Origin of the sequence: Nocardia sp. NPDC058519 (genome assembly GCF_042719755.1) — a bacterium.
GTDB lineage: Bacteria > Actinomycetota > Actinomycetes > Mycobacteriales > Mycobacteriaceae > Nocardia.
Genome location: NZ_JBHXNK010000011.1, coordinates 1 through 56,022, shown reverse-complemented (window position 1 = coordinate 56,022; position 56,022 = coordinate 1). Strand labels below are relative to the sequence as shown.

Annotated in this window: 57 protein-coding genes (1 of these 57 only partly in view); 23 read left to right on the top strand and 34 right to left on the bottom strand. The window is 67.3% G+C overall.

What is annotated here, in order from left to right; genetic code table 11:
• The 5 genes from ACFWPK_RS15095 to ACFWPK_RS15075 form a co-directional block, all read right to left on the bottom strand.
• A protein-coding gene (locus tag ACFWPK_RS15095) for a pentapeptide repeat-containing protein (RefSeq protein ID WP_378915768.1) crosses the window boundary here: on the bottom strand, nt 1–225 show its beginning. It extends 438 nt beyond the left edge of the window; 225 of the gene's 663 nt are visible here — the first part of the coding sequence; it begins with the start codon at nt 223–225; the stop codon falls past the left edge of the window.
• Nucleotides 226–573: 348 nt separating this feature from the next.
• Nucleotides 574–1,614, bottom strand: a complete 1,041-nt coding sequence (locus ACFWPK_RS15090) for an exodeoxyribonuclease III (RefSeq protein WP_378915766.1) — start codon at nt 1,612–1,614, stop codon at nt 574–576.
• Between the two features lie 183 nt (nt 1,615–1,797).
• Nucleotides 1,798–4,116, bottom strand: coding sequence for an ATP-binding protein (locus ACFWPK_RS15085; RefSeq protein ID WP_378915764.1), 2,319 nt, complete (start codon nt 4,114–4,116; stop codon nt 1,798–1,800).
• A gap of 417 nt (nt 4,117–4,533) precedes the next feature.
• Nucleotides 4,534–4,962: a hypothetical protein gene (locus tag ACFWPK_RS15080; protein ID WP_378915762.1), complete on the bottom strand. Its 429-nt coding sequence runs from the start codon at nt 4,960–4,962 to the stop codon at nt 4,534–4,536.
• Nucleotides 4,963–4,993: 31 nt separating this feature from the next.
• Complete coding sequence (locus ACFWPK_RS15075) at nt 4,994–5,893, bottom strand: sigma-70 family RNA polymerase sigma factor (RefSeq protein WP_378915760.1); 900 nt, start codon at nt 5,891–5,893, stop codon at nt 4,994–4,996.
• Nucleotides 5,894–6,167: 274 nt separating this feature from the next.
• Between ACFWPK_RS15075 and ACFWPK_RS15070 the strand changes: the two genes are divergently transcribed.
• Nucleotides 6,168–6,674, top strand: coding sequence for a nuclear transport factor 2 family protein (locus ACFWPK_RS15070; RefSeq protein ID WP_378915758.1), 507 nt, complete (start codon nt 6,168–6,170; stop codon nt 6,672–6,674).
• A gap of 110 nt (nt 6,675–6,784) precedes the next feature.
• Here the strand turns inward: ACFWPK_RS15070 and ACFWPK_RS15065 are convergent, their stop codons facing one another.
• Nucleotides 6,785–7,924, bottom strand: a complete 1,140-nt coding sequence (locus ACFWPK_RS15065; protein WP_378915757.1) for a serine hydrolase domain-containing protein — start codon at nt 7,922–7,924, stop codon at nt 6,785–6,787.
• A gap of 144 nt (nt 7,925–8,068) precedes the next feature.
• On the opposite strand from ACFWPK_RS15065, the gene ACFWPK_RS15060 reads away from it, so the two are divergent.
• Nucleotides 8,069–8,779 carry a helix-turn-helix domain-containing protein gene (locus ACFWPK_RS15060; RefSeq protein WP_378915755.1) on the top strand — a complete coding sequence of 237 codons (711 nt, stop codon included), beginning with the start codon at nt 8,069–8,071 and terminating at the stop codon, nt 8,777–8,779.
• Here ACFWPK_RS15060 and ACFWPK_RS15055 read toward each other — a convergent pair.
• The 6 genes from ACFWPK_RS15055 to ACFWPK_RS15030 all read right to left on the bottom strand — a co-directional run bounded on the left by ACFWPK_RS15055 (nt 8,761) and on the right by ACFWPK_RS15030 (nt 12,119).
• The gene (locus tag ACFWPK_RS15055) at nt 8,761–9,336 is read right to left on the bottom strand and encodes a dihydrofolate reductase family protein (RefSeq protein ID WP_378915753.1); all 576 of its coding nucleotides are present in this window, start codon (nt 9,334–9,336) and stop codon (nt 8,761–8,763) included. The genes ACFWPK_RS15060 and ACFWPK_RS15055 overlap by 19 nt on opposite strands.
• 342 nt (nt 9,337–9,678) lie before the next feature.
• Complete coding sequence (locus ACFWPK_RS15050; RefSeq protein ID WP_378915751.1) at nt 9,679–10,008, bottom strand: hypothetical protein; 330 nt, start codon at nt 10,006–10,008, stop codon at nt 9,679–9,681.
• Between the two features lie 141 nt (nt 10,009–10,149).
• Nucleotides 10,150–10,317, bottom strand: a complete 168-nt coding sequence (locus ACFWPK_RS15045) for a DUF4236 domain-containing protein (RefSeq protein ID WP_084472559.1) — start codon at nt 10,315–10,317, stop codon at nt 10,150–10,152.
• A 68-nt stretch (nt 10,318–10,385) separates the two neighbouring features.
• A complete protein-coding gene (locus tag ACFWPK_RS15040) occupies nt 10,386–10,670 on the bottom strand; it encodes a hypothetical protein (RefSeq protein ID WP_378915750.1) in 285 nt (94 codons plus the stop codon).
• A 134-nt stretch (nt 10,671–10,804) separates the two neighbouring features.
• Entirely contained in the window at nt 10,805–11,242 is a 438-nt protein-coding gene (locus ACFWPK_RS15035; protein WP_378915748.1) for a DUF6194 family protein, read from the bottom strand.
• A gap of 52 nt (nt 11,243–11,294) precedes the next feature.
• Nucleotides 11,295–12,119 carry a helix-turn-helix transcriptional regulator gene (locus tag ACFWPK_RS15030; protein WP_378915747.1) on the bottom strand — a complete coding sequence of 275 codons (825 nt, stop codon included), beginning with the start codon at nt 12,117–12,119 and terminating at the stop codon, nt 11,295–11,297.
• A gap of 157 nt (nt 12,120–12,276) precedes the next feature.
• Between ACFWPK_RS15030 and ACFWPK_RS15025 the strand changes: the two genes are divergently transcribed.
• Entirely contained in the window at nt 12,277–12,714 is a 438-nt protein-coding gene (locus tag ACFWPK_RS15025; RefSeq protein ID WP_378915745.1) for a hypothetical protein, read from the top strand.
• Here the strand turns inward: ACFWPK_RS15025 and ACFWPK_RS15020 are convergent.
• Nucleotides 12,696–13,577 (bottom strand): NAD(P)-dependent oxidoreductase, encoded by an 882-nt coding sequence (locus ACFWPK_RS15020; RefSeq protein WP_378915743.1) that lies wholly within the window; start codon nt 13,575–13,577, stop codon nt 12,696–12,698. The genes ACFWPK_RS15025 and ACFWPK_RS15020 overlap by 19 nt on opposite strands.
• Nucleotides 13,578–13,821: 244 nt before the next feature.
• Between ACFWPK_RS15020 and ACFWPK_RS15015 the strand changes: the two genes are divergently transcribed.
• Both ACFWPK_RS15015 and ACFWPK_RS15010 read left to right on the top strand, forming a co-directional pair.
• Nucleotides 13,822–14,808, top strand: coding sequence for an adenylate/guanylate cyclase domain-containing protein (locus ACFWPK_RS15015; protein ID WP_378915741.1), 987 nt, complete (start codon nt 13,822–13,824; stop codon nt 14,806–14,808).
• A gap of 82 nt (nt 14,809–14,890) precedes the next feature.
• The gene (locus ACFWPK_RS15010; RefSeq protein ID WP_378915739.1) at nt 14,891–15,658 is read left to right on the top strand and encodes an RluA family pseudouridine synthase; all 768 of its coding nucleotides are present in this window, start codon (nt 14,891–14,893) and stop codon (nt 15,656–15,658) included.
• 7 nt (nt 15,659–15,665) lie between these two features.
• Here the strand turns inward: ACFWPK_RS15010 and ACFWPK_RS15005 are convergent, their stop codons facing one another.
• The gene (locus tag ACFWPK_RS15005) at nt 15,666–16,274 is read right to left on the bottom strand and encodes a TIGR03086 family metal-binding protein (RefSeq protein WP_378915737.1); all 609 of its coding nucleotides are present in this window, start codon (nt 16,272–16,274) and stop codon (nt 15,666–15,668) included.
• 73 nt (nt 16,275–16,347) lie between these two features.
• On the opposite strand from ACFWPK_RS15005, the gene ACFWPK_RS15000 reads away from it, so the two are divergent.
• Nucleotides 16,348–16,791: a MarR family winged helix-turn-helix transcriptional regulator gene (locus tag ACFWPK_RS15000; protein ID WP_378915735.1), complete on the top strand. Its 444-nt coding sequence runs from the start codon at nt 16,348–16,350 to the stop codon at nt 16,789–16,791.
• Nucleotides 16,792–16,942: 151 nt separating this feature from the next.
• Complete coding sequence (locus ACFWPK_RS14995) at nt 16,943–17,722, top strand: phosphodiesterase (protein ID WP_378915733.1); 780 nt, start codon at nt 16,943–16,945, stop codon at nt 17,720–17,722.
• A 10-nt stretch (nt 17,723–17,732) separates the two neighbouring features.
• Here the strand turns inward: ACFWPK_RS14995 and ACFWPK_RS14990 are convergent, their stop codons facing one another.
• Complete coding sequence (locus ACFWPK_RS14990) at nt 17,733–18,617, bottom strand: LysR family transcriptional regulator (RefSeq protein ID WP_378915731.1); 885 nt, start codon at nt 18,615–18,617, stop codon at nt 17,733–17,735.
• Between the two features lie 84 nt (nt 18,618–18,701).
• Here ACFWPK_RS14990 and ACFWPK_RS14985 point away from each other — a divergent pair, with 84 nt between their 5' ends.
• The 5 genes from ACFWPK_RS14985 (at nt 18,702) to ACFWPK_RS14965 (ending at nt 24,238) form a co-directional block, all read left to right on the top strand.
• Nucleotides 18,702–19,622 (top strand): DMT family transporter, encoded by a 921-nt coding sequence (locus tag ACFWPK_RS14985; protein WP_378915729.1) that lies wholly within the window; start codon nt 18,702–18,704, stop codon nt 19,620–19,622.
• An 80-nt stretch (nt 19,623–19,702) separates the two neighbouring features.
• A complete protein-coding gene (locus ACFWPK_RS14980; protein ID WP_378915727.1) occupies nt 19,703–21,832 on the top strand; it encodes an ATP-binding cassette domain-containing protein in 2,130 nt (709 codons plus the stop codon).
• The gene (locus tag ACFWPK_RS14975) at nt 21,829–22,566 is read left to right on the top strand and encodes an energy-coupling factor transporter transmembrane component T family protein (RefSeq protein ID WP_378915725.1); all 738 of its coding nucleotides are present in this window, start codon (nt 21,829–21,831) and stop codon (nt 22,564–22,566) included. Before ACFWPK_RS14980 ends, ACFWPK_RS14975 begins: the two co-directional genes overlap by 4 nt.
• 228 nt (nt 22,567–22,794) lie before the next feature.
• Nucleotides 22,795–23,442: an ammonium transporter gene (locus ACFWPK_RS14970; RefSeq protein ID WP_378915724.1), complete on the top strand. Its 648-nt coding sequence runs from the start codon at nt 22,795–22,797 to the stop codon at nt 23,440–23,442.
• A gap of 154 nt (nt 23,443–23,596) precedes the next feature.
• On the top strand, nt 23,597–24,238 hold the full coding sequence (locus tag ACFWPK_RS14965; protein ID WP_378915722.1) for a cysteine hydrolase family protein: 642 nt from the start codon (nt 23,597–23,599) through the stop codon (nt 24,236–24,238).
• A 63-nt stretch (nt 24,239–24,301) separates the two neighbouring features.
• Here the strand turns inward: ACFWPK_RS14965 and ACFWPK_RS14960 are convergent, their stop codons facing one another.
• The 3 genes from ACFWPK_RS14960 to ACFWPK_RS14950 all read right to left on the bottom strand — a co-directional run bounded on the left by ACFWPK_RS14960 (nt 24,302) and on the right by ACFWPK_RS14950 (nt 27,112).
• Nucleotides 24,302–24,481, bottom strand: coding sequence for an antitoxin (locus tag ACFWPK_RS14960; protein ID WP_378915720.1), 180 nt, complete (start codon nt 24,479–24,481; stop codon nt 24,302–24,304).
• A gap of 75 nt (nt 24,482–24,556) precedes the next feature.
• A complete protein-coding gene (locus tag ACFWPK_RS14955) occupies nt 24,557–26,815 on the bottom strand; it encodes an ATP-dependent DNA ligase (RefSeq protein ID WP_378915718.1) in 2,259 nt (752 codons plus the stop codon).
• Between the two features lie 51 nt (nt 26,816–26,866).
• Nucleotides 26,867–27,112 (bottom strand): antitoxin, encoded by a 246-nt coding sequence (locus tag ACFWPK_RS14950; RefSeq protein WP_378915716.1) that lies wholly within the window; start codon nt 27,110–27,112, stop codon nt 26,867–26,869.
• Between the two features lie 194 nt (nt 27,113–27,306).
• Between ACFWPK_RS14950 and tnpB the strand changes: the two genes are divergently transcribed.
• Nucleotides 27,307–28,776 (top strand): IS607 family element RNA-guided endonuclease TnpB, encoded by a 1,470-nt coding sequence (gene tnpB / locus ACFWPK_RS14945; protein WP_378915714.1) that lies wholly within the window; start codon nt 27,307–27,309, stop codon nt 28,774–28,776.
• 27 nt (nt 28,777–28,803) lie between these two features.
• Here the strand turns inward: tnpB and ACFWPK_RS14940 are convergent, their stop codons facing one another.
• The gene (locus ACFWPK_RS14940) at nt 28,804–29,937 is read right to left on the bottom strand and encodes an MBL fold metallo-hydrolase (RefSeq protein WP_378915712.1); all 1,134 of its coding nucleotides are present in this window, start codon (nt 29,935–29,937) and stop codon (nt 28,804–28,806) included.
• Nucleotides 29,937–30,665 carry an enoyl-CoA hydratase gene (locus tag ACFWPK_RS14935; protein ID WP_378915711.1) on the bottom strand — a complete coding sequence of 243 codons (729 nt, stop codon included), beginning with the start codon at nt 30,663–30,665 and terminating at the stop codon, nt 29,937–29,939. The genes ACFWPK_RS14940 and ACFWPK_RS14935 overlap by 1 nt, the downstream gene beginning before the upstream one ends.
• A 115-nt stretch (nt 30,666–30,780) precedes the next feature.
• Here ACFWPK_RS14935 and ACFWPK_RS14930 point away from each other — a divergent pair, with 115 nt between their 5' ends.
• Nucleotides 30,781–31,896 carry an NAD(P)-binding domain-containing protein gene (locus tag ACFWPK_RS14930; RefSeq protein ID WP_378915710.1) on the top strand — a complete coding sequence of 372 codons (1,116 nt, stop codon included), beginning with the start codon at nt 30,781–30,783 and terminating at the stop codon, nt 31,894–31,896.
• Here ACFWPK_RS14930 and ACFWPK_RS14925 read toward each other — a convergent pair.
• A complete protein-coding gene (locus ACFWPK_RS14925; protein ID WP_378915708.1) occupies nt 31,877–32,731 on the bottom strand; it encodes an aldo/keto reductase in 855 nt (284 codons plus the stop codon). The genes ACFWPK_RS14930 and ACFWPK_RS14925 overlap by 20 nt on opposite strands.
• Nucleotides 32,732–32,833: 102 nt before the next feature.
• Complete coding sequence (locus ACFWPK_RS14920; RefSeq protein ID WP_378915906.1) at nt 32,834–34,345, bottom strand: carboxyl transferase domain-containing protein; 1,512 nt, start codon at nt 34,343–34,345, stop codon at nt 32,834–32,836.
• A 106-nt stretch (nt 34,346–34,451) separates the two neighbouring features.
• Between ACFWPK_RS14920 and ACFWPK_RS14915 the strand changes: the two genes are divergently transcribed.
• Nucleotides 34,452–34,730, top strand: a complete 279-nt coding sequence (locus tag ACFWPK_RS14915) for a helix-turn-helix transcriptional regulator (protein ID WP_378915706.1) — start codon at nt 34,452–34,454, stop codon at nt 34,728–34,730.
• The gene (locus ACFWPK_RS14910) at nt 34,727–35,260 is read left to right on the top strand and encodes a hypothetical protein (protein ID WP_378915704.1); all 534 of its coding nucleotides are present in this window, start codon (nt 34,727–34,729) and stop codon (nt 35,258–35,260) included. Before ACFWPK_RS14915 ends, ACFWPK_RS14910 begins: the two co-directional genes overlap by 4 nt.
• A 74-nt stretch (nt 35,261–35,334) precedes the next feature.
• Here ACFWPK_RS14910 and ACFWPK_RS14905 read toward each other — a convergent pair whose 3' ends face one another.
• From ACFWPK_RS14905 to ACFWPK_RS14890, 4 genes are read right to left on the bottom strand one after another with little or no spacing between them, the layout of a single operon-like run.
• Nucleotides 35,335–35,937, bottom strand: coding sequence for an ATP/GTP-binding protein (locus ACFWPK_RS14905; RefSeq protein WP_378915702.1), 603 nt, complete (start codon nt 35,935–35,937; stop codon nt 35,335–35,337).
• Nucleotides 35,918–36,292, bottom strand: coding sequence for a DUF742 domain-containing protein (locus ACFWPK_RS14900; protein WP_378915700.1), 375 nt, complete (start codon nt 36,290–36,292; stop codon nt 35,918–35,920). Before ACFWPK_RS14900 ends, ACFWPK_RS14905 begins: the two co-directional genes overlap by 20 nt.
• A 7-nt stretch (nt 36,293–36,299) precedes the next feature.
• On the bottom strand, nt 36,300–36,713 hold the full coding sequence (locus ACFWPK_RS14895) for a roadblock/LC7 domain-containing protein (protein ID WP_011207200.1): 414 nt from the start codon (nt 36,711–36,713) through the stop codon (nt 36,300–36,302).
• On the bottom strand, nt 36,710–40,507 hold the full coding sequence (locus ACFWPK_RS14890) for an ATP-binding protein (RefSeq protein ID WP_378915698.1): 3,798 nt from the start codon (nt 40,505–40,507) through the stop codon (nt 36,710–36,712). The genes ACFWPK_RS14895 and ACFWPK_RS14890 overlap by 4 nt, the downstream gene beginning before the upstream one ends.
• A 319-nt stretch (nt 40,508–40,826) precedes the next feature.
• Here ACFWPK_RS14890 and ACFWPK_RS14885 point away from each other — a divergent pair, with 319 nt between their 5' ends.
• The 3 genes from ACFWPK_RS14885 to ACFWPK_RS14875 all read left to right on the top strand — a co-directional run bounded on the left by ACFWPK_RS14885 (nt 40,827) and on the right by ACFWPK_RS14875 (nt 44,952).
• Nucleotides 40,827–42,872, top strand: a complete 2,046-nt coding sequence (locus ACFWPK_RS14885) for an AMP-binding protein (RefSeq protein ID WP_378915696.1) — start codon at nt 40,827–40,829, stop codon at nt 42,870–42,872.
• 17 nt (nt 42,873–42,889) lie between these two features.
• Entirely contained in the window at nt 42,890–43,585 is a 696-nt protein-coding gene (locus tag ACFWPK_RS14880; protein ID WP_101464499.1) for a response regulator transcription factor, read from the top strand.
• A gap of 110 nt (nt 43,586–43,695) precedes the next feature.
• Nucleotides 43,696–44,952, top strand: a complete 1,257-nt coding sequence (locus tag ACFWPK_RS14875) for a sensor histidine kinase (protein WP_378915694.1) — start codon at nt 43,696–43,698, stop codon at nt 44,950–44,952.
• A 55-nt stretch (nt 44,953–45,007) separates the two neighbouring features.
• On the opposite strand, the gene ACFWPK_RS14870 is transcribed toward ACFWPK_RS14875, so the two are convergent.
• Together ACFWPK_RS14870 and ACFWPK_RS14865 are read right to left on the bottom strand one after the other, a co-directional pair.
• On the bottom strand, nt 45,008–45,154 hold the full coding sequence (locus ACFWPK_RS14870; RefSeq protein ID WP_378915692.1) for a hypothetical protein: 147 nt from the start codon (nt 45,152–45,154) through the stop codon (nt 45,008–45,010).
• Between the two features lie 97 nt (nt 45,155–45,251).
• Nucleotides 45,252–45,914, bottom strand: a complete 663-nt coding sequence (locus ACFWPK_RS14865) for a hypothetical protein (RefSeq protein WP_378915690.1) — start codon at nt 45,912–45,914, stop codon at nt 45,252–45,254.
• A gap of 279 nt (nt 45,915–46,193) precedes the next feature.
• Here ACFWPK_RS14865 and ACFWPK_RS14860 point away from each other — a divergent pair, with 279 nt between their 5' ends.
• Both ACFWPK_RS14860 and ACFWPK_RS14855 read left to right on the top strand, forming a co-directional pair.
• Complete coding sequence (locus ACFWPK_RS14860; protein ID WP_378915689.1) at nt 46,194–47,351, top strand: YhgE/Pip domain-containing protein; 1,158 nt, start codon at nt 46,194–46,196, stop codon at nt 47,349–47,351.
• Between the two features lie 66 nt (nt 47,352–47,417).
• Nucleotides 47,418–47,999: a Uma2 family endonuclease gene (locus tag ACFWPK_RS14855; protein WP_378915687.1), complete on the top strand. Its 582-nt coding sequence runs from the start codon at nt 47,418–47,420 to the stop codon at nt 47,997–47,999.
• Between the two features lie 51 nt (nt 48,000–48,050).
• Here ACFWPK_RS14855 and ACFWPK_RS14850 read toward each other — a convergent pair whose 3' ends face one another.
• From ACFWPK_RS14850 to pdxH, 5 genes are all read right to left on the bottom strand, one after another.
• On the bottom strand, nt 48,051–48,680 hold the full coding sequence (locus tag ACFWPK_RS14850) for a hypothetical protein (protein WP_378915685.1): 630 nt from the start codon (nt 48,678–48,680) through the stop codon (nt 48,051–48,053).
• A gap of 221 nt (nt 48,681–48,901) precedes the next feature.
• The gene (locus ACFWPK_RS14845; protein WP_378915683.1) at nt 48,902–49,261 is read right to left on the bottom strand and encodes an FKBP-type peptidyl-prolyl cis-trans isomerase; all 360 of its coding nucleotides are present in this window, start codon (nt 49,259–49,261) and stop codon (nt 48,902–48,904) included.
• A gap of 63 nt (nt 49,262–49,324) precedes the next feature.
• The gene (locus ACFWPK_RS14840; RefSeq protein ID WP_101464504.1) at nt 49,325–50,638 is read right to left on the bottom strand and encodes a citrate synthase; all 1,314 of its coding nucleotides are present in this window, start codon (nt 50,636–50,638) and stop codon (nt 49,325–49,327) included.
• A 258-nt stretch (nt 50,639–50,896) separates the two neighbouring features.
• The gene (locus ACFWPK_RS14835; protein WP_378915681.1) at nt 50,897–52,180 is read right to left on the bottom strand and encodes an MFS transporter; all 1,284 of its coding nucleotides are present in this window, start codon (nt 52,178–52,180) and stop codon (nt 50,897–50,899) included.
• 67 nt (nt 52,181–52,247) lie between these two features.
• Complete coding sequence (pdxH, locus tag ACFWPK_RS14830; RefSeq protein ID WP_378915679.1) at nt 52,248–52,952, bottom strand: pyridoxamine 5'-phosphate oxidase; 705 nt, start codon at nt 52,950–52,952, stop codon at nt 52,248–52,250.
• A gap of 76 nt (nt 52,953–53,028) precedes the next feature.
• Between pdxH and ACFWPK_RS14825 the strand changes: the two genes are divergently transcribed.
• Nucleotides 53,029–54,153, top strand: coding sequence for a citrate synthase 2 (locus ACFWPK_RS14825; protein WP_378915677.1), 1,125 nt, complete (start codon nt 53,029–53,031; stop codon nt 54,151–54,153).
• A 149-nt stretch (nt 54,154–54,302) separates the two neighbouring features.
• Nucleotides 54,303–55,181 carry a polysaccharide deacetylase family protein gene (locus tag ACFWPK_RS14820; protein ID WP_378915675.1) on the top strand — a complete coding sequence of 293 codons (879 nt, stop codon included), beginning with the start codon at nt 54,303–54,305 and terminating at the stop codon, nt 55,179–55,181.
• A gap of 11 nt (nt 55,182–55,192) precedes the next feature.
• Here the strand turns inward: ACFWPK_RS14820 and ACFWPK_RS14815 are convergent, their stop codons facing one another.
• Nucleotides 55,193–55,831 (bottom strand): hypothetical protein, encoded by a 639-nt coding sequence (locus ACFWPK_RS14815; RefSeq protein ID WP_378915673.1) that lies wholly within the window; start codon nt 55,829–55,831, stop codon nt 55,193–55,195.
• Nucleotides 55,832–56,022: the final 191 nt, after the last annotated feature.

Sequence of the window (56,022 nt, the reverse complement as noted above, 5' to 3'; positions counted from 1 at the left end):
CGAAGTCAGATCGGCCCCATTCAAGGACGCGCCCTCCAAGAACAAACCCGATACATCAGAGCGGGAAAGGTCCAGACCGTCCCCATTGAAGAGATTGGATGCCGACATCGACATCGACACCGGTGGCAATTGATCCAGGTAGAGCCCCAGAGCCACTTGAGCCGCAGGGCCAGAAGGCCAACGCTTGACATCGCTCCTGGTCCGGCCATAAATCAACTGCCCCATACTACTTTTCCTTCCCACTCGGGATGTTCAGAAACTAGTTGTTCCAATCGCGCACGCCGCGCTGGCGACATTCCGTCAGGATCAATTAGGACATTCTCATCGTCAGCGAGGTCTTTATTGATCATCTTGACAAATTTCTCATCAGATTGAGGGTTGCTGATCTCCTGACCAGCATTTGGTCGGTACGATGGCTGACTGTCAGGTACGATGGCTGACTGTCAGGAGAGCTCTTCACGTCCCAGCGCTTGCCCGTCGCATCTACGAACTCGCCCATATCTTCATCAACTTCGGCACCCCGCTCACCGGGAACTGGTCCACGGTCGCGGTCCGAACGGCGATCCGCGGGAATCAGATCGAATACGAACCCGCGATAACCAGGCGTTTTCCGGTTGCCCATGTTTTGTGCGTCCCGCCGAGGGCACCACACCAGACCGAGGCCCCACCCAAATGTCCTAAAGGGTAGGTCGCAGGTTCGAATCCTGCCGAGGGCACCAGAACTTCTCGGTCAGGCATCGCCGAGTAGGTCACCACGAGGGGCGCGTGATCGGAGAGCCGCTCGGCGGGTGACGGTTCCTTGTCGACGACGACAGCCGTCGCGAGGCGGGCGAGACCGGGCGTCGCGAGTTGGTGGTCCACTCGCCAACCCACATCCTTGGCGAACGATCGACCCGCCCAACTCCACCAGGTGAGCGGACCCGGGCGGTCGCCGTGCACCTGTCGCACCACGTCGACGAGTCGGCGCGTGCCGAGAACCGAACTGAACCACTCGCAGTCGGCAGGCAGGAAGCCGTCCATCGTGCGGGCGGAACGCCAGTTGGTGACATCGTGCCGGGTGTGCGCGATGTTCAGATCCCCGGTGAGGACGAACTCGCGTCCCGCACTCAGCGCAGCGAGCCGGTTCCGGTGCACTTCGCGGGCGAACGCCGCGAGGAACCTCTGCTTCCGTTCGTACTTGGCCCCACCGTCGGGCAGTTCGCGCATCGATCCCGGGCGCTGGAGATGCGCGGGCAGACCACCCTTGGGGAGATAAAGAGAGGCCACCGTCACCGGGCGGTCGGCCAGATCCACCTCGATATAGCGTCCCTGCGTGGCGAACTCACCGAGTCCGCGGGACCTGGGCGGGTGGGTCACCCACGTCCGCACGGCAGCGGCGGGAACCCTCGTCAGTACTGCCACGCCGTTACGACCGGCCACGGAACCGACGTCCACCGCCGCCGAGTAGCCCGGGAAGGTTCCCACATCGGCTGCGGGACAACGCAGCTCCTGCAACGCGACCACATCCGCCGACCTGGCCCGCAACCACTGATCGAATCCACGACGACGTGACGCGCGGATTCCGTTGACATTGAAAGTGGCGACAGTGAAAGAGTCAGCGACCGACGAACCCATGGCAACACTGTGCCGGAGCCCCATACCTCCCACCCGGGCAGCTCCGGTACGCGACCTGCAACCGGTCATATTCCGCCCGAATCAGCACAGGCTATTCGTCGGTGCGCGACGACCCCGCCCCGGCGAGCAAGCGCTCTACGACCAGACGGTTCGCAGTTGGTGCACTTGTACAGCGTCGATCACCTACTCCGTCTTTGCGATCCAGGCCGCGACCTGAGCGCGGGAGGTGAATCCGAGTTTGGTGAGGATGTGCTCGACGTGGCCCGCGGCGGTGCGTTGGGAGATCACCAGTTCGGCCGCGATCTGCTTGTTGGTAAGGCCTTGGGTGATGAGGCCGGCGACCTGGCGTTCGCGCTTGGTCAACGCGACGCCCGGACCCCACGTGGGCTTGGTGTCGGTGGATTGTTCGCCGAGTCCGTAGGCGACGGCTTCGTCGATCGCCATCGCTCGACCCTTGGCGAGGGCCGCATCGAACCTGCGGGCGCCGAGGGCCGATCGCGTCAGCCGGACGCATTCGTCGTGATGCTGCGGCACTATCGGGACGATGCTCGCAACTTTGCCATGGGACTGGTCGAGTTCCTCGGCGGCTCCCATCAGTACGGCTGCGCGCTCGGCGTCACCGTCGGCGTGCGCGGTCCAGGCCAATGCCTCGAGAGCCACTGCGGCGACGAGCGGGCTGCCCATGTTCCGGTTGACCCGCAGTGCCTGCTGGAGCAGCTCGTTTGCCCGGGACCGTTCGTCTTCCTGCCAGGCGGCAATTGCCAGGACGCACAACGCAGACGAACGAAAGAGTGTTTCGCCGCATGCTTCGGTAATGGAGAGCATCTGCTGGTAGCGCGCGGTCGCCCGGTGGGTATCACCGGCCACTACATACGCAAAACCCAGACCGGCCACAGCAGCGAGGCACACGAATCCGGGTCGATCCGAATCGAGCAGCTCGACGGCGCGTTCGAGGTGAGAGGTCGCGAGGGCAAGCTCACCGCTGTAGAGCGCCACGGCACCGTCGAGGTGGGCGATCCGCCCCTGCGTCGCCGGCGTGCGGTCCTGTTCGACGAGCACACGCGCCTCCTCGACGAGCGCGGTCGCCGCCGGCACATCACTTTGCATCACCGCCATCACGGCGCCGGCATGGAGCGCTGTGAATCGATCAGGGATGGGTTGTAGGGCGGGGTGGTTCCGGAGAAGCCGGTCGATGAAGCGGCGGCCTTCGCCGTACAGGCCCCGGAAAACCCAGAACCCCAGCAGTCCGGCGGCGGTGCGCAGCCCGGTCGTGACCGCCTGCTCGGTGTCTTCGGCCAGGCAGTATTCCAGCGCACTACGTAGGTTGGGTTGTTCCCGGTCGAGCCGGGCCGTCCAGTAGGTCTGCCGGTCGCTGACCCACTCGTTGTCCGCGGCCAGTGCCATCTTCTCGTACCAGTCGCGGTGCCGCCGACACATCTGCGCGTATTCGCCGATTTCCTGCAGCTTCTGCCGACCGTATTCCCGCACCGTCTCGAGCATCCGAAACCGCACCACGCCATCCGACTCGATCCGGATCAGGATCGACTTGTCCACCAGCGAGGACAGCACATCCAGCGGATCCGCCGGAGCCAGATCGGCACCGCATATCTGTTCGGCGGCATCGAACTCGAAGCCACCGGCGAACACCGACAATCGAGCCCACAACCGCTGCTCGGCCGGGTCGCACAGCTGGTAGCTCCAGTCGATACACCACCGCAGCGTCTGCTGCCGCATCGGCGCACTCCGGCTGGCACGGGTCAGCAGCCCGTACCGATCATCGAGCCGCGCCAGGATCTGCTCCGGCGACAACGTGCGCATCCGCGCCGCCGCCAGCTCGATCGCCAACGGCAGTCCATCCAACCGCGCGCAGATCCGAGCCACGGTTGCCCTGGTCGCCTCCGAGAGGTCAAGACCGGGCACCACCGCGGACGCGCGGTCGGCGAACAAGGTCACCGCGTCGTAGCGCGGCTGTGCCCGTCTCGACGGCGCCCGATCCGGATCCGGCACCAGTAGCGGCGGCACCGGCACCACCGTCTCGCCGGCGATATCCAGCGGTTCGCGACTGGTGGCCAGAATCCGCAGGTCCTGACAGGCAGACAACCAGGTCGCCACCAGTCGCGCCACAGCCTCAACCAACTGCTCGCAATTGTCCAACACCAGCAGCGACTTCCGTCCGGACAGAAACTCCACCACCACCTCCGGCAACGGCCGCGCCGGATCGTCCCGCAAACCCAGAGCGGCCGCCGCCACCTCGACCAGCAGCGCGGGATCGGACACATCCGCCAGCTCGACCAACCACACCCCGTCGCCGAACGCGCGGCCCGCAGTGGACGCGGCCCGCAGCGCCAACCGGGTCTTGCCCACCCCGCCGATCCCGGTCAACGTCACCAACCGCGCCGTCGACAGCAAGTTCTTCATCTCGGCCAACTCGGTGCGACGGCCGACGAAACTGGTCAACTCCGGCGGTAGATGGCCGGTACTCGGTGCAGGTGTCGACGTCACCGACCCCACCCCGACGCGGCGAGTTGGCGGTCGCACCGGCCGGAACTGTTCGTCCGCGCTCATCAGCTGCCACCATCCACTGGCATCCCAGCACCGAGTAACACCGTTGAATCCTCGCTGATACCCAGCGTATCCCCGCCGAACCTCGGCGACGCGTTGGTCGGCGTCGGCTTCCGCGTCGCCCAGAACAGGCCGGGACCCGGGCGCGTCCACCACTGCACACGGCTCCGCTGAACACCACGAGTTCGGGACCGTTCAGTAGTGATACCTGGCCTGCACGACCGTCACGCCGGGTCCTCAGATCACCTCGAAATCGTTCGAGTAGCCGGTGAATCCGAATCCGACGACCAGACTTGGCACAGTGATCCCGAGGAATGAACCGCCGAGGACACCGCGAATGACTTTGCGTCCGATGGTCTAAGGGAGCGGCAGGCAGGAGCTTCCGGTATTCACACCCCGCCCGCCGACCTCGACCGTCACATACTGCGTGGAGGTGACCTGCCCTGGCTTGAACTGCTGGGCAAAGACATTTTGGCGGCCGGAGTACACAGGCGTCCATTCGAAGGTCGCGGTGCCGTTCTCCGGGTGGTAGACGGCGACCCCGAGCCGCTCACCGTTCCCCGGAACCTGACCACCGCTGATGCCGATGGTCACCTCACCGGCCTCGGAAACCGGCGCGTCGACATCGACGGTCACCGTATAGGCGCACCCGGTACGCAGCCCTTCGGCCGGCTGTTCCACATGCACCGCGGTGACCGCGGCGGTCGCGTTCGGCGCGGCCACGATCATGGTCGGCAAGGCACCGAGCATCACGGCAAGGCCGAATCGGCGAGTACGGACGTTCATTGGGCTTCCCCTCGTTCGACTACCGCAAAGCCTAGGGAGCGGCCGAGTTCACCCGGGTCAGTTTGGCGGGGTTGGTGACCGAGTAGACCCCGATGACGGTGTCGTCGGGGGCGATATCGAGGACGACGACCGCCAACGGGGCATCACCGTCGAAGATCACCGCGCACGGATCACCGCTGACCGTGCGCCAACCCACCCGGTAACCATCGAGACCGGCCGCGGCGACGGACATGAAAACTGCGGCGACAGCGGTTCTCCCGTGGACCGGTTGCAAGGAGGTGGCGACGCCGACACCGCCGCTGTCGGTCCAGAGGGTGACCTCCGGGGCCAGGACCGCGAGAAGCTTTTCGAGGTCGCCACCCATCGCGGCCTCGACGAAGCGCTCGGTCACTTCCCGGCGGATCCGCGGGTCCACCTGGGTGCGTGGTCTGCGCGCCTGCACGTGGGCTCTGGCGCGATGGGCGATCTGGCGAACCGCGACGGGTGAGCGGTCGACCATGTCGGCGATCTCGGCGTGCGGGTAGGCGAAGACCTCGTTGAGCACGAACACCGCGCGTTCGAGCGGGGTCAGCGACTCCAGGACCACCAGCATCGCCATCGACGACGATTCGGTCCGCACCACGCTCGCCTCGCCGTCGGCAAAGGGCTCGCTGTCGAGCAGTGGCTCCGGAAGCCATTGCCCTACATAGTCTTCGCGGCGCCGGGCCAGCGCAGACCGCCGGGCGAGCGCCTGGTTCACCGCCATCCGGGTGAGATAGGCGCGGATGTTGTCGATCGCGGCGCCACGAGCGCGGGCCTGCCATGCCAACCACACCTCTTGCAGGACATCCTCGGTGTCGGCGACGCTGCCGAGCATGTTGTAGACCACCGAGAACAGGAGCTCGCGGTAGCCGAGGAATGTCTCGGTCGCGTGGTCGATGTCATCGGTCATGGCAGTCCTCCGGTCGGGCGGGAGATGGTCTCTACACAGAGGGCGGCGGCGACGCCCAGCGTGACAAGCGCGCCAGATTCTGTGATCCATTCCACAAAACCACCGCTTAACATCACATTCGGCCCGCAGGGTGGTGCTCCGGACTACCCGCCCGAACCGCGGTAAACCTCCGCTCCGACAACCGTCCAGGGTAGGACGGTGCTTCCTGCTCTGGTCGGATGACGCAGCGCACACGCGAGAGAAGAATGATTCTCACTCCGGAGGGGGGCTCCCTGTGACAACAACGCAAACTCGCGTATCGCGCTCAGAGACGTTCACGGCCGCACTACAAGCCCATGACTTGGCAGGAATCAGCGGCACGCTGGCGCCTGGCGTGGTATTCCACAGCCCGGTGCTCGGGAAGCTGAAGTTCATCGGTCCAGCTGAAGCAGTGCGGGTGTTCGGCGCATTCTTCGACGGCATCACCGATGACGAGTACACGTCGGGCTTCGAGGGCGCACAAGGTGCACGAGTAGTCCAGGGCAGGGCGATGGCCAAACGCAGGCCTATCGATCTCATGATGCTGCTCGACTTCGATGAGCAGAACCTCTTCCGCGACATCAAGGTGTTCGTTCGCCCGCTCGCCGGACTCGGTGCGGTCGCAGCCATCATGGCGCCGCGCCTTGCCTCGCCAAAGGGAAACGTTGCGGTTGCCACGGCACGAGTCCTCGCTGCCCCCGTCAAGGGGGTTACCGGAATGGTGGACGTCGTCGCACCCTGGCTGGTCAGTCACAGGAGCTGACTTACCCGTGCACTCCGCCACCGCCGAATCCCGCGACCTCACCAGCGGCGCATAGACCCTCGACCACCGTCGCGTCCAGCCAGCTGTTTACGCGAATTCTGCGGTTCGATCTATTCTTCGCAGAGCGCGTGGTCCACCAATTCGTTGACTGCACGCAATTGCGCGAACCCCTCACTGTGCGTGATGTCTTCACCCACCGCGAGGGTGGCGGACAGCGAGACGACGGCGCTGCGGCTTCCGTCGTCGGTCACGCCGGCGTTGGTGAGGAACCCCGTCTGGCCGCCGTTGTGCATCCAATAGGTGCCGCCGCAGGACAGCGGTACCGAGAACAGGCCGAGTCCGTAGCTAGCCCCCGGCCAGACCGTGCCGGTCACGCCGTCGACCGGCACGGTGGTGCGCATCTGCGCCAGTTCCTTGGGTCGTAGCAATGCGCCACCGAGGAGGCTTCGATAGAAGGTGCCCACATCGGCGGTTGTGGAGAGGTAGCCCACGGAGGCGTCGGCGTCCACCAATTCGGTGACATCGACCAGTGGCCCGTCGACCTCGAATTGCTGGTAACCCCTCGCGTGCGGGGTGGGGAGTGTGGGCGTGACGCCGGGCCAGTGGGTATCGCGGAGATCGAGCGGTTCGAGGATGCGCGCGCGGACCTCGTCGTACCAGGGACGGTTGGCCACCTGCTCGATGATCATGCCCAACAGGACATAGCCGATATTGGAGTAGGACCATCCGGTACCCGGTGCGAAATCGGGTGCGTGCCGCATGGCCGACACCACGGTTTCCCGCGGATCACGCACCTGATAGCGCAGCCGGTAATAGTCTTCGGCGGTTGCCATTTCGGGCGGGCTTTCATGAATACCGCTGGTGTGCTGGAGAAGCTGGCGCACAGTGATCGCGGCACCGTCATTTCCATTGCCGTGCAACGCATCCGGGACCCACCGCTGCACGGTGTCATCGAGCGTGAGACGCCCTTCACCGACCAGCATGAGGACTACGGTCGCGACCATCGTCTTGGTCAGACTTCCGATCCGGAAATGCCCTTGTGGTGAAACCTGCTCCGGGACAGCGATATCCGACCTCCCAGCCACCCCGAACCTATCGGTACCAGTGACATCCACAACCCTGGCCTGCACTCCGGTGGTGCCGAGTGCCGCGATCGCATCGACGTCGCGTTGCAGGGTGTCGGGCTCGGCGCGACAGCCGCTGACCATCAAGGCCAGAGCCAGCGCTACCGCCACCGTCATGGATCGCATCGGGCGGCCCCTTTCGCATCAGCGCGAACCTACCGACGGCCCATGCCGCGCGACATCCCCCGGCGGTACTGCCTCGCACTCACCGATTCGACGTGCCACCTCACCCCTGGGTATCAGGTCGTGGCAGCGATTAGGATCGCAGCGGTGGGATTGGTGTTCGAGACCCGGTTGTCGGATTCGCCCTGGGTGGATTCGGTCTGGACCTGCCGGAGTGAGCAGGTCGCGGAGATGACCTCCGTGGCGACCGAGACCTGGGGATTGGTGTTCTGGGAGCAGCAGGGTGCGCACTACGCGGCGGTCACCGGGCCCGAGATTCGCACCGGCACCGCGCCCGTTCCCGAGGAAGCGGACTTCGTCGGCATCCAGTTCGCGGTCGGCACATCGTTACGTGCGGTCACCGCGTCGACCCTGGTCGACAGCGGGATCGTCTTGCCCGATGTGACCGATCGAGGTTTCTGGCTGGACGGCGCCCGCTGGGAGAGCCCGCGCGCCGACGACGCGGAAGCGCTGGTCGAACGGCTTATCAACCAGGGCGTGGTGGTCCGCGACGCCATGGTCGCCGACACGCTGCGTGGCATGCCGCCCGCGATCACCGAGCGCACCCTCGAACGTCGCTTCCGGGCGGCGACCGGCCTCACCCAGGGCGCGGTACGCCAGATCGAGCGCGCGCGCACCGCGGCGGTGCTGCTGAGCACGGGTGAGGCGCCGGGCGATGTCGTCGACAAGCTCGGCTACTACGACGAGCCCCACCTCGCCCGCGCGCTGCGCCGGTTCGTCGGACGGACGGCACGGCAGCTGCGCGAGGGCGGCAGCGGTGTGATCGCGCTGGATCTCACTCAGCGCACGACGTCGTAGACAAGTTTGGCGACGCCGTTGGAGTAGGTCGCCGAATCACGCAGGCGCAGTTGCTGCTTGGGTCGATCGGCCCGGCCGAAAAGGCTCTTGCCCGCGCCGAGCAGCACCGGGAACACGAGCAGGTTGTATCGATCGATCAGGCCCGCGTCCGAAAGCCGCTCTGCCAGTTCGGCACTGCCGTGAATGTAGATCGGGCCACCATCGGTCTGCTTCAGCTTCTCGATGTCCTCGGTCGAGCGCAGGATGGTGATCTCGCCCCATCCCTCGATCAGCGCGTCATCGGTAAGCGACGAGGAGACAACGTATTTGGGCAACTCCTTGTAGGCGGCGTGATCCTCGGAATCGCGCCAGATCGGGGCGAACGCCTCGTAGCTGCGACGGCCGAACATCAGCGCGGTGGTGTCGGCGAGTTCCTCCCCCTTGAGCGAAAACGCCTCCGGCACGAACTCGGTCTCCATCACCCACCCACCACTGCGATGCCCCTCGACCTTCCCGCCGGGCGAGTCCACCACACCATCGAGCGACATGAATCCCGTGTAAACCAGTTCGCGTGCCATCACATTCCTCCTGAGTAAAGCGTCGTCAACTGCCTGCGGTCAGCCTAGGGAACACTCCCACACCCTGTCTTGGACGAAACCGACAAGCACGTTCGACGCACGATCCTGACCGGACAATCGACGGGCGCCGACCTGAGCCTTCACCTCGGCCCGACGGAAGTACCGGCAGATCGACGCCGCACCCCTCGGCAGATCGACGCCGCACCCCTCGGCAGATCGTCGGGAGACTCTTCGGCAGATCGACGGCGCGAGGTTCGAACCGTACATTCTTCAGGCCACTGATCTACTACGACGCAAAGCTTCTGAGCTGGCTAAAGAGGCAAGGGCCGGATACGCGAGTAGTCAGCCGTCGATGTCCGCAGCCGTTGCGTGCTTTGCGTGGATAGCGCTGCGACGTGCGGCGATACGGGCCGAACGGCGATCGCGGCTCTCGGCAGTGCGACGGGTGTTCGGCGTTTTGCGTTCGCGGATCGGCTCCGCGGCCTCCGCTCGATCGCCTCCCCCGAACCGATCACGAACCCGGTTTACCGCGGCGGCGACCACGTCCCAGAGGAACGCTGCGACGACGAGCAGGATCAAACCCGCACCCGCGATCGCGAACACAGGCCCGAACGCACTCTCGATCAAAAACTTCCACACAGAAACCAGTACCCCCAACGCAAGTGCGGCCATGCCGCGCAGATCACAACTGGCGAATGCTACAGCCGCTGCTGCCCAACCGCGACCGTTCGTACCAGAGCAACGCGACCATCGGGGGGGAGCGACGGCGATCGGTCTGGCGTTGGCTCGGTGAAGGTCACCGGCCTGGCCGGATCAGCGTTGACGCCAGCTCAGGGGGCCGGGGAGGTCGACGCTGTTCTTTCGGGTGCGGGAGTTCCAGGACCATGGGCCGATCTTGATGCCCCAGGATGACAGGCCCGATTGGGTGAAGTTGAACTTCAGCGGTCCGAAGGATTTGCGCTGGCGGAACTTGATGGGCATGAGTGGCCTCCCTGATCGCCACCAGAATAGCCGATCCGGTTATGTCCCACCGGTTTCCGCGGGGGCCGTTAGGAGGAACCCCGCTGATCCGAACCGCTGCGACGGCGAGCGATGGCGAACATGGTGAGGCCGGCGGTGATGGCCAGGGTGACGGCGAGGGTCAGCAGGATCAGGGGGGCGGTGGCCATGGCGTCGGTTCGGCCCGCGCCGCTGCGGCGGATCAGCAGGGCGGCGATCAGTGGGCCGAGCATTCCCAGGGCGGCGGCTGTCAACAGCAATCCGCCGGTGATCAATTCGACGGGGCCGAGTCGGGCGTTGGCTAGCGACCGCAAGGGCCTGGAATGTACTGACATGACCTCCCCTTCCGTTGGTATCTGAAAAGGTACCGCACCGAATGGAACAAATCCTCGTCATGAGCAAGACCGCCACGAACCTGACATCAGCAAATAGATAGCGACCTACAGATTCACCCGCGAACCCCGCGGTGCTATTCGCCCGCGCGTCGCTCGGCTCGAGTGCGTGCCCGGTCGTGGGCCTCGCGCAACATCTCGCGGACCGTCGCCTCGGTGGCCGCACCCGGATCGACCACCGCGAGCCAGTTCGCGGCAGCGTAGAGGGGGTGGGCGACGACGGTGTCGTCGATGCTCGCGTCGGTCGGGGCCGCCGCTTCGGTGAAGGTCGCCTTGCTGACGGAGATATTGACGCGGAACCTGCCGGGACGGTTCAGGTCGGAGGTCTCGTCGCCGGGGTAGTCCTTGGTCACGATGGTGGCGAAGGGCTGACCGGCGGGAACGACACCGTCGGGGGCGTAGTAGAAGAAGGTGTCACCCCAGGCGATCTCGGGAGCTTCACTCCCCTCGGTGGGCCGCTGCGCCAGCACTCCGCCGAGGCCGGTCACGTACTCGGTGATTTCCTCGATTGTCATGCTTCGAGCGTCTCATCCGGGTGGGACCCGATCCAACCCCCAGGTGAACCGATCAGTGAACGCCGACCAGTTCCCGCGCACACAGAGCACTGACAGCGTCGCTCGCGGCCGATTCCGTGGCCACCGTGTACACCACCAGCAGCTGATCCTGGTCGCCTGGCAAATTCAATGTCTCGTAACCGAACTCGATCCGGCCGACCACAGGATGCTGAATCAGCCTGTCGCCGTACGAATTACCCGACGGGGTTTGGATCGACCAGATGCGGTGGAACACCGGGTTACCGGCGGTGAGTTCGTCGATGAGCGAGGTCAGCCGGCGATCACGCGGGCAGCGGGTCACCTGGCGGCGGAGGTAGGCAGCGGTCTCCGCGGCAACCGGTTCCCAGTCGGGATAGAAGACGCCCGCGGTGGGATCCAGGACCGTGAAGCGAGCCAGATTACGTTCGGATTCGGCGACGGAGTCGAACCCGAATATCTTGTCGCCCATGGCATTCCATGCCAGCACTTCCATGTGACGCCCGAGTACGAACGCGGGCGTGGTGATCGAGTGGAGCAGTAGTCGGGTGCCGGGGCGAATCGTCGGGGAGTAGTTGTAGTCGGGGTCGGCGGGGCGGACCAGCGTGTAGAAGTGGTCGCGCTCGGCAGCGTCCAGACGCAGGGCGCGGGCAACGGAGTCGAGCACCGAATCGGGGAATTCCTCACCGCGACCCCGCTCCAGCCGGGTGTAGTAATCCACGCTCATCCCGGCCAGCTGGGCGACTTCCTCGCGTCGCAATCCGACCATCCTGCGACGACCGTATTCGCTCAGTCCGACGGCGGCGGGTTGGATGCGGGCGCGCCGAGTGCGAAGGAATTCGCCGAGAGCGGGGGACGACATGGCAGCCAGCGTAGAAGGTAGATGCGGGCCCGTGCGCATCGCGTGGCCCGAAGGAAATTGTTCGGTCGGTTAACGAGGTGCGTCAGGGCGGCGAAATACCAGGTACACCTAGTCGAGGGAGGACGTCGAAGTGTTGATTCGATCCACATTCACCGTCATGTCCGGGGCCGCGCTGGCGGCCGGATTCCTGGCTGCCGGACCGGCCGCCGCCCAATCAGGACTCGGCGATTACACGCCGGTCGACCCTGTGGAGTATCAGGTCCCCGAACCGGAATTCGCGGGCAGCGTCTTCTTCACCACGCCCGACGGACGGCACTGCGCCATCTACTGGAACAACGGCCCGGCCGGGTGTGACGCGGTCCCGATCGACGCGCCAGCGGGCACCGACCAGCTCCGGGTCGGGATTCTCGAAGCGGCGCACTTCGTCGACGCCGACAGGCCGATCTTCACCCACCCGGCCGCGAAGGTGCTTCCCGAAGGTCACCGGATCACGCGCGAGAACACCATCTGCGGCATCGGTTACCAGGGGACGGTGAGCTGCGAGGTCGGCGAGCACGGCTTCACCCTGTCGGCCACCTACAGCGTGCTGCGCTGAGGCGTTCTCAACTGCTCGATCACCGCGGTGATGCTGCGCGCACCGTCCCCGGCGCCGACCGCACGGCTCAGCAGCTCGTGCATCGGCGCGTGCCAGGAAAGGTCGACGCCCGTCTCGGCGCCGAGCTCCACCTCGTCGGCGACGGCGGTGTGGAACAGCTCGACCGACGAACCGAGACGGGTGTAGTCCTTGTCGTCGATTTCGCCCGCGAGAACCGGCAGCAGCGACTCGATCATCCGCAGCCACTTCACCGAATGGGGCACCATCGTCGAGGCGGGCAGCCCGCGCGAGGCCAGTATCGCCGCGCCTTCGAGGAAGCCGAGTAGCGCCGGGAGCAGGGTCGCACCGACGGCGGATTCGTAGAGGGCGGCCAGATCAGGTTCGGTACCGAGGAATTCGAGATCACCACCCAGCACGCGCAGGGTGGCGGCGTAGGTGTCGAACACGTCGCGATCACCACCGAAATACAGCAGTGTGCTCGGATCGCCGACGGCCGCGGGCACATTCTTGATCGCGCCACCTAGGTAGCGGGCGCCCTCGCCTTGCGCATACTGGGCGAATTCCCTTGCTTGGGCGGGTGTTCCGCTGTTCAGGGTGATGAGATCGCGGCCCGCCAATCCGTCTGTGCCGAGCAGACTCTCGCGTGTGGCGGCGAAGGCGGTGAGGCAGGAGATGATCACCGGGCTCGCGGCTACGGCATCGGCGATGCCAGGGTGCGCGGTCGCGCCCGCGTCCACCAGGGCCGCTGTTCGTTCGTGGCTGCGGTTCCAGACGTGCGTGCGGTAGCCCGCGGCGAGGAAGGCACCGGCCAGCGCACTGCCCATCGATCCGGTGCCGAGCACCGTCACCGATTCCTTGATCATCTCGACTCCTGTCTCGCGGGCGATCTCCCTGGACCGAGTGTCGGTTCGGGCCAGCGCGGGAGACAAGTACGCACTTTCGCCGTCAGTTGCGCACCGGCAGGTAAGCGAGGAGGTCACAGCTACCAGGGGCGGCGGCGCTGTGCCAGGTGTCACCGGTGGGGAAGCGGCGCCCGGATTTATGAACGTTGCCAATGCGGGAACAAGGATGGCGCTCACTCGCGCGGCACAGTCGTACAGTTTGGGTATGTCGGAGCCCGAGATGACCGAGTTGGTGCAGCGCAGCGTCGAGGAAGCGCTGCTCGGTGGCCCGCGGCGATATACGCGCACGCAGGTGGCCGAGCAGTCGGGAGTGCCCGAGGCGGAGTCGCGGCGGTTGTGGACGGCGCTGGGTTTTCCGGCCAACGAGGACGACGAGGTCGACTTCACACAGATCGATATCACCGCGGTCACCAATTTCCGCGGCATGAAAGTTGTTGCCGCGTCCAATATTCGGCAACAGGCCGCAGCCGCGCGAACGATCGGTCAGGGCATGGCGCGGCTGGCCGAGTGGCAGGCCGATCTGGTGCTGGCCGAGATCAAGGTGCGCGCCGCCGCGGCCGATCCCGCGCTTCCCTTGGAGGAACGGATAAGGGCCGCAACGGAATCCACGATGGCCGGCATCGATCAGTTGCAGTCGTATGTCTGGCGCAGGCACCTGGCGGCCGCGGTCGCCAGGTCGAGCGTGGCGCAGGGCGACGGTTCGATGCGGACACTGGCGGTGGGATTCGCCGATATGGTCGGCTTCACCCGGCTCACCAGGCACTTACACCCCGACGAATTGTCCACGCTGCTGGAAGCTTTCGAGTCCACCACCACCTCGGCGATCACCGACAACGGTGGCTGGGTGATCAAGAACGTCGGCGACGAGGTGATGTTCGCCGCCGAGACCGCGGCCGACGCCGCCCGCATCGCGCTGGCCATCCAGGAGTCGACCATGCTCGTCGGCGGCACCCCGGAACTGCGCGTCGCCTTCGCCTACGGCGAGGTGCTGCAACGCTTCGGCGACCTCTACGGCTCGGTGGTCAATATCGCGGCCCGCCTCACCGGCGTCGCCCGGCCGGGCAACATCCTCGTCGACGATGCCGCGGCCGACGCGCTCGACGACAACCCCGATTTCGCCATCCGGCACCTGCGCAGCGTCCGCGTGCGCGGATTCAACCGCCTGCGCCCGCACCGCCTGCGGCAGGCATGATCGCGACGTGCGACGTTGCCCCACGGCGGCCCACTGACCAGCCGTCGAGCGGAGCGGCCACACCGTTGCCTAGGGTGTCGTAGTGGACTTGGATTGGCGCAGCGTGCGCGAGGACTACACCGTGTTCGCCGATGACGCGGTGCTCGCGTTGAACAAGCCGTCGGGAATCTCGGTGACCGGGGAACGCCACGACACCGATCTGGTGGAACTGGCGCAGGCGGCGGGGACGCAGTTGTATCCGGTGCACCGGATCGACAAGGTGACATCCGGGCTGGTGCTGCTGGCTACCGATCTGGCCGCGCACGGACCGCTGACCAGGCAGTTCAACAATCAGACCGCCCGCAAGGCGTATCTGGCGATCGTCGCGGGCACCGACCTGCCCGATCGTGGCGAGATCGATCTGCCGCTGAGTGTGGGGCGCAAGAATCGGGTGCGTATCGCGGCGCCGCGGGAGGCGATCAAGCGCGAGGGTGATCGGTGGTTCATCGACGACGCGGACCTGCTGCCCGCGAAGAACTATCCCTCGCTGACCTTGTTCAGCACCGTCGCCCGGCACGGTGAGCACGCGCTGCTCGCCCTGCGGCCGGTGACCGGGCGTCGTCATCAGATTCGCGTGCAGCTGGCCTGGATCGGCCACCCGATCCCGGGCGACCCACTGTTCGACCGCACCGCCACGCTCCCCCGCACCCACCTGCACTCCTGGAAGCTCGGCCTCGACGCCGACTGGCTGACCCCACCGGTCCTCGACCTCGAGGCCACCCCCGGACCCGACTTCTGGGAGCCGTTCACCAGCGACCCCGACGAAGGCGCGCGACTTCTCCACACCGCCGCACAGCTGATTTCGGACTGAACTCGTCTTACGCTCGGCTCGGCAGCCACTCGGGTGAGCGGCCGAGAATTCCCAAGATGCGGGCCAGGGTCGCTGTCGTGTCCGCGACCTCGAGTGCGGGGCCGAAAGCGGCGCCGGGGCGAAGGCGGGCCGTGCCGGTGGGAACCGCTTCGGCGATACGCAGGGCCGTGGGCGCCAGGTCGGAGTCCAGGTCGATGACATGGCCGACCGAGCGCGCGACATCCCAGGCGTGGACGACGCTGTCGATGAGATGGAAGCCGAGGGCGGTCGCGGCCGGGAAGTGACCCGGTGGGATCTCAGGGAGAAACAGGGTCTCGGCCTCACCTGCGGCGAAGGCTTCGACGACCTCGTGCGCGGACCGGACATAGTCGCCGATCGGATCGACAGCGTGGTGTACCACCCATACCGCCGGATCGTTCGCACCGCGAGCGGCTGCGGCGAAACCGCGATTCTGGGTGCCCATGTGTTCCAGCAGAGCGCGCAGATCCCAACCAGCGCAGGGTGTTTCGATCGATAGCCGCGCCTCGGACGCCGCCTCGACCGCGTCGATACTCAGCCGCACAGCACGCTCGTGGCGGGCGAGCAGAAGCCGGTCTTCCTTCGAAATAGTACGCATACGCAGACCGTACGCTCATGCTTATCATCTGCCAAGGGTTATCGAACGATCCACCCGGCGGTAGATTTCGACCATGCCGAAAGCGACCCGCCCGGATCTCGCGGCCATGCTCGTACCACTCGGCCGTGCGCTGACCGAGGCGGAACTGCCCGTTCTCGACCGGCACGGGCTCACGATGTGGGCGTACGTGGTGCTGCTCGGGCTCGACGAGCGGCCCGTCCACACCCAGGCCGCGCTCGCCAAGGCGATCCGGGCGGACAAGACGCGGATCATTCCCGTCCTCGACGACCTCCAGCAGCGCGGCCTTATCCTGCGCGAGCCCGATCCGGCCGACCGGCGCGTCAACCTGATCCGGCTCACCGCCGAGGGCGCGGGCCTGCGCGAGCGCGCCCAGCACGACATCCAGGAGCAGGAGCGGCGGCTACTGGCCGAGCTCCCCGCCGACGATCGCCGCACCTTCCTCCGCGTACTACAACTGCTCGCCGACCGCACCGGAACCACGACATCGCGGCGGTGACGAGTGACACAGACCACCTCTTGGGTTTCGGCCCGTGGTACGACTCATGAAGACGGATAAACGCAGGTCATCTAGCCTGGAGAGGTGCCGATGAGTGATACCGGCACACTCTGACGCAACGGAGCGATCCCAGAGAAGAAAGCGACTGCCGATGATCCTGGCGGCTCAGCTCAGCGATACCCACTTCGACCTCAGCGCGCGCAATACCGAACGGGTAGAGGCGGTGATGGGCTATCTGGCGGAACTGCCGCGCACGCCCGACGTCATCCTCGTGACCGGCGATATCACCGATTCCGGCAGGCCGGAGCAGTACGAGCAGGCACGGCTGGCCCTGCGAGCCGACATTCCCGTGCACCTGCTGCCCGGCAACCACGACGACCGCGCGAACTTCCGCACCGCACTGCTCGGCGAGCCCGCCTCGACCACTCCCATCAACAGCGTCCACCGAGTCGGCGCGCTCACCATCGTCATGCTCGACTCGAGCATCCCCGGCGAATCAGCCGGTCTGCTGGGCGAGGACACCTTCGACTGGCTGCGCGCGACGCTCGCCGAGGCGCCCGACGGCCCGATCCTGATAGCCCTGCACCACCCGCCCAAGCCGGTGTTCAGTCCCGTGGTCGATGTCATCGCGCTCGCCGACCCCGGCCGGCTGGCCGCTGTCGTCGCGGGCGACCCGCGCATCGTCGGCATCCTCACCGGCCACGCCCACTCCCCCATCGCGACGACCTTCGCGGGCAAACCCATGATCACCTGCCCGAGCACCGCCTCCGTCCTCGGCGGCGAATGGGAAGTGACGCCACCCCACCGCGTCATGGACTATGCCCCCGACCCGGCCATCGCCCTGCACGTCATCGACGACAACTTCGGTCTCACAACACATTTCCGCACGGTGGCGATGGGCGGCTGGCTGGCCGAGCCACCACCCGCCTGATCGGTCGCGGCTAACCCGCGGCGGCCCGCAGCAACTCCATCGTCCGGATGACGACCGGGTTGTACGACTCGGAGTCCTTGATGTGGGCACAGATCGTGCGACGCGGAGTCGGGTTGGTGAGCTCCAGCGCGCGAGAACCGGGCGGCAGGTCCGTGGCGCCGAGCCGAGGGACAACGGTGATGCCGACACCGCGCGCCACGAATCGCAGCGCCGAGGGGTAGTCGGTGGTCTCCACCACGAACCGAGGGGTGAAACCCGCTGCGGCGCAGGCGTTCAGCATGGCCTGCCTGCACGGCCCGTGGCTGGTGTCGTTGTCGATCCAGCGGTGCTGCTCGAGTTCGGCTACCTCGACGGTGGTGTGGGCCGCGAGTTCGTGGTCGGCGGGGACCACGGCTACATAGGGCTCGGTCACCAGGTCGTGATGGGTGTAGCCGACGATTTGGGTGGGTTTGCCGAGGCGCACCGTGAGGGCGATATCGGGTCGATTGTCCGAGACCGCGGCCAGCTCGTCGACGATCCTGAGCCGGACCCTGGTGTCGGGGAATTCGTGGGTGAGGGTGGCGACCACATCGGGCATCCAGTTGGTGCCCGCCGAGCTGAACGAGTTGATCGTGATCCGGGCGGCCTTGCCCGCCCGCAGGTCCGACACCGTCGACCCGAGCGCGGTCAGCTCGTCGAGCACCTTCGCGGCCTCGCCCGCGATCACCCGCCCCGCCGGAGTCGGCTCCACACCGCGACCCACCCGTTCCAGCAGCTGCAAGCCGGTTTCGCGCTGCAGGGCGGCGAGGTGCTGGGAGATCGCCGACGGTGAGTAGCCCAGCGTCGAGGCCGCCGCGGCCACCGAGCCGGTCGCGACCACGGAGCGGAAGATCATCAAGCGGTGCGTGTCGATCATGTGGACTCCTCACTTCAGTACTACTGAATAATAGATGGCAAATACCCGCTTGTGCTTACCTCTCAGGTGGTCCACCGTGGAGGCATGAAGTCGCGCCTGCCCGCTCTCGCCCTGGTCGCTGTGATGCTGGCCTGGGCATCGTCGTTCGTGATCATCCGCGGCATCGCGCCCTACGTCTCGCCCGCGGCGATGGCATCCGGGCGACTCCTCGTCGGCGCGATCGTGCTGGTGCTGGTGCTGGCGTTTCGCGGCGGCCGGATGCCGCGCGGCCTGGCGCTGTGGCTCACCATGGCCTACGGCGCGCTGTGGTTCGGGCTGTACACGGTCCTGGTGAACGCCGCCGAACAGCATCTCGACGCGGGCACCACCGCGCTGCTGGTAAATATCGCGCCCATCGTGGTGGCGGTGCTCGCGGGGTTGTTCCTGAACGAAGGCTTCCCGCCGCTGCTCGTCGTCGGTATCGCCGTCAGCTTCAGCGGCGCCGCGATCATCGCGTTCACCGGGCCCGGGCAGCGCGACCGCGTCGGCGTCGCACTCGCGGTGGCAGCCGCCCTGCTCTACGGGATCAGCGTGGTGGCGCAGAAGCTCGTGCTGCGGTCCACCGACCCGCTGACCGCGACGACCCTCGGTGCGGTGGCCGGCGCCGTCGTTCTACTGCCGTGGGCACCGAAGATGGCACACGAACTTGCCGAAGCACCCCTCTCCGCCACCGTCGGCGTCGTCTACCTCGGCCTGGTCTCGACCGCCCTCGCCTTCCTGCTCTGGGCCTACGCCCTCGCGCACACTCCAGCCGGAGTAACGGCTTCGTCGAGCTACGCCGTACCCGCGCTGGCCATCGTCATGTCCTGGATCTTCCTTTCCGAGGTCCCCACGCCCACCGCCCTTCTCGGCGGCGCACTGTGCCTGACCGGCGTCGCGATCGCACGCTTGCGGCCGAGCATGTTCCATCGGCGCCCACAGACCGCCCCCATGCCCCAGGACGGCCTGGCCACGGCCTTTCGTTAGCCGACCACCTGCCATCAACCCCACACAACATCCACATCAGCCCCACACCCGCAAACACAACCCCCTGGCAGACTGGACACGTGAGAGACAAGCCCGTGGGTCTGCCCAGCGGTCCCCTGCGCCCGATCGAACTGGCGAGCGGCGCGGTGATGGCCGGGCTCACCGTCGGCCTCATCACGGTCGGCTCACTGGTTCCCATGGCTGCCGCGCTACAGCTCGTCGCAGCAGTCCCCTTGGGCCTGCTCGCCCAGCGGTATCGATTGCGCGCGCTGGTCACAGCCACGATCGCGGCAACACTGGTCACGTTCGTGGCGGCCGGGGTGATGCCCGCGCTCGGCGTCATGGGCGCGGCCACGCTGGCGGGAATCATCGGGACGGTGAAACGCCGGGGCGGCGGATTCCCCACGGTATTCGCGCTCGGAATCGTCGCAGGCGTGGGCTGGGGACTGTTCTCCGTCGGCAGTCTGCTGCTCTTCTCGCGAACCAGAGACCTGTTCTTCGAAGCGTTCCGGAATACCGCGAAGGGCATCGAGAATCTGGCAGGCCGGGTGCCCGCGCTGGAGCCGCTCGGCCGGACGGCCGCCGAGACCGTCGAGGTGGTGCTGCGCTGGTGGTGGATCTACATCGGCGCCACGGTGGCGCTCGGCGTGCTGGTCAGCACGGTGATCTCCTGGTTCGTCCTCGGGGCGGTGCTCGATCGGCTCGCATGGTTGCCGGGCAGTGATCGGCTCGACGCGCCGGCAGATGATCGGCCGGTCGGACCGCTGCCGGTTTCCCTGCACGGGGTCGGCTATCGGTACGAGGGCACGAAGGTCGACGCGCTGGCCGATATCGATCTCACCATTCATCCGGGCGAGTTCGTCGCCGTCGTCGGTCACAACGGCTCCGGCAAGTCGACCTTGACCAGAGTCCTGGCAGGCAGGCCGCCGACAACGGGTGCGGTGGATCGTCCGGGTTCGGCGGGGCTGGGCGCGATCGGTGGGACCGCGCTGGTCCTGCAACGCCCGGAGAGCCAAACCCTCGGCGTCTCGGTCGCCGACGATGTCGTGTGGGGCCTGTCGGCGGAGTCGGCCGCCGAGGTCGATGTCGACGCGCTCCTCGCCGAGGTCGGCCTCGCCGACATGGGCGCCCGCGAAACCGCCACCCTCTCCGGCGGCCAGCAGCAGCGCCTCGCCGTGGCCGCCGCGCTCGCCCGCCGCCCCGCGCTGCTCATCGCCGACGAAGCCACCTCGATGATCGACCCCGACGGGCGCCGTGAACTCGTCGCCCTGCTGGCCGAACTCCCGCGCCGCCACGGCACCGCCGTGGTCCTGGTGACCCACCACGAAGCCGACGCGACCGCCGCCGACCGGGTGATCCACCTCGCCGGCGGCCGCATGGTCGACCACCTCGCGAGCTGGCCCAACCCCGCCCGCGACCAGCGCCGCAGGCCGATGGGTGCCCCGGTCCTCGAACTCACCGATGTGCGCCACACCTACAACCGTGGCACGCCGTGGGAGGCACCTGCCCTGCACGGTGTCGACCTGTCGGTCCGCAAGGGCGAGGCGCTGCTGATCGTCGGCGGCAACGGGTCCGGCAAGTCGACACTGGCCTGGATCATCGCCGGGCTGATCGCGCCGAGCTCGGGGCGCTGTGAACTGCGCGGCACCGCGGTCGACAAGCAGGTCGGCGGGGTGGCGCTGGCCTTCCAGCACTCCCGGTTGCAACTACAGAAGCAGACCGTCGGCGCCGAGATCGCCGACTGGGGTGGGCGGGCGACCGGTTCCGGCGCGGTCGGGCAGGCGCTGGACGCGGTGGGCCTGGATCGCCGCCTCGCCGCTCGCTCGATCGAGGAACTCAGCGGCGGGCAGGCCAAACGGGTGGTCCTCGCCGCGATGGTGGCGAGTCGCCCGCAGGTGGTCGTCCTGGACGAACCACTGGCCGGCCTGGATCCGCAGGGCCGCGCCGAGATCGTGGAACTGCTTGCCCGGCTGCGGGATTCCGGGCTGACATTGATCATCATCTCCCACGATGTCGCCGAGATGTCCATGGTCTGCGACCGCACCGTGCACCTGGACGGCGGCGTGGCGGTCTCGGCGGACGGCCACGCGATTTCGAGAACCGAACGCGCACTCGAGAAGTCGGCCTTCGTGGCCGGTCTGCCCTTGGGCCGCCGCGGTGACGAAGGCGCGACGGCACACACCAGCGCACCGAAAGGCACGACCCCATGAGCACAGTGCTGCTGCGTGAAGTACCGGGCGACAGCGTCGTGCACCGCCTGTGGGCAGGCACGAAGATGATCGCCGTGTTCGGCATCAGCCTGCTGCTGATGTTCCTGCCGTCCTGGCCGGTCCTCGGCGTGATCACGGCTTTCCTTGTGCTGATCTGGGTGCTCGCGCGGCTGCCGCTCGGGGCGATCCCCCGGCTGCCGTGGTGGTTCTGGGGACTCGTCGCGCTCAGCGTCGCTATCACCGCGCCGATCGGGACGAAGGCGATGCTCGGTAACCTGCAAGTCGTCGTGTTCGGGCTGGTGCTGCTGGCGGCCTCGTTCCTGATCGCGTTCACCACCCCGATGGGCGAGATCGCCCCCGCTCTCGCGAAACTCGGTGCGCCACTGCGCAAGTTGCGACTGCCGGTCGACGAATGGGCGGTCGTCGTCGCACTGACCCTGCGCGGTCTGCCACTGTTGTTCGACGAGATCCGGGTGCTGCGCGCAGCCCGCAAACTGCGCCCCAAAGAGAACCTGCTGCACCGCACCACCGATCCGCTCATCGACATCCTCACCGCGTGCATGGCGGTGTCGTCGCGGCGCGCGGGCGAACTCGGTGAGGCGATCACCGCGCGTGGCGGCACGGGGATGCTGACGGCCCATCCGAGCGCACCGCACCGCCGCGACGCGATCGCGCTGGCGGTCGTGGGTGTGGTCTGCGCGGGCGCCGTGGTGCTGAGCAACGCCATCGGCTGAACCAGGAGCACTCGATCTCGCTGGTCATCGGCGCGCCGTCCATCGCGCGCACTATCAGCACTCTGCGGTTGTGAGCAATACCCCGAATTCACTGTCCCGAAACCCTATTGCACGATATGGTTCGTCACGGAATCGAGCTAGGCAGCTTCACGCGCCGATCACGAGCTTTCTCGGGGGAAGTCACCACCACGGCGCTTGTTCGAGCAACTCACACCTGATGAAGTCCAGATGGGAAATGTTCATATGATCATCCGCAAAATCGCCGCGGCTGCCATTCCGGTGCTCGCGGTAGCGCTGGTGGGCACCGGAGTAGCCGGAGCCGACCCGGTGACGCCGAACGTCGAGTACCGCACCGAACTGGTCGGTAACACCGTCATCACCACTCTCACCCACGGCACCTTCGCGATCACCGGCGGTGCGGTCGACATCCGTGACGAGGCAGGTGCGACCCTGATCTCGCTGCCCCTCTCGGTCCGCGACGGCAGTTTCGAATACCCGCTGCCGCACACGGTTAGCGAGGACAGCCGGGTACTCGAGCTGACCGCGGTCAAGGACGTCGCCACGGCCAAGCCCAACCTGACTCCGGTCGCCTCGCCCGCGGAAAACTACGCGGCGCAGGCGAACTTCGCCTCCACCTTCGGCCTTGCCACCGCTGTCGGTAGCTTCGTCGGCATGGCCATCGGTGCTGTGATCGGCTTGGTGATCGGCGCGGCGGCCGGCGGAGTCGGCGCGCTTCCCGGCCTCATCACCGGCGCCTCCGTCGGCGGGATCATCGGCAGCCTCATTGTCGGCGGACCTACGCTGATCGTCGCCGGCATGGACCTGATCAACACCTGGACCGCCCCGCCCGGCACCACCCAGTGGGCAGCGAAATAGCCTGCACCACATACTGATCAACTGATCGCCCCGACGCCGGCACCGGCGTCGGGGCGACTCGGTTTCCGGGGCCGGGCATTCCGGTCACCTGGTCGCTCATGACAGGGGCCTGCGAGTCTCGACAGACCCGCGAAGGTCGACGATACTGGCGTCGGTGCGACAAGGAAACGGACTCGACATTCCCGAAACCCTCGGCGATCTGTGCGCGCCCGACCGGATGGCGCTGATCGTCTACGACATGCAGGTCGGCGTCCTCGGCCAGCTGCCCGACGGGCAGGAGATCACCGAACGCGTCGTCCGGGTGGTCGAAGCGGCCCGGCGCGGCGGCTATCCGGTGATCTTCCTGCGGCACTTCTTCCCGCCACGGCGACTGACCGGCGTGTACGGAATGCGGCTGCTGATGAGCTGGCAGAACGCCGAATCCGTCGACGACGTGGCCTTCATTCTGCAACGCGATACGCCCGCGTTCGAGCTGGTACCGGAGCTGGTGCCGCGCGAGGACGAGCTGGTCTTCGACAAGATGTCGATGTCGGCGTTCGAGGGCACGCCCCTGTCCACTCTGCTGCGCGATCTGCGGATCGGCTCCTACGCCATCGCCGGTGTCGCGCTCGAGATCGGGATCGCGCCCACCGTCACCCACTCCACCGACCTGGGCTTCGTGCCCGTGGTGATCGGTGACGCCTGCGGTGGTCGCGACAAGGAAGCGATCGCGCGGGCCTACGACGACTTCGCGTTCCAGGGCAATGCGCTGGTCACCGATGTCGACACGATCTCCGGCCTGATGGCCGGGAACTGACAGCGCGGCAAACAGTCAGCGCGCTGATTCGGCGGGCCGGTGGTGGTCGGCCCGCCGAGCCGATCAGGCCTTCTCGCGCAGGGCGTTCTTGGCCGCGTCCTGGGCGGAGTCGACCTGGCCGCTGAACTTGCCACCGGTCTTCTCGTCGACCACGTCACCAGCCTTGTCGATGACGCTGTCGACCTTGTCCGCGTGCTGGGCAGCCATGTCCATCGCCTTGCCCGCCAGGTTCTTGAAATCCACCGCGTACTCCTCGTTGATTCGACTCCGGGTACAACGCGATTACCGTAGCAACATCACAGCTTTCGCGGGTGGGCATCACCGTGGCGAACTCGTCACACCGTCCCACACCGGGTGCCAGAGCCGTCCGGTGTCGGTCCACGCCTGGAAGCGGACCGTGCCGGTGAGCTCGGGGGTGACCCATTGCGCGTCATGGCGTTCGTCTGCGGTCATCTCGTTGGTGAACGGTGAAGCGTCGCATCGCAGCCCAGCCAGCTCGGCGGCGATCCGGCGCGACTGCTCGTCACCGAATCCGGTACCCACCCGCCCGACGTAGATGAGGCCGTCCTCGTGCGGCATACCGAGCAGCAGCGACTTGAACGGGCGTTTGTCGCTACGCCGCCAACCGCCGACCACCACCTCGCGCGAGCGCCAGTTGCGCTGTTTGAGCCAGGTCTGACTGCGCTTGCCCGGCTGATACACCGAATCCAGCCGCTTGGCGACGACCCCTTCCTGACCCTCCTCGCGACTGGCCTTCATCGCCTCGGCACCCGAACCATCCAGCAGCGCACTGACATTCATCGACGGCGACAGCCTGCCCAGCGCCTCTAGCACGGCACGCCGGTCGGTGTACTTCTTGCGCAGCAGGGAGGTGCCGTCGAGGTAGAGCACGTCGAAGGCGACGAAAACCGCGCGGGCAGAATCCGCTTGCAGCGCCGAGATATCCGAGAGTCCGGCGTCATCGAGCACGACCGCTTCGCCATCCAGCACCACTTGGTGCCCGGCCAGTTCCGCACCGAGAACGGCCAGTCGCGGATACCGGGCGGTCACCGTGTTGCCCGCGCGGCTGCGGACCGTGACCGTACCGTCGTCGATCTCGACGATCACCCGGAACCCGTCCCACTTGGTTTCGAAGGACCAGTTCGCGGGGGTCAGCGATTCGACATCGCCCGCCGTCGCCAGCATCGGCGACAACCCGCGCGGGAAACCACTGTCGGCCAAGGGTTCTCGACGGGATTGGTCGCGCATCAGGTGCATCAGCCACTGGTCACCCTTGGTCTGGATGAACGCGTAGCGGCCGGACACCCGCTGTCCGTCGAGTTCGACGATCACCTCGTCGGAGCGCCACTTCTCGGTGACATAGGTGCCCGAATCCCAGATCGTCATCTCCCCAGCGCCGTATTCACCCTTGGGGATGGAGCCGTGGAAGTGCAGGTACTCGAGTGGGTGGTCCTCGGTGCGCACGGCGAGGCGATTGTGTTTCGGCTCGGTCGGCGGGCCCTTGGGCACCGCCCAGGAGGCGAGGACACCATCGCGCTCGAGGCGCACATCCCAGTGCAGGCGGCGGGCGTGATGCTCCTGGATGACGAAGCGATTGCCGGGGCCTGGTTCCGGCGTCGTCTCGGGGACGGGCTCGGGCGTGCGCTGCGGGTCGCGCATGCTGCGGTACTTGGCGAGCGAGTCGGGGCGGGTGGGTAGTGGCGGGTCGAGGTCGGCCAGCAGGTCGCCGTCGGCTTTCCAACGAGCGAGGACCTCGTCGAAACGTAACTGGCGCAATGCATCAGCGTCTTCGATCTCGGCCCAGGTGCGTGGGGCGGCGGCATTGGGTTCGGCGCGACCGCGCAGCGAGTAGGGGGCGATGGTGGTCTTGGCGGCGTTGTTCTGGCTCCAGTCCAGGAACACCTTGCCCGTGCGGGCAGTCTTCGCCATGGTCGCCGTCACCAGATCCGGGTGCAGCGCTTCGAGATTGGTGGCCACTTGCTTGGCGACGGTGGACGCGCCACGCGAACTCAGCGGCCGATCCAGCGGCACATAAACGTGAATGCCTTTGCTACCACTGGTCACCGGGAACGCCTGCATGCCGATATCGGCGACCATCGCACGCACAGCCAGCGCGACCCGCGCGCATTCGGGCAGCCCGGCACCGGGGCCGGGGTCCAGATCGAACACGATCCTGGTGGCCGGGCCGCGATCGCCTGCGTCGAAACGCCATTGCGGCACATGGATTTCCAGCGCCGCCTGCTGGGCGAGCCAGGCCATCCCGGCCTCGGAATCGATCAGTGGGTACACCACCCGGCGGCTGGAATGCTCGATCGCGGCGCGGTGGATCCACGCGGGCGCGTGCTCGGGGAGGTTCTTCTCGAAGAAATCGGAATGGTCGACGCCGTTCGGCCACCGTTTCCTGGTAACCGGGCGACCGACGAGATGGGGCAGCGCAGCCTCGGTGATCGCCGAATAGTAGGCGATCACCTCGCCTTTGGTCGTACCGGTTGCCGGGTACAGCACCTTGTCGAGGTTGCTGAGCTCAACCTCGATGTCCGGTTCACCCGGAGCGCCCCGAAATTCCCGGCGGACCATCGACGCGATCGCCGGCGGCGGGGACCGTCTACCGGTCCCCGCGCACCGGAATCAGGCCTTGGGTCCGGGAGGGGTCGGTGCGGGGCCGCCGGCGGCGGTGCCGGGGCCTGCCTGCGGAGGCACGACCTTCTTGGCCGCTTCCTTACCCTTCTCGATCTTGTCGCTGTACTTACCCTTGGTCTTGTCATCGATGAAGGTCCCGGCCTTGTCGACCGCCTCATTGATCTTGTCGGCGTTCTGTTCGACCGTTTCCTTGCCCTTACCGAGCAAGCCCTTCAACGTATCCACGAGACTCATCTGACCGTGTTCCTTTCAAGAGGATGGTTCTGAGCTGCTTGGTGTTTCATGAGCAAATCTGATCGAACGTAGGCATATATCAGTACTGTCGCGGCCCGACCGCTGGCGTGGATCGAAATATGTCTCACCGCTATGACATCGTAACCGCTATCGGCGACCGGCAACGAGACCCAGAGGGAAGGAGTTGATCACTGATGGCGAGGTTCGACATCCCTGACGGATGGACGATGCAGGCCTACCGATTCGCGCTCGACCCCACCCCGCACCAACAACCGGTACTCCGATCGCATTGCGGTGCATCCAGGTTCGCGTTCAACCACATGCTCGCCTTGGTCAAAGCGGTGATCGATCAACGCACCGCTGAACGGAGCTACGGGATCTCCGAGGCCGAACTGACCCCGATGATCGGCTGGTCACTACCCGGACTCCGCAAAATCTGGAACCAGCGTAAATACGAGCACGCGCCGTGGTGGGCGCAGAACTCGAAAGAGGCCTACAACACCGGACTCGACGCACTCGCCCGCTCCCTGGATAACTGGGCCACCTCCCGCGCTGGTGTGCGGGCAGGTAATCCAGTCGGATTCCCGAGATTCAAAAACGCGGCCCGGTCTCGGCGGTCCGTTCGATTCACCACGGGAACGATCCGGGTCGAGCCCGACCGCCATCACATCGTCCTACCCCGGGTCGGGCGGCTCAAAACACATGAGTCGACCCGCAAGCTCGCCCGCCGTGTCGAGGCGGGGACCGCACGCATCCTGTCAGCCACCCTCGCCCAGGATTCGCGTCGCCGCTGGTACGTATCGTTCCAAACCCTCGTCACGGCCAAATCCCGTCCCGGGCACGCCCGCCGGTCACCGCACCCGGTGGTCGGGGTCGATGTCGGGGTCAAAGCCGACGCGCTACTGGTGATCGCGACCCCTGACGGTCGCGAAGTAAGCCGTATTCCGGCGCCCAAACCCCTGACTGCCGCGCAAGCCCGGTTGAGAGTGTTGCAACGGCGGGCAGCCCGTCAGCAGGGTCCGCATGACCCCGTCACGAAAAACCGGCGGCAGCCATCGAGGCGGTGGCAGGCCACCACCGCTCGGATCGCCCGCACACACGGGCAGGCCGCCGCAGTCCGCCGCGACGTTCTCCACAAGACCACCACGACCTTGGCTCAGCAGCATCAGGTGATCGTGGTGGAAACTCTGAACGCGGCCGGGATGCGGTCCGCGGGCGGTGACCGGAAGAAGGGGTTGAACCGGGCAGTCGCTGACGCGGCCCTCGCTCAGGTCCGACAGATGCTGGCCTATAAAACTCGCTGGTACGGGTCGGTTCTGGTAGAAGCTGATCGGTGGTTTCCGAGTTCGAAGACGTGTTCGGGGTGTGGTGGGCGAAAGCCAAGCCTGACCCTCGCCGACCGTGTCTATAGCTGTGAGTCTTGTGGTCTGTCGATTGATCGTGACCGTAATGCCGCGATCAACCTCGCCCGACTCGGCGAGACCCATCGATCTAGGGTGGGTGAACAGGGTTGCGCCGACAGTGGGTCGGTGCCAGGACGTGGAGCCATCCGCAAGTCCGAGTCTGCGAGAGCGGGCGAGGCAGGAGGCTGTGAAACGTCTACCCCGACGCAGCGTGAGCTGGGTTCGGCGGGGACCGCCTCACCGCAAGGTGCGGCTGCCTGATGGAGCTTCGCTCACCACAGGCAACAGTCACTCCACATCTTCCCACCACGAATCCCGTGGTGGGAGGTCATTCGGAACCACCCTCTGGCCCGGCTTGGGCACTACGACCGGGGTACCCGCGTCGGCGGCTGCCGACACCAGGCGCCGGACGGGTTCGGACCAGCCGTGGAAGGCCAGATTGAACGTGGCCCAGTGGATCGGGACCAGCAGTCCGTAGGCGGCGTCGCCCAGGCACAGGTCAGCGTGCGCGCGCACCGCCTCTTCGGGGTTCATGTGCACATCGGTCCAGCGCTCGTCGTAGGCGCCGATGGGCAGCAGCGTGAGATCGAAGGGGCCGAGCACCGCGCCTGCCTGGGAGAACGCCTTCGTGTAGCCGGTGTCGCCGCCGAAGTAGATCCGCTTGGTGGGCCCCGACAGCGCCCACGACGCCCACAGCGTGGTGTTGCGGACCAGGCCGCGGCCGGAGAAATGCCTGGCCTCGGCGCAGGTGATGGTGAGGCCGCGGTCGCCGGCGTCATGGCCGAGCGAGACCGAGCCACCCCAGTCGAGCTCGATGATCCGGTATTCGGGCACACCCCACTGCCGCAGGTGCGCGCCGATGCCGGTGGGCACCACGAACGGCGCGAGCTGGGTGCGGACGAGTTCGTCGACGGTGGCCTTGTCGAGGTGGTCGTAGTGATCGTGGGAGATGATCACCGCGTCGACGGTCGGCAGCTGCGACAGCTCGCCGGGGACCGGGTGCAGACGGGCGGGGCCGACCACCGGGGACGGGGAGACCCGTTCGCTCCACACCGGGTCGGCCAGCACGCGGTAGCCGTCGAGTTCGACCAGCGCGCTCGCGTGTCCGTACCAGGTGACCGCGAGTTCGGCGGCCTGCTCGGGAGCGGCTGGGGTGACCAGTGGGACGGGGTTCGCCGGACGGCCGATACGGCCCTTGGTGAGTCCCGACCAGATCAGCGACGGTGCGGCACCGGCGGCGAGCATGGAGCTCGGCTCGGTGTTGTGGAAACGGCCGTCGCGGTAGGAGGACTTGCCGATCGCGGTCGGCGCGATCGCCGACGGGCCCGCGCCGATCGAGGTGGGCAGGCCCCACACCGCGCGTGCCATCCAGGCGAGGCCGAAGGTGCTCGCCACCGAACCCGCCAGCCGTGTGATTCGCATCAGCGGCCCACGAACTTCGCCGGACGCTTCTCTTGCCGGGCCAGGCGGCCCTCTTTGGCGTCGTCGCTGCTCCACGCGGCTTCCAGCGCGGCCTGCTGCTGCGCGCTGGCCGGATCGCCGGTGCCGTCGTCGTTGAGCATCAGTTTCATGGCTTGCAGCGACAGCGGCGCGAGTGCCGCGATCGACTTGGCCCAGTCCTTGGCGTCGGCGAGCGTGCCGAGCTTGTTGGCGAAGCCGTAGGCGTAAGCGTCTGCGGCGGAAACGGATTCGGCGCCAAGCAGGATCGTGCGGGCGGGGCCGCCACCGATCAGGGCGGCCAGCCGCGACACCGTCCAGCGGTCGACCGAGATGCCGAGCTTGGCCGCGGGCACCGCGATGTAGGCGTCGGGCTCGATCACCCGCAGGTCCGAGGCCAGTGCCAGCTGCACGCCCGCACCGAGCGCGCCGCCGTTGATCGCCGAGATCACCGGAACCGGAACCGATTCGATGGTGTGCAGCATGTCGAGCAGACCGCTCAGGAACGACTCGGAGTACACCCCCGACAGATCGGCACCCGCGCTGAAGATCGGCCCGCGGCCGGTGAGCACGATGGCACGCGCGCCCTCGGCCACCGCGCCGAGTACCGCGGCGCGCAACTGCCCGACCAAGTCCTCGTTGAGCGCGTTGCGCCGTTCCTCGCGCTGTAGTTCGATGGTGATCACATCACCATCGCGAGTCACGCCGAGCATGCATCCTCCCCAGAATCAGCGGATTTCGTGGATATTCACACTCTGCCACAGCCCGCCGACAACGCCCGGTAAGGCGATGGCATCGACGCCTGTGGTTCACGACTATTCTCCCCGGATGACGGATTTCGACATCCTGGTGATCGGAGCCGGTCAAGCCGGGCTCTCGGCCGGGTACCACCTGCGCAAGCTCGGGCTGGTACCCGAACGCGATTTCCGCATAGTCGACCACGCACCCGGCCCCGGTGGCGCCTGGCAGTTCCGGTGGCCTTCGCTGACCCTGACAACGGTGAACCGAGTGCACGATCTGCCGGGGATGTCCTTCGCCGAGACCCTGCCCGCCGGATCGGAGTCGGCGCGAGCGGCCACCGCGGTACCGCACTACTACGAGCTCTACGAAAAGCGCTTCGACCTGCGAGTTCAACGGCAGGTGACGGTGAAAGTCGTCTGCGATCGGACCGCCGACGGCCAGAGCTGCGCGGGCCGTGGCGAGGTCCTACAAGTGGAAACCGAGGGTGCGGGCACCTTGCGCGCGCGGGGTCTGGTCAACGGCACCGGCACCTGGGAGCACCCGTTCATCCCCCGATATCCGGGCGCCGACACCTTCGCCGGACGCCAGCTACACACTCGCGATTACCACACGGCCGAGGAGTTCACGGGCAAACATGTGGTCATCGTCGGTGGGGGAATCTCGGCGGTGCAGTTGCTCGACGAAATCTCGCTCGTGACCTCCACCACATGGGTCACCAGGTCGGAGCCGCGGTGGCGGGAGACGCCGTTCGCCGAGCAGGACGGGCGCGACGCGGTGGCCCTGGTGGAGGACCGTGTGCGCGCGGGGCTGCCACCGGGATCGGTCGTCTCGGTGACGGGGCTGCCGCTCGATGAACGCTTGCTGGCCGCGCGTGCGCGGGGTGTGCTGCGGCGGCTGCCGATGTTCGAGCGGATCGAGCCCACCGGCGTGCGTTGGGCCGACGGCAGTTTCCAGGCGGCCGACGTCATCCTGTGGGCGACCGGTTTCCGCAGCGCATTGGACCATCTGGCACCGCTGCGGCTGCGCGGACCAGGCGGCGGGATCACCATGACCGGGCGATTGGCGACCCAGGTGGCCGTCGACCCGCGTATCCATCTCATCGGCTACGGACCGTCGGCCAGCACGATCGGCGCCAACCGGGCGGGCCGGGCCGCGGCCAGGGAACTGAGCGACTACCTGGGGATCAGGCCAGACCGGCGCTGAACGTCGACGGATCGGCGCCGACCCGCTTGCCCGCGTCGAGACGGCCGATCAACTCCATCGCCGCGGGATCGAGTTCGAAGGTGAACACGTCGAAGTTCTCGGCGATCCGCGACGGCGTGACCGATTTCGGGATGACGATATTGCCCAGCTGCAGGTGCCACCGGATGATGACCTGCGCGGGCGTGCGGTCGAGTTCCTTCGCGATGCCGACGATGGTCGGGTTGTCGAGCAGTGTGCCCTGCCCGAGCGGGCTCCACGCCTCGGTGGCGATCGCATGATCGGCATCGTATTGACGCAGGTCACGCTGGGAAAGTGTGGGATGTAATTCGATCTGGTTCACCGTGGGGATCTCGCCCGCCTCGGCGATCAGGGTCTCCAGATCGACCACCCGGAAGTTGGAGACACCGATCGAACCGATCCGGCCCTGCGACTTCAGCGCCTGGAACGCGCGGAACGTGTCGACGAAGCGGCCTGCCGACGGTACCGGCCAGTGGATCAGATACAGGTCGAGATAATCCAGGCCGAGACGCTGCATGCTGGCATCGAAGGCGCGCAGGGTGCTGTCGTAGCCCTGGTCGGCGTTCCACAGCTTGGTGGTGATGAAGAGTTCGTCACGGGGAATCCCCGATTCACCGATGGCGCGGCCTACGCCTTCCTCGTTTCCGTAGACCGCGGCCGTGTCGATACTGCGGTAGCCGACCTTCAACGCCTCGGCCACCACCCCGGTGACGTCTTCCGCGGGCACCTGGAACACACCGAAGCCGAGCTGTGGGATCACGTTCCCGTCATTGAGCACGATGGTGGGGACAGGGCTGCTCTCGCTGCGGAAGGTCACCCTCTCGAAGGTAGAAGTGGTTCGGTGTGGCGTCAACGACGGCGCGTCGCGTGTTTCCCCCTGACACAAAGCGGGGCGCTGGTCAGGGGATTGCCGGTGGGCTCAGTACGCGGATCCGGACAATCCGATTCGCCGGTACCGGGTCTGCCGCATCGATCGCAGTTCGGCGGGCTCGCAGGCGCGCAGCGCGGCCAGTTCGGCCGCGATCGCGAGGACCGTGCGACGGGCGAAGGCGACCGGTTCGTCGGCGGCGTCGGGGTACTCCTCGACGATTCGGTCCACCACACCGTCTTCGAGCAGGTCCGCCGACCTGATGCCTTGCGCCGCAGCCATTTCCGGAGCGTGCGCGGTATCGCGGAAGACGATGGCGCTCGCCCCTTCCGGCGGCAGCGGGGCGAGCCAGCCGTGTCTGGCGGCGAGCACCCGGTCGGCGGGCAACAGCGCGAGCGCGCCGCCGCCGGTGCCCTGGCCAAGCAGTACGGAGACGGTCGGGGTGTCGAGGGTGACGAGATCGGCCAGGCAGCGGGCGATTTCGGGGGCGAGCCCGCGTTCCTCGGCCTCCTTGGACAGGGCGGCACCGACGGTGTCGATGACGAGCACCAGCGGCAGCCGCAATTCCCGCGCCAGGACCATCGCCCGCCGCGCCTCCCGCAGGGCGGCCGGGCCCATGGTGTGCTCGCCCTCCTGGCCCGATCGGTCGTGCCCGAACACGACGCACGGTTGACCGGCGAAGCGGGCGAGGGCGTGCACAACAGTGCGATCGGACTCACCGCGACCGGTACCGCTCAGCGGAACCCGTTGTGTCGTATGGCGAAGCAGATCGCGAATGCCCGGCCTGCCCGGCTTGCGCGAGCTGAGCACCGAATCCCAAGCGCTCGCAGCCGGATTCGCCGGTGTCGCCGGACTGAGCACCGGCGCAGCCCAACCCGGCTCGGTCGTCACCGCGACGACGGCGCCGCTGGCGACACTCATCGCCCGGTGGGCGATCCGGCGAAACACCTCCACCGTCACCACACCATCGATCACACCGTTGCGATAGAGGTTCTCCGCGGTCTGCACGCCGGGCGGAAAAGGCCTGCCGTACAAGGCTTCGTACACACGCGGCCCGAGGAACCCGATCAGTGCGCCGGGCGCGGCAAAGGTGATGTGCCCCAACGACCCCCACGAAGCGAACACCCCACCCATCGTCGGATCGCGCAGGTACACCAGGTACGGATGCCCCGCCGCCTTGTGCACGGCCACCGCGCCCGCGATCTTCACCATCTGCACGAAAGCGACTGTCCCCTCCTGCATTCGCGTGCCGCCGGAGGTCGGCGAAGCGATCAACGGCAGCCCGAGTTCGGTAGCGCGCTCGACCGCGCGCACGATCCGCTCCGCCGCGGCCACGCCGATCGACCCTGCCAGAAACGCGAACTCACAGGCGATCACCGCGACACGGCGCCCCCGCAACAACCCCTCCCCCGTCAGCACCGACTCATCGGTACCCGCCCGATCGGCCGCGACGACGAGCTCGCGCCGATAACGCGGCGACATCGCGGGCTCTATCGGCGCCCGATCCCAGCTCACAAAAGAGCCCGTATCGAGCAACTGTCCGAGCAGGTCATCCGCCGACATATGCACGCTGTGAGCGTAGCGGGACCGGATTCTGGTCGATCACGGAATCGCGGCGGCGCGTTGGAACACCTTGACTTTCTGTTGTGTTTTTACAACACTCTGTTAGGTGAGCCCAGTCAGACGAGGGGAAACCCTACCGATCTTCAATCGCATCGCGGTGTTGCGCGCGGAGCATCGGATGAGCCGGGCGGCGCTTGCGGAGGCCGTCGATGTCAATGTCCAGACGATCGGCGCGCTCGAGCGTGGCGATCACTATCCGAGCCTCGATCTGGCGATGCGCATCTGCGATGTGTTCGCGCTGCCGGTCGAGGTCGTGTTCTCCCGCAAGGAATTCGGGCCGTTGTCGGCCGAGCTCTACCCACGCACGAAAGGCGAAATGCCATGACAACCACGCTCATCGACCGCTATCAGAACTATCGGGTCCGGCGCTGGCTCGTGCAGGAGCAGCGCACAGCGGGGATGCTGAAGAGCTGGCGACCGCGTCGCAGGCGGCGGGTTCTCGTGATCCTGGTGACGATCGCACTGCTCGGGATCGCGCTCGCGGGCGTGATGCGCGCGCTCGACCTGTTCGGGGCGCCTGTGGTCGCGCTCGTCTCGGCGCTGGTTTTCCTGCCGAGCTGGACGATGCTGCGGATCGCGTCGGGTGGACAGGATCACGCACCCGACCAGATGCTCGACGAACTGGAGATCACCGAACGCAACAAGGCGCGCTCGGCGGGGCTCGCGCTCACTCAGTCGCTGACCATGCCACCACTGGCGTACCTGATCTTCGGCAGCGCGTTCTCCCCGCAAGCCGATGCCTATCGCATCGCCTACGCGGGCGGACTGATGATGCTGGCCACGATTATGGCCGGTGGCTGTGCACCGGCGATGATCCTGGGCTGGACCAGGCCCGATCCCGAACCCGAGTCCTGAACGAGCACGGCCCGAACGAGGGGCGGAGCTGCGGCCCTTCATCGCGGCAGCCCCGTCCGTCGTGCGAAATCAGCTCAGTGACCCTGCATGACCTTGCGCAGTGCGTACTCGGTCAGGGCGACCAGGGCCTGCTTGGCCGGTTCCCGGCGACGGGCGTCGATCGACATGATCGGCACGTCGGCGGGAACCGCAAGGGCCTGGCGGATGTCCTCGAGCGGGTACTTCGGCGCGTCGTCGAACTCGTTGAGCGCCACCAGGAACGGCAGCCCGCGGGCCTCGAAGTAGTCGACAGCGGCGAAGCTGTCTTCGAGCCTGCGGGTGTCGACCAGTACCACGGCGCCGATGGCGCCCTTGATCAGGTCATCCCACATGAACCAGAACCGGTACTGGCCCGGCGTACCGAACAAGTACAGGACCAGGTCGTCGGCGAGGCTGATGCGGCCGAAGTCCATCGCCACCGTGGTGGTCGATTTCTGTGGAATACCGGTCAGGTTGTCGATTCCGGTACTGGCGTTGGTGACCAACGCCTCGGTGCGCAGCGGAACGATCTCCGACACCGCGCCGACCATCGTGGTCTTACCCACGCCGAAGCCACCGGCGACCACGATCTTCGCCGAAGTCGGCTTGGCCGTGCGGGTGTCGACCTGCGCCGTCGAATCAAATACGCCGGAGTCCACTGAGAACCCTTTCGATCAGCTCGCGACGTTCATCGTCGCTGGAATCGTCTTTCAAAGTTGCCGAAACCCGGACGTGACCGGCCTCGATCAGATCGGCTACGAGTACCCGGGCCACCCCGATCGGGATGTACAGCTGGGCAGCTATCTCGGCAACGGACGGCGATTGCCTGCACAACTCCACGATGGACGTTTCGAGGTTGTTCAGTTCGTACTGCCGCTCCATGGCGACCGGATGCGATGCGACGAGTGCCTCCAGCGCCAACTCGACCGCCGGCTTGGTACGGCCTGCAGTCAAGGAGTACGGGCGGACGAGGCTGGGCTCGGCGCTCCCCATGCGGTAATCGTCTATGTCCATCCCCCCATCAGGAACCCATCGTGACGCGAGGGGTGGCCTGGACCGTCTGGCCAACGCGCTCGACCAGAAGTGCCATTTCGTAGCCGACCTGACCGATGTCACACGAGGTGTTGGTCAGGACTGCTAGATACGAGCCGTCGCCGACTGCCATGAGCAGCAGGTAACCGTGCTCCATCTCGACGACGGACTGGAGTACCGTACCGCCTTCGAACAGATTCGACACGCCGACGGAAAGGCTCGCCAGTCCGGCGGTCACCGCGGAGAGCTGCTCTGCGCGGTCGACCGGGAGCTGAGCGCTCGCGGCCATCAGCAGTCCGTCAGCCGAGACCAGGACGGCATGGGCTACGCCAGGAACCTCGTTGGCGAAGTTCGAAACCAGCCAATCCAGCTGACGGTTCGTACCACCTAGATCGGGGTTCATCGGTCTCCTTTATCTCCGGTTAGGTTCATTGCCTTCATTGCGCGGCCATCCCGGACACCCTGCTGGTGACGACTCAGGCTGTTCCGGATAGTTGCGGGATCGCGTTGCTGCGGGGTGCGATCGGCGATGCCGCTCACACCACCCGGCACAAGCCTTCCGCCCGGACTGCGCTGAGGCAAGCCGGCGGCGGTACGCACCTCGGATTGGGCTTCGCTGGCCGCGCGAGCAGCCTCCCAGCCGTCGTCTCCCGGCGATTCGAAGGCTGCGGCCATCTGGTTCCGGTCCGAATTCTCGTCCGTGAGCCACGACGACATCATCTCGGCGAAGATCGGCGTTCCGCCCATCACGGAATCACCTTCGGGTGCCGGCTGCAACCTGGTCTGGAAGAACGACGCAGCCTTGACCGGATTGGACCGGTAACTGTGCCGACCCGGATCACGCCCTGCCGACGCAGCGTTATCCGGCCCCGCAGGGTCCCGATCCCGTTGCGGCAGAGCCACTCCTGGCCCGGCGTTCGCCTGCGGTACAACACTAGCCCCGGGATCGCGCTGCGGCAGCCCATTCGGCGCAGCCGCGCGTTGGGGCAGGCCGTTGGACGCGTCCCGCTGCGGTTGACCCGCAGCCGGGGCACGCTGCGGCAGACCGTTGTCGGCCGGATTCTGCTGTGGCGCAGGGTTTGCGCGCTGCGGCAGGCCGTTGGCCGGACGGGCGGGCTGGGCCCGCTGCGGGAGGCCGCCGGCCGGATCACGTTGCGGCAGACCACCGGTCTGCTCACGCGGTGGAAGGCCGTTCGACGGATCACGCTGCGGGAGGCCGCCGGTCTGCTCACGCTGCGGCAGGCCAGTGGCCGGGTCGCGTTGGGGCAGCCCGCCGGTCTGGTCACGCTGCGGGAGTCCGTTGGCCGGATCACGCTGCGGCAGCCCACCGCTGGTCGGATCGAGCCTGGGCAACCCACCGGACTGATCCCGATGCGGCAGACGCGGCGCGGGATCGCGCTGCGGCAGGCCGCCGGAGGGGTTGCCTCGCTGCGGGAGTCCGGTCGAGGGATCACGCTGCACCGGCGCGGAATCACGCTGCGGCGCGGTGCTTCCCTGACCACGCTGCGGCAAACCGGTCGACTGCGCCGGATCACGCTGCGCGTTCGCGGCGTCACGCTGCGGCAGACCCGTTACCGGATCACGCTGGGGCAGGCCACCGGTCTGCTCACGCTGCGGGAGTCCGGTCGACGGATCACGCTGCGGCAGACCACCGGTCTGCTCACGCTGCGGCAGCCGCTGCGACGGATCACGCTGCGGCAGGCCGACCGAAGGATCACGCTGCGGGGCGCCGTTGGCGCCCGGCGAACGCTGCGGCAGACCACCGGGGGTGCTCCCCCGCTGGGTCTGTGCCGAATCACGCTGGGGCGGTGCCGAGTCACGCGGCGGCTGAGCGGGCGGCTGCGCGGAATCCCGCGACGGCGCACCGTTGGCACCCGGCTGACGCTGCGGCAACCCACCACCGGCCTGCGGCGGTCCACCGGGCTTCTGCTCACCCGGACCCTGCTGACCCGGCCCGGCGGGCGGACGCTGGGGTCCACCCGGTGCCAGATTGCGCTTGGGCAGGTTGGCCGCGGCGAGCTTGCCACGCTGGGGCACGTTCGTCTGTCCGGGCGCTGGCGGACGCAGCGACGGCGACGACTGCTCCGCCGCGTCCTGGGCCGCGCCGGAAGCCATCGAGTTACCCGGCTGACGCTGCGGCAACCCGCCACCGGCACCCGCCGGGGTCGGCCCGCTGACGCCGGGATCCACGGTGACCATCACGTTGCCACCCGGGGTGCGGGTGATCGCGCGGGTCTGCATGGTGTTCGACTGCTGCGACGGTGTCTGCGGACTCGGCTGCTGCTTCTGCAACTGCTGCGGCTGGATCACAACACCCGCCCCACCCGAGACGATCAGACCGACCGGCACGTGCACGGTGACGGTGACGCCGGGATCGCGTGCGGTGTCGAAGGTCGGGCGCAGCCGCACGGTGAGCCCGTGGCGCTCGGCTAGTCGGCCGACCACGAACAGGCCCATGTGACGGGCCGTGTCGGGGCCGGGCTCGGCGGTCTGCTCGAGCCGGTGGTTGATCTCCGACATCTCCGCGGGCGGCATACCGATGCCGCGGTCGGCGACCTCGATCAGCAGACCCTGGTCGTGCGCCTGAGCGAAGGTGAACTTCACGTCGGTCTCCGGCGGGGAGGCCCGCAACGCGTTGTCGAGCAGCTCGGCGAACAGGTGCGCCATATCGGAGGCGGCCGGTTCGATCAGCGAGCCGCGCGGCGTGGCGCCGAGCTTGACCCGTTCGTAGTCCTCGACCTCGGAGATCGCGGCGCGGAGCACGTCGGCGATCTCGACCGGGGCGGACTTGGTGCGGCGCTGCTTGGTACCCGCGAGGATCAGCAGGTTGTCACCGTTACGGCGCATGCGCGCGGCGAGGTGGTCGAGCCGGAAGAGGTTCTCGAGCAGGCGCGGGTCCTTCTCGTCGTACTCCATCGCCTCGATGAGGGTGAGCTGATGGTCGACGAGCGACTTGGACCGGCGGGCCAGCGTCTCGAACATGTCGTTGACCTGCGAACGCATCTGCGCCTGGTCACTGGCCAGGCGCAGCGCCTGACCGTGGATATCGTCGACGGCGCGGGCGAGCTGGCCGATCTCCTCGTCGGAGCGCACCGGCATCGGCTCGAGCGGCACGTCCTCGGGCGCGGCACCGTTGCGGAGCTGGGCGACCTCGTGCGGCAGATCGGACTCGGCGACACGCAGCGCGGCCAGGCGCAGGCGGTGCAGCGGCACGATCATCGAACGGGCGACGAACACGGCGAGCAACAGCGCGGCGAGGATCGTCGCGATGACGACCGCTGTATAGGTCCAGGCACCGGTGGACGCGGCCGTGGCCCGATCGCCCATGGCGGACTCGATAGTTGTGGTCGCATCGTCGACGATGCCCTCGTAGGCGGTGAGGCTGGCGTACAGCGACGTACGCATCTCACTGACCGGCAGCTTTCCCGCCTGCACTTCGGGACTGCTGATCAGTTTCTGGCGGACATCGACCTGCGCCTTGAGATTGACGAGAGTCTGGTCGCCCGTGGGGAAGCGGTGAGCGAACACGCCGAGCAGATGCTGCTCGGTCGCGAGGCCGGTGAGGAAGGTCTGCGCGCCCGAATCGAGGCCGCGCAGCATCTCGGTGAGACCTGCGAGCTGTTCGATCAGCACCGAACGGGTGTTGAGGGAGTCGACCAGGCGCAGCTTGGCCAGGTCCATCACCGGATCACTCACCTGAGAGACAGTGCTCTCCACGATTGTGACGCCGTCCTTGGTAACCTGCTCGACCGAGGCGAGCGCGGGCTCCGCCGAGGTCGTCATCGCCTTGCCCTGCGCGCGCACGTTCTTGGAGTGCTTGATCATCCGCCCGAGCGCGGCCTGGGCCTCGGGCAGCTCGGTGAGCCTGTTCAGCGATGCCTCGGCCCCGGCGATCGCCGCGTCGAGATCGGCGAGGTCCTTGTCGGTGACAAGGGTGACCCCCGGACCGGCAGGCACCATCTGGCTACCGGTCACCTGCGCCGAGATAGCGCTCAGGGCTGTGACCGACGGAATCGTGTCTACCTGCTCCTTGACACTGGAGAGCCGGTTGGCTTCCGAGAACTCCGAGGTAATTCTCGACACGCCGAGCCCGACCGCGACCGCGAGCGGTACCGCGAGCACGGCCGTAACCTTCCAACGCAGGTCCCAGTTGCCGAGCGCCCAGCGTTTGCTGCCGGACCTAGCGGCGTCACGCATCTCCACTCACTTTCCAATCTGGCCTCGTACCTTGCGCCATCAGCGAACCTTCACAGGCGCGATGCTGGCTCACCAGAGTTGACTGGCCGAGAACTGCGGCTGGCCGAGAATTTGCGTCTACGCCTGCCCGAATTAAGTGACATCGAATTCTAACGGATCAATAACTTCTTGGCTGACTCCCGGTAGGGATCCGCTCCATGACCAGCCTGTTGTAGGCAAAACCAAAGGTCGCGGCACCCCATCGGGTGTCGCGTGAAGTCTGCCACAATCATCTGGATCTATCGAGCGGGCATCGAAGCGAGGCTAGGGAGTCACGGGGTTGGACACCGAACACGAGTACCGGCCGGTCTATCAGACCAGCCTGGTCGACCCAGCCGACTTCTGGTCCGCCGCAGCTCAGAGCATCGAGTGGGATGTCGAACCGCAGCAGATCGTGGATGCCGCCGACAAGCGGTCGGCCAGGTGGTTCCCCGACGCCCGCCTCAATACCTGTGTGAATGCTCTCGATCGTCACGTTCGGGCGGGCACTGTCGACCAGGGTGGACACGCCGATCGACCGGCCCTCATATATGTCTCCGCTATGACGGACACCACCACCATTTACACCTACGCCGAATTGCTCGGCAAAGTGGCCGAGTTCGCCGGTGCCATGCGTGATCTCGGTGTGGTGGCCGGTGATCGAGTGGTGATCTATCTGCCGATGATCCCCGAAGCGGTGATCGCGATGCTGGCGTGCGCCCGCATCGGCGCGGTGCACTCGGTGGTGTTCGGCGGGTTCGCCGCACCCGAGCTGGCCGCCCGCATCGACGATGCCGAGCCGGTCCTGATCGTCACCGCCTCCGGCGGGCTCGAACCCAACCGCCGCGTCGAGTACCCGCCGATCGTGATGGCCGCGCTCGATCTCGCCGAGACCGCGTCGGTGCGCACGGTGATCGTCAAGCAGCGCCCCGAGTTCACGACGATCGAGTTCCCCGCGGCCCTGCCCGCCACCGACGTGCTGCCGTCCTCGGAGCAGACCGTCGCCGCCCGCTGGGTCGATTGGGATGCCTGCGTCGATGGTGTGACGCCCGCCGATCCGGTCTCGGTGGCCGCCACCGATCCGCTCTACATCCTCTACACCTCCGGCACCACCGGTAAGCCGAAGGGCGTGGTGCGCGACAACGGCGGGCACGCGGTGGCGCTGGCCTGGTCGATGCGCAATGTCTACGACGTCGGCCCTGGTCAGGTGTTCTGGGCCGCCTCCGACGTGGGCTGGGTCGTCGGCCACTCCTACATCGTCTACGCGCCCTTGCTGGTCGGCGCGACGACGGTGCTCTACGAGGGCAAACCGGTCGGCACGCCCGACGCGGGCGCGTTCTGGCGGATCGTCGACGAGCACGACGTTCGGGTGCTGTTCACCGCCCCGACCGCGTTGCGCGCGATCCGCCGCGCCGACCCCGACGCCACCGCGGCCCACCGCTCCGACCTGTCCCGGCTGCGCGCGCTGTTCTGCGCGGGCGAGCGCCTCGATCCGGCCACCTTCGAGTGGGCGACGAGCACCCTGCTCGCCGATCACCCCGACACCCCCGTGGTCGATCACTGGTGGCAGACCGAGACCGGCTGGCCGATCTGCGCCGACCCGCTCGGCCTGCAGCGACTGCCAGTCAAGTCCGGTTCGGCGAGTGTGCCGGTGCCCGGCTACCGGCTGCGCGTTCTCGACGCGAACGGCAACGCGGTGCCCACCGGAACCGAGGGCAACATCGTCATCGGGCTGCCGCTGCCCCCCGGCTGCCTGACCGGATTGTGGCGCGACCGGGAACGTTTCATCCGCTCGTACCTATCGGCCTTCCCCGGCCACTACCTCACCGGCGACTCCGGCTACTTCGACGAGGACGGCTACCTCTTCGTCCTCGGCCGCAGCGACGACGTGATCAACATCGCCGGGCACCGCCTGTCGGCGGGCAGCATCGAGGCCGCGATCGCCGGGCACGAGGCCGTCGCCGAATGCGCGGTGATCGGCATGCCCGACGAGCTCAAGGGCAGCCTCCCGCTGGCGTACGTGGTGCTCAAACAGGGCGTCGACATCGACCAGCAGCAGCTGCGCACCGAACTCGACGACCGGGTGCGCGCCCAGATCGGCGCGATCGCGACCCTGCACGACTCGATCATCGTCACCGGTCTGCCCAAGACCCGCTCCGGCAAGATCCTGCGCAAGACGATCCGCCAGCTCACCGCCGGTGAACACGTCGAACCCCCCGCCACCATCGAGGATCCCAACGTCCTGACGGCCCTCGCCGACCGCATCCTGGCCAACCCGCCGCTCGGCAACATCACCACGGCCACCACCCCTGAACAGGACAACGACCCGGTCTCCCCGGCCCCGTGAGCACCTAAGATCACCAGGTGACTTCCTCTACGGTGCTTGTCGTCGACGACGACGAGGACGTTCTCGCCTCGGTCGAACGTGGCCTGCGACTGTCCGGGTTCCGGGTACTCGTCGCGCGCGACGGCGGTGCCGCGCTGCGGGCAGTCGCCGAGCAGGCACCCGACGCGGTGGTCCTCGACATGAACATGCCGGTTCTCGACGGCGCGGGCGTTGTCACGGCCTTGCGGGCGATGGGCAACGACGTGCCCATCTGCGTGCTCAGTGCCCGTGCCTCAGTGGACGACCGGATCGCGGGCCTCGAGTCGGGCGCCGACGATTATCTGGTGAAGCCGTTCGAGCTGGCCGAACTGGTGGCCAGGATCAAGGCCCTGCTGCGCCGTCGCACCGATACGCCGGAGCCGGTGGCGCCCGGCGCGCTGACCGTCGGTCCGCTGCTGGTGGATGTCGCGGGTTATCGCGCACTACTGCACGGACGCGAAATCGAGCTCACCAAAAGGGAATTCGAATTGCTGTCCACACTTGCCCGGAATGCCGGTGTGGTGTTGACGCGCGAACGGCTGCTGGAATTGGTGTGGGGTTACGATTTCATAGCCGATACGAATGTGGTGGATGTGTTCGTCGGATACCTGCGCCGGAAACTCGAAATAGATGACACGCCAAGGATTTTGCACACGATTCGCGGGGTGGGTTTCGTACTCCGGGAATCGAAATGATCTCCGCACCCCCGCTGAAACATCGTCGCAGACAATCGTTTTCGCTCCGGACAAGAGTCGCCGGAGCGGCGGCGGCGGGTGCCGTCATCATCGTCACGATCGCCGCATTCGTGGGATTTCAGGCAATCGAACGCAATAATGTCACCCAAACCGATCAGCAACTGGAAATCGCCTCGCGCATCGTGCTGATCGAGCCGGTGCTGGCCACCGGTTTCGTCAACCTGACCGGCTTGCAGAACACCATGGCGCTCACGGTGCGTGACGACGGCCAGGTGACCGCGTCGAGCTCGACCCAGCTGCCGGACCTGCCCCCCGGCTCGCAGACCGTCGAGCTGAACGACCAGCCCTACCGGGTGCTCACCACCACCGAGAACCAGCCCGCGGGCCGCACCGTCTCCCTGGCGATTCCGACCACCGAGGCGAGCAAGGCGACCGACGACCAGCAGCGCTGGGTACTCGCGGGCGCGGCGATCGCGGTGGCGGCCGCGGCGGCGCTCGGCTGGTTGCTCGCCGGGCGTGCGGTCGGACCGATCGTGAAGCTGACCAGACAGGTATCGGCCCGCAGCGCCGTCGGCGCGCCGGACGAGCCGGCGCATCCGGTCGACGGTTCCGGTGTCGACGAGGCGGTGAAGCTGGCCGACGCGGTGAACACCATGCTGGCCCGCGTCGACCAGGCACAGGCCGAGACCGCCGCCGCGCTGGAGACCGCCCGCGATTTCGCCGCCGTCTCCGCCCACGAACTGCGCACCCCGCTCACCGCGATCCGCACCGACCTCGAGGTCCTGCGCACTCTCGACCTCACCGACGAACAGCGCCACGAGATCCTCGCCGACCTCGCCCGCAACGAGACCAGGGTGGAAACCACCCTGTCCGCGCTGGAACGGCTCGCCCGCGGCGATCTCACCGCCGAAACCGACCACGTCCCCACCGATGTCGCCGATCTGTGCGATCAGGCCGCCCACGACGCCATGCGCCACAACCCGGGGCTTTCGGTGCGCATCGACACCGACGCCGAACTGGTGACCCGCGGCCTGCCCGCGGGCCTGCGCCTGGCGGTCGACAACGCACTCACCAACTCGGTCAAGCACGGCGGCGCCACCGCGGCCGTCGTCTCGGCGCACCGCACGCCGCACGGGCGGATCGCCATCGCCGTCGACGACAACGGCACCGGCGTCGTGCCCGGCGAACGCGAGGCGGTCTTCGCGCGGTTCGCCCGTGGCACCAACGCCACCAAGGGCGGTTCTGGCCTTGGCCTCGCGCTGGTGGCCCAGCAGGCCCAGCTGCACGGTGGGCTGGCGTACTTCGAGGACAGCCCGCTCGGCGGCGCCCGCCTCGTCATCGACCTGCCCGCCCGACCGGCCAGGTAGCCAACGCGAAAGCCCCGCACGCACGGTGACCGTGGGTGCGGGGCTGAGCTCGCTACTACTTGTCGCTCTTGAAGGCGTCCTTCACTCTGCCCGCCGCGCGCTCGGCTGCGTCCTTCACGTTGGCCGCTGCCTTCTTCGCTTCCGCCTCGATCTTTTCGGCCTCGGCTTTGGCCTTGGCTTTGACATCGTCGGTGTCGGACATCGAACCTCCACTCTCGTGAGTTCCGCGCCTGACCGGCACGGGGTGAAGACACTCGCGAGAATACCGCACAGTTAACGGCTGGCGACTGAAGCGATAATCAGGGGAGAACCTGCGGGATCGACTCCGGGATGACCAGGCCGATGACCGCGCCGAGCACCGCGCCGGTGAGCGCGTAGGTCAGACCCGAGCCGAGCGCGCAGACGAAGTAGCCGATGATGAACGCGGCCAGTGCGGGGATGCACAGGATCGCCGCGGTCAGGAAGCCGATGGTGGCACCGGCGGCCGCACCGTTCGCGACGGGGTCGTGGTTGCCGGCCTCGGGGTTGGTGGCGATGCTCTTCAGCTCGGCGGTGGTGGCGGCGGACAGCTGCGGGGCGATCTGCAGCGTGCGACCGTCCTCGGAGATCACCGAGGCCAGCGCGATGTTGTTGCCGCCGACGGTGGCCATCGTCAGCGGAAACTCGCTGACCTTGGCGCCGGTGGCGGAGACCACGTCGACCTTGGTGGAGTCCGGCGACAGCACGAAGGTGCCGTTGTCGACGGTCGCGGAGATGGTGCGCAGGTCCGGCGAGACGGCGGTCTTGTAGCCGACGCCCTCGGAGACGCCCTCGCTCGCGATCCCGGCGGCGATCTCGGCCTGGCGCGCGACGGTGACGTCAGCGACCGCGGTGCCCGTGGTGACGAGCGAGGCGGCGACGGCCAGCGGCAGTGCGGCGAAGACCGCGCGACGGCCCACGCGAGTGATGGTGTGGTTGAACATGTTCGATGTCTCCCTCCCGATGCTTCCGAAGAATCCCCGAACCCCCCGGACGAATCGAAAAAATCTCGATGTCGATTGACTCGAGAGTTGTACCGAACCACCACCGGGTTACGTAACCTGTTGTGACACAATGCATAGTTTGAACAGGCAGCTATCGATCGGCGACCTCCGGCACGGCCGAGTCAGCATACCGGCAGCTACCCGCGACCTACCCATCCTCAACGAACTCTCAGACATCTCCCACCTTCGGCACCGATGTCCGGGGATACCGTCGCCGGTGTGATCGACAAACGCGCTCGCCTGCTCTGCCTTGCCACTGCCCTCGCGCTGGCGGGCGGTGCCGTCGCCTGCACGGGCGGGGATGCGGCACCGACCGGAATCGCCCTCGTGAACGCCGATTCCGGCCCCACCGGAGAGCGCGTCGCCAAGGCGGTGCAGGACGCGGGCGGCTACGACTGGACCGTCGCCAAGCCAGGGGAGATCGACGAAGGCGACTACGCCGCCGTGATCACCCTGCCCGCCGACCTCACCGCGTCGATGGCCACCCTCGCCACCCCGGAACCCAAGCGCGCCAAGGTCACCGTCACCACCCACGACGGCGCCGACCCGAACACGGTGAACGGCGCGGTCGACGCGGTGACCCATCGGATCGGCGCGTCCGGCGTCGACGCCGCCCTTGCCGCGGTCTCGCAGGCACGAAACCAGATGACCTCCGTGCAGTTCACCGCCCAGCTGCTCAGCGCGGGCGTGAACGCCGCCGCCGACGGCGCGAACCAGTTCAGCGGTGGTGCCGACCAGCTGCTCGGCTTCCTCGACTACGCGAAAGAGGGTGCGGGCCAGCTCACTTCGGCCATCGAGCTGCTGAACCAAACCGTCGACGGCGCCGCGAAGCAGGCCAACCAGCTCGCCGATGCCCTCGGCGCTACCGGGGTCACCATCGCCGGCGTCCAAACCAGCGCGGCCGCCATGGGCTCCGGCCTCGACCAGATCCTGCCGCTGCTGCGGGCCCTCCCCTTCGCGGGCGACCCGCAACTCGCCGATATCATCACCAAACTCGAAGCGCTACGGAGCGTTTCGAACCAGGCAGGCACCCAGCTCGCCGGACTCAGCGAATTGACCGGCGCCGCAGTCGATCCCAACACCGATCTCGGCACCCTCCTGCGCACCGTCGTGGCCCGCCTCAACAGCGCCCGCGACCAGCTCACCCAGGGCGCCGAACTCGCCAAAGGCCTACCCACCCTCGCCGAACAGGGCGGCGCCCAACTGGTTTCCGCCATCGAACAACTCACCGGCGGCGTCGGCGCCCTGCAGAACATCGTCGGCAATCTCAACAACCAGACCACCAAGGCCCTCGACGCCCTCCCCCCACGCGGCCAGTCCCAACAATCCGCCCTCGCCCTGGCCCTGACCGACCCCGTCGAGGTCGTCCGCGAGTGAAAGTCCCGCCACCGAGGTCGTCCACGAACAGTGTCGAGGTGCCGACATGGTCGGTAAGCTCGGCCCATGACGATCCAGGCCGTGGACTCGCTACCGCATCAGATGACGGAAGAGCAGTACCGTCAGCTCCCCGAGAACATCTCCCGGGAGATCGAGGTGGTGCACGGGCACGTCATCCTCTGCGAATCGCCGGCGCCTGAGCACAACCGCATCGCCCGCCGACTTGCCGGTGCGATGGAGGACCTGCCGAGCACCGAACCGTACATCCGCGCCGAGACCGACATCGATGTGGTGCTCTGGCGGGTTCCGAAGTTCACCTTCCGGCGGCCCGATGTCACCGTGTACCGGTGCCTGGACCAACCGGGAGACAAGCCGGAAGCGGGCGACGCGCTGATCGTGGTCGAGGTGTCCTCACCGTCGACCGCCGCCGAGGACTTGCTCGACAAGAAGGCGCAATACGCGCGAGTCGGCATCCCGCTCTACCTCGTCATCATGCTCGACACGAAATTCGGGATCGCCGAAGTACTCGAGTTCCGGCTGGACGCGCACGCACGTGAGTATCGGCTGCACCAGATCCACCGAGACGGGCTGCTCCGACTGGAGCATGTAGTCGTCGGCGATATCGCGTTCGCGGACCTCACCCGCTGAAACGAAACGGCCCGGTCGGTGGATCCGACCGGGCCGTAGCGGTTTTCATGATCAGGGCAGTACCTGCGGGATGATATCGGGGGCCGCGGCGCCGACGACCGCGCCGATGAGGGCGCCGACCAGCGCGTTGGGGAGGCCGACCATGGCCAGGCACGGCAGGTAGACGATCAGGAACGCCATGATCGCGGGGATGCAGACGATGGCGGCGACGATCAGGCCGACTCCCGCTCCCGCTGCCGCGCCGTTCTGGACCGGATCGGGGAACTGTGCGGTGGGTGTTGTCGCGATGTTCTTCAGTTCGGTGCTCGCCGCGGCGGTGGGCTGCGGTGTCACCGTCAGACTGCGGCCGTCGGCGGCGATCTCGGACGCCAGGGTGACGGCATTGCCGCCGGCCGTGGTGAACGACGTGGGGATCTCCCCGATCGGGGTGCCGGTCGCCGACTCGACGATCACCCGGTCCCGATCGGGCGCCAGCACGAACCGGCCCTCGTCCACCGACGCGGAAACGGTGCGCAGGTCCGGCGCGACCACGGTGCGATAGCCCTCGCCCGTGCTGGCCAAACCGGCCGCGTACTGCGTCTGCTGATCGACCTCCGCCGACGAAACGCCGGCCAGGCTCACCGCCACCGCGACGGGCAGCGCTACCGCCAGCGCACGGCGAACAACCTTGTGTTGGAACATGATCGAGAATCTCCCTCCCGAAACTCCCGAAGAACCCGGCCCCGGGCGAATCGAACAAGTCACTGTCATGGACAACGCATTGGAAACGAATCACGCGGGAGCCATCGGGGCTCCGTCATACGCGGGGCACATTACCCGGCGGGCCGAGACCCCCGCGCCCTTACCCCTGAAACAGCAACGGCCCGTGTCTCCATGAGGAGACACGGGCCGAGAAGCTGGGATCAGTTCGCGTTGAGCAGGTCGATCACGAAGACCAGGGTCTTGCCGGAGAGCGCATGGCCCCCACCGGCGGAGCCGTAGGCGAGCTCCGGCGGGATGACCAGCTGACGACGGCCGCCGACCTTCATGCCGGGGATGCCGTCCTGCCAGCCCTGGATCAGGCCGCGCAGCGGGAAGGTGATGGACTCGCCGCGGTCCCAGGAGGAGTCGAACTGCTCACCCGTGTCGAACTCGACGCCGACGTAGTGCACCTCGACGGTGCCACCGGGCACCGCTTCCTTGCCTTCGCCCTCGATGAGGTCGGTAATCACGAGCTCGGTGGGCGCGGGGCCCTCCTGGAATTCGATCTCCGGCTTGGTCATGCGGGCTATCCCCTTCGATAGATTGCTGTACCCAACAAAGTTTCCGACAACAGCTGGTTGAAACTAGCGGTTGTCGATTGCACGGTAGTCGCGTTCACCGTAGCCGGTGTAGATCTGGCGCGGACGGCCGATCTTGAGCGGCTCGGAGTGCATCTCACGCCAGTGCGCGATCCAGCCGGGCAGGCGGCCCATGGCGAACAGCACGGTGAACATGCGGGTCGGGAAGCCCATGGCCCGGTAGATGACGCCGGTGTAGAAGTCGACGTTCGGGTACAGGCGACGCGAGACGAAGTAGTCGTCGGTGAGGGCGGCCTCTTCGAGCTGCTTGGCGATATCGAGCAGCTGGTCGTCGCCGCCGATCTTCGACAGGATCTTGTCGGCGGCCTGCTTGACCAGCGTCGCGCGCGGGTCGTAGTTGCGGTAGACGCGGTGCCCGAAGCCCATGAGCTTCACGCCGTCTTCCTTGTTCTTGACCTTGCGGATGAATTCCTTGACGTCGCCGCCGTTGGCCTTGATCTCGTCGAGCATCTCGAGCACGGCCTGGTTGGCGCCACCGTGCAGCGGGCCCCACAGCGCGTTGATGCCACCGGACACCGAGGTGAACAGGTTGGCGTCCGACGAGCCGACGAGGCGCACGGTCGAGGTGGAGCAGTTCTGCTCGTGGTCGGCGTGCAGGATCAGCAGCATGTCCAGCGCGGCGGCGACCTCGGGGTCGACCTCGTAGGGCTCGGCCGGGAAGCCGAAGGTCATCCGCAGGAAGTTCTCGACCAGCGACAGCGAGTTGTCGGGGTAGAGGAACGGCTGACCGACCGACTTCTTGTACGAGTAGGCCGCGATGGTGGGCAGCTTCGCCAGCAGGCGGATGGTCGACAGCTCGACCTGCTCGGGATCGCGCGGGTCGAGGGAGTCCTGGTAGTACGCCGACAGCGCGTTCACCGCGGACGACAGCACCGGCATGGGGTGCGCGTTGCGCGGGAAGCCGTCGAAGAACCGCTTCAGGTCCTCGTGCAGCAGGGTGTGGCGGCGGATGCGATCGGTGAAATCGTCGAGCTGGGCCTGGGTCGGCAGCTCACCGTAGATGAGCAGGTAGCTGACCTCGATGAAGGTCGAGCGGCCGGCCAGCTGGTCGATCGGGTAACCGCGGTAGCGCAGAATGCCCGCTTCACCGTCGATATAGGTGATGGCCGACTTGGTCGACGCGGTGTTCATGAAACCGGGGTCGTAAGTGACGTAACCGGTGCTGGCCAGCAGCTTGCCCAAGTCGAGCCCGTCGTTACCCTCCGCGGCCTTGGTGACCGAGATCGGGAACTCGCCACCGGGGTACTGGAGTACCGCCTTGGCGTCTTCGGTGACGTTGGTGATGTTCTCAGCGGGCACGGAAGGATCCCTCTCAGGCTAGAACCGTAGGCACCGATGCGGTCGGCACAGGTGCGCTTGCGCTAACGCTAGCTGTTGTTCGGTCAGGACAAGCAATCAGGGTTGTCCTGTCCCGTTCTCACACCGATCGTGTGCGGCGGTGAGGTCGGCGCGAGGCCGGGGACCTGCGCCGATCCCCTTTTCCGCACCTTCACTCCGGCGATGCCGAACAGTTGCGCGGTGCGCGGATTCGATACTCGAATCCGATTGCCACACAAGTTAATTCGCCAACACGGCGGAGTGGGCGCGAGTGACTCGGTAGCGCACGAAGGCGGGGAAGGCCAGCGCGGCGAGCGCCACTCCGATCACCACCAGTACGCCGCCACCGGCGGCAGCTACAGCAGTACCCATGCTCGCCGCGGCGAAACCGTGGGCAACGTCACCGATCCGCGGCCCACCTGCGACGACCACGATGAACACGCCCTGCAACCGCCCGCGCATCTCGTCGGTGGACACATTGAGCAACATCGCCGTGCGGAACGCCGCCGAGACCATGTCGACCGCGCCGCCGAGCGCCAGGAACACCACCGCGATCCACAGCCACACGCCCAGCCCGAACACGTGCCCGGCCAACCCCACCGCGAGCCCGAACCCGACCATCGCCACACCCCACAGCGCGATGCACACGATCACCGCCAGCCCCTGCCTGCGCACCCGCGGTATCCACCCGGAGAACACCCCACCGAGCACAGACCCCGCCGCGATGGCCCCGAACAGCAGACCGAGCGCCAGCCCGCCCTCGGCCGGATCGTGGAAGGTCTCGTGCGCGATCTGCGGGAACAGCGCGCGCGGCATGCCGAACACCATGGCGATGAGGTCGACGACGAACGAGGCGAGCAGGATGCGCTGCCGGGCGAGATAGCGGAAGCCGTCGAGCACGGCACGCAGCCCGGCCCGACGGCTCTCACCGGTCGGCGGGAACGCGGGCAGCCGCCACACCGCCCACAGCGTCGCGAGCAGCGCGATCGAGTCGATCAGATACAGCATCGGCAGGCCGATCACCGGAATGAGCAGCCCGGCCAGCACCGGTCCCGCGATCATCCCCACGTTCTGCACGGTCATGCTCAGCGAACTGGCCGAGGCCATCTGCTCCGGCGGCAGCAACCGGGCGATCAGGGCGCTGCGGGTGGGCTGGTTGACCGCGAAGAACGCCTGCTGGGTGGCGAACAGCCCGAGCACCAGCCACACATTGTTCACCCCGAGCGCGGCCTGCACCCAGAACGCGACCGCGGTCAGACCCGTGCCCGCGGTGGTGATGACGAGCAGCGTGCGCCGGTCCATCACGTCGGCGAGCGCGCCACCCCAGAGCCCGAACACCACCAGCGGAACCAGGCCGAACAGACCGGCCAGGCCGACGTAGCCGGAACTGCCGGTGATCTGGAAGATCTGCTGCGGTACCGCGACCACCGAGAGCTGCGCGCCGATGACGGTGACGATATTGGTCGTCCACAGCCTGCGATAGTCGCGGTTACGCAGGGGTTCGGTGTCGGCGAGCAGCTTCACTCAGCGCAGATTAGCCACTGCGGCGCGGTCATCCCATGTTTGGGCGCAGTGACATAGGCCACCGCCGTTACGGCTGCAAACGTTCGATTGTTGTGGTCTGCCCGTCGATCCGCACGACGATGCGGTTGTGCAGCCTGCCGTGCCTGCCCTGCCAGAACTCCACCTCGTCGGGACGCAGCAGGTAGCCGCCCCAGAACGGGGGCACGGGGATGTCGTCGACATCGGCGAAACGCGCCACGGTCTCGGCCAGCACGCGATCCAGTTCGGCCCGCGAGGACACCGGCCGCGACTGCTGCGAAGCCCACGCGCCCAGCCGCGACTCCCGTGGCCGCGCCGCCCAATAGGCCGCGGTCACCTCGGCGGACACCCGCTCGGTCACGCCGCGCACATGGACCTGCCTGGCGAGCGCGGGCCAGACGAAACTCGCCGCCGCGTACGGGTCGGCGGCGAGCTGGTTGCCCTTGGCCGAGTCGTAGTTCGTATAGAAGGTGACGCCCTCGGGCGAGAGCCCTTTGCACAGGACCGTGCGCGCCACCGGGCGCGGCGCCGGGCCCGTCAGCGAGACCGTGGCCAGCACCATCGCGTTCGGTTCGGCAACTCCGAGACCGCGCGCCTGCTCGATCCAGCTGCGCAACAAAGGTTCCCAGCCGCCCGCCACCCAGGACTCGTCGAGATCGGGTTCATCGGCGGGAACGAACAGGGGATTGCCGTAGTCGACGCGCATCGCGGCGAGGTCGGGCGCGGCGGCCGCCGAGGGCTCCAGGTCACGCATAGGGGCGAGATTACTCCGCGGTATGTCCGGGTCTAGGGTTCAGAAATATCGGCATGCCCCTGCAAGGAGAGTCACCATGACTACCAGCTCGGTACCACAGGATTTCGTCAGCGGATTGGAAGGCGTGGTGGCCTTCACCACCGACATCGCCGAGCCGGACAAGGACGGTGGCGCCCTGCGATATCGCGGCGTCGACATCCAGGATCTGGTCACCGACCAGGTGACTTTCGGCGACGTGTGGGCCCTGCTCGTCGACGGTGAGTTCGGTCGCGGCCTGCCCCCCGCCGAGCCGTTCCCGCTGCCGGTGCACACCGGTGATGTGCGCGTCGACGTGCAGGCGGGCCTGGCCATGCTCGCCCCGATCTGGGGCTACGAGCCGCTGCTCGATATCGACGACGAGACCGCCCGCGAGAACCTCGCCCGCGCCTCGGTGATGGCGCTGTCGTATGTGGCGCAGTCCGCGCGCGGCATCTATCAGCCCGCCGTTCCGCAGCGCAAGATCGACGAGTGCGACACCGTCACCGAGCGGTTCATGACCCGCTGGAAGGGTGACCCGGACCCGCGCCATACCGAGGCGATCGACGCCTACTGGGTGTCGGCGGCCGAGCACGGCATGAACGCCTCCACCTTCACCGCCCGCGTGATCGCCTCCACCGGCGCCGACGTCGCGGCGTCGCTGTCCGGCGCGATCGGCGCCATGTCCGGCCCGCTGCACGGCGGTGCCCCGGCTCGCGTGCTGCCGATGATCGAGGCCGTCGAGCAGTCCGGTGACGCGCGTGCGCTGGTCAAGGGCATCCTGGACCGCAAAGAGAAGCTGATGGGCTTCGGTCACCGCGTGTACCGCGCCGAAGACCCGCGCGCCCGCGTGCTGCGCGCCACGGCCAAGCGCCTCGACGCCCCGCGCTTCGAGGTGGCCGCCGCGTTGGAGCAGGCCGCGCTGACCGAGCTGCGTGAGCGTCGCCCGGACCGCGCCATCGAGACCAACGTCGAATTCTGGGCCGCGGTCATCCTCGACTTCGCCGAGGTCCCGGCCCACATGATGCCCGCGATGTTCACCTGTGGCCGGACCGCCGGTTGGTGTGCCCACATCCTCGAGCAGAAGCAACTGGGCAAGCTCGTCCGCCCCGCCGCGATCTACACCGGCCCCGGCCCGCGCACGCCGGCCGAGGTTCCGGGCTGGTCCACCATCTCGCAGCACTGAGTCATCGGACCGGGCGCCGAACTCTCGGCGCCCGGCCAACTCTGGGCTACTTACCCTCACTCATGATCTACCTGCACGCCCGCATCCGACGCGCACACGGGCCCGATCGGCGATAACATCCCAGCGAACAAGTCGTTGAGGGGTGGATTGTGGGCAGCAATGGTTTGTCGCGGCGACGACTGTTCGGCGCCTGCGCCACTCTCACCGCCGGGGTTGTCACAGGATGTGCTGTCGCACAAGGCGATTCGGTTGCCTCCGAGGCGACGAGCCGCATCGTTCCGCAGCCTGTCGCACCGATCAGCGCGCAGCCGATCGCCACTCCACAGGCTGCGCCGCCCCTGTCGCCCACGCAGGTAGCCGCCCGGCACGCGGGCACCATCCCGCATCAGTGGGGCGTCGACCTCCCCGGGATCACCAGCGGTTTCCCCGCCGCAGGCAAACAGTTCGCGCTCACGTTCGATGCGTGCGGTGGGCACGGCAACAGCGACATCGACCACGCGCTGATCGACCTGCTGATCGCCGAGCAGATCCCGGCCACCCTGTTCCTCAACAAGCGCTGGGTCGACGCCGACCCGGCTCGGGTGCAGCGGCTCGCGGCGAATCCCCTGTTCGAGCTGGCCAATCACGGCAGCGTGCACAAGCCGCTTTCGGTCTCCGGGCGCTCCGCCTATGGGATCGCGGGCACGGGTTCGGCCGAACAAGCCGCGTACGAGGTGTGGGACAACCATCAGCGGCTCACCGAACTCACCGGCCGCGCGCCCCGCTTCTTCCGCACCGGTACCGCACACTACGACGAAGTGGCTGTCGCCATCGTCAACGAGTTGGGCGAGACCCCGCTGGGTTTCACCGTGAACGCCGACTTCGGCGCCACCGCCTCATCAGCCCAGGTCAAGCGGGCCATGAGCGCAGCCGCTCCGGGTGGCATCGCCCTGGCCCACATGCACCGCCCGCGATCCGGCACCGCCGCGGGCATGGCCGCCGCACTCCCCGCCCTGCGCGCCGCGGGCTTCACCTTCGTCCACCTCTGACGAGCGCGGCGCTAGCGAGTCAGCGCCGCGAAGTCGATCGCGACCGAAGTCCCACGGTCGACGGTGAAGAACGCCGCCTCCAACCGCGTCCCGAGTTCGATCTGCCCGACCGCCGACAGCGGCACCGGCTGGATCAACCGCACCCGCCACGGCAACGGCTCGTCCCAGGCCCGCATCTCCAGATCGAGCCGGAGCACCGGATCATCGCGTCCGGTGTAGTCGGCGGCGATCGGCGCCACCGCGAGCACCGTCGCCTCGGCCCGCCGCCCGTTCGCCAGGATCTTGGCCGCCGCCTTGCGCCCCGACTCCGGCACCTCGGGTACGAACAACACCACCCGCTCCCGGTCCCCCGGATCGACCCGGCACCCGACCACGTCGCCCGTCTGCATCCACTCCAGATCCTGGCTACGCACCCGCTGCCGCACCCGCGCGTCATAGGCCAGCTCCCCGGGCACCGACACCCGCACGCTGAACCGATACCCGCCCTCGCCCCGCCGAGTCCGCACGGAAAGCACACTCGCCACGGCAGGCAACCCTCTGATCAGCAGTTCCCGCCGAGCCCCCTCGGACAACAACCCCGGCCGCCGCCCGAACAACCACACCCACCGGTCGAGCAGGGTCCGACCAGAGTCGACCGCGACAAGGCTCATAGCGAGAGCGTAATGCGAATACCGTTCCCGCAAGGGCAAATTCCCCGCACTCCCGACCCCGCAACCCGCAACCCGCAGCCCTCCCGCCCTACCAGTCACCCGGCACACCCCAAATCCGCCATGACCGCACTCCCAACCCCGCACTCCCGACCCCTAGGGAGGGACGGCCACGAAGTGGCCGGTCCGCGGCC

Bases quoted from the DNA above. Each gene is read 5' to 3' on its own strand.
- ACFWPK_RS15030 (WP_378915747.1), bottom strand. From the start codon at position 12,119: ATGTCGTCCCCCGCTCTCGGCGAATTCCTTCGCACTCGGCGCGCCCGC.
- ACFWPK_RS15090 (WP_378915766.1), bottom strand. From the start codon at position 1,614: ATGGGTTCGTCGGTCGCTGACTCTTTCACTGTCGCCACTTTCAATGTC.
- tnpB (WP_378915714.1), top strand. From the start codon at position 27,307: ATGGCGAGGTTCGACATCCCTGACGGATGGACGATGCAGGCCTACCGA.
- ACFWPK_RS14855 (WP_378915687.1), top strand. From the start codon at position 47,418: ATGACGATCCAGGCCGTGGACTCGCTACCGCATCAGATGACGGAAGAG.
- ACFWPK_RS14890 (WP_378915698.1), bottom strand. From the start codon at position 40,507: ATGCGTGACGCCGCTAGGTCCGGCAGCAAACGCTGGGCGCTCGGCAAC.
- ACFWPK_RS14850 (WP_378915685.1), bottom strand. From the start codon at position 48,680: ATGTTCCAACACAAGGTTGTTCGCCGTGCGCTGGCGGTAGCGCTGCCC.
- ACFWPK_RS14845 (WP_378915683.1), bottom strand. From the start codon at position 49,261: ATGACCAAGCCGGAGATCGAATTCCAGGAGGGCCCCGCGCCCACCGAG.
- ACFWPK_RS14930 (WP_378915710.1), top strand. From the start codon at position 30,781: ATGACGGATTTCGACATCCTGGTGATCGGAGCCGGTCAAGCCGGGCTC.
- ACFWPK_RS14910 (WP_378915704.1), top strand. From the start codon at position 34,727: ATGACAACCACGCTCATCGACCGCTATCAGAACTATCGGGTCCGGCGC.
- ACFWPK_RS15015 (WP_378915741.1), top strand. From the start codon at position 13,822: ATGTCGGAGCCCGAGATGACCGAGTTGGTGCAGCGCAGCGTCGAGGAA.
- ACFWPK_RS14865 (WP_378915690.1), bottom strand. From the start codon at position 45,914: ATGTTCAACCACACCATCACTCGCGTGGGCCGTCGCGCGGTCTTCGCC.
- ACFWPK_RS15005 (WP_378915737.1), bottom strand. From the start codon at position 16,274: ATGCGTACTATTTCGAAGGAAGACCGGCTTCTGCTCGCCCGCCACGAG.
- ACFWPK_RS15045 (WP_084472559.1), bottom strand. From the start codon at position 10,317: ATGCCCATCAAGTTCCGCCAGCGCAAATCCTTCGGACCGCTGAAGTTC.
- ACFWPK_RS14955 (WP_378915718.1), bottom strand. From the start codon at position 26,815: ATGGTCCGCCGGGAATTTCGGGGCGCTCCGGGTGAACCGGACATCGAG.
- ACFWPK_RS15075 (WP_378915760.1), bottom strand. From the start codon at position 5,893: ATGACCGATGACATCGACCACGCGACCGAGACATTCCTCGGCTACCGC.
- ACFWPK_RS14975 (WP_378915725.1), top strand. From the start codon at position 21,829: ATGAGCACAGTGCTGCTGCGTGAAGTACCGGGCGACAGCGTCGTGCAC.
- ACFWPK_RS14825 (WP_378915677.1), top strand. From the start codon at position 53,029: ATGACTACCAGCTCGGTACCACAGGATTTCGTCAGCGGATTGGAAGGC.
- ACFWPK_RS14940 (WP_378915712.1), bottom strand. From the start codon at position 29,937: ATGCGAATCACACGGCTGGCGGGTTCGGTGGCGAGCACCTTCGGCCTC.
- ACFWPK_RS14895 (WP_011207200.1), bottom strand. From the start codon at position 36,713: ATGAACCCCGATCTAGGTGGTACGAACCGTCAGCTGGATTGGCTGGTT.
- pdxH (WP_378915679.1), bottom strand. From the start codon at position 52,952: ATGCGTGACCTGGAGCCCTCGGCGGCCGCCGCGCCCGACCTCGCCGCG.
- ACFWPK_RS15050 (WP_378915751.1), bottom strand. From the start codon at position 10,008: ATGGCCGCACTTGCGTTGGGGGTACTGGTTTCTGTGTGGAAGTTTTTG.
- ACFWPK_RS15000 (WP_378915735.1), top strand. From the start codon at position 16,348: ATGCCGAAAGCGACCCGCCCGGATCTCGCGGCCATGCTCGTACCACTC.
- ACFWPK_RS15065 (WP_378915757.1), bottom strand. From the start codon at position 7,924: ATGCGATCCATGACGGTGGCGGTAGCGCTGGCTCTGGCCTTGATGGTC.
- ACFWPK_RS15080 (WP_378915762.1), bottom strand. From the start codon at position 4,962: ATGAACGTCCGTACTCGCCGATTCGGCCTTGCCGTGATGCTCGGTGCC.
- ACFWPK_RS15025 (WP_378915745.1), top strand. From the start codon at position 12,277: ATGTCCGGGGCCGCGCTGGCGGCCGGATTCCTGGCTGCCGGACCGGCC.
- ACFWPK_RS14920 (WP_378915906.1), bottom strand. From the start codon at position 34,345: ATGTCGGCGGATGACCTGCTCGGACAGTTGCTCGATACGGGCTCTTTT.
- ACFWPK_RS14815 (WP_378915673.1), bottom strand. From the start codon at position 55,831: ATGAGCCTTGTCGCGGTCGACTCTGGTCGGACCCTGCTCGACCGGTGG.
- ACFWPK_RS15055 (WP_378915753.1), bottom strand. From the start codon at position 9,336: ATGGCACGCGAACTGGTTTACACGGGATTCATGTCGCTCGATGGTGTG.
- ACFWPK_RS14995 (WP_378915733.1), top strand. From the start codon at position 16,943: ATGATCCTGGCGGCTCAGCTCAGCGATACCCACTTCGACCTCAGCGCG.
- ACFWPK_RS14990 (WP_378915731.1), bottom strand. From the start codon at position 18,617: ATGATCGACACGCACCGCTTGATGATCTTCCGCTCCGTGGTCGCGACC.
- ACFWPK_RS14985 (WP_378915729.1), top strand. From the start codon at position 18,702: ATGAAGTCGCGCCTGCCCGCTCTCGCCCTGGTCGCTGTGATGCTGGCC.
- ACFWPK_RS15040 (WP_378915750.1), bottom strand. From the start codon at position 10,670: ATGTCAGTACATTCCAGGCCCTTGCGGTCGCTAGCCAACGCCCGACTC.
- ACFWPK_RS14870 (WP_378915692.1), bottom strand. From the start codon at position 45,154: ATGTCCGACACCGACGATGTCAAAGCCAAGGCCAAAGCCGAGGCCGAA.
- ACFWPK_RS15035 (WP_378915748.1), bottom strand. From the start codon at position 11,242: ATGACAATCGAGGAAATCACCGAGTACGTGACCGGCCTCGGCGGAGTG.
- ACFWPK_RS14900 (WP_378915700.1), bottom strand. From the start codon at position 36,292: ATGGACATAGACGATTACCGCATGGGGAGCGCCGAGCCCAGCCTCGTC.
- ACFWPK_RS14935 (WP_378915711.1), bottom strand. From the start codon at position 30,665: ATGCTCGGCGTGACTCGCGATGGTGATGTGATCACCATCGAACTACAG.
- ACFWPK_RS14970 (WP_378915724.1), top strand. From the start codon at position 22,795: ATGGGAAATGTTCATATGATCATCCGCAAAATCGCCGCGGCTGCCATT.
- ACFWPK_RS14950 (WP_378915716.1), bottom strand. From the start codon at position 27,112: ATGAGTCTCGTGGATACGTTGAAGGGCTTGCTCGGTAAGGGCAAGGAA.
- ACFWPK_RS15020 (WP_378915743.1), bottom strand. From the start codon at position 13,577: ATGATCAAGGAATCGGTGACGGTGCTCGGCACCGGATCGATGGGCAGT.